The 56,843-nt window shown below is 65.7% G+C and carries 49 protein-coding genes (1 of these 49 running past the window's edge); 25 read left to right on the forward strand and 24 right to left on the reverse strand.

The window, feature by feature from the left end; all coding sequences use genetic code 11:
* From QZ497_RS06315 to tssA, 11 genes are all read right to left on the reverse strand, one after another.
* Positions 1-262 (reverse strand): contractile injection system protein, VgrG/Pvc8 family (locus QZ497_RS06315; RefSeq protein ID WP_295472309.1); only part of this gene is annotated, 262 nt, incomplete at its 3' end.
* A gap of 87 nt (positions 263-349) precedes the next feature.
* Complete coding sequence (tssH, locus tag QZ497_RS06320; RefSeq protein WP_295472310.1) at positions 350-3,028, reverse strand: type VI secretion system ATPase TssH; 2,679 nt, start codon at positions 3,026-3,028, stop codon at positions 350-352.
* 5 nt (positions 3,029-3,033) lie between these two features.
* Positions 3,034-4,074, reverse strand: coding sequence for a type VI secretion system baseplate subunit TssG (gene tssG, locus QZ497_RS06325; RefSeq protein ID WP_295472311.1), 1,041 nt, complete (start codon positions 4,072-4,074; stop codon positions 3,034-3,036).
* Entirely contained in the window at positions 4,038-5,894 is a 1,857-nt protein-coding gene (gene tssF, locus QZ497_RS06330; protein WP_295472312.1) for a type VI secretion system baseplate subunit TssF, read from the reverse strand. The genes tssG and tssF overlap by 37 nt, the downstream gene beginning before the upstream one ends.
* On the reverse strand, positions 5,891-6,394 hold the full coding sequence (tssE, locus tag QZ497_RS06335) for a type VI secretion system baseplate subunit TssE (protein WP_295472313.1): 504 nt from the start codon (positions 6,392-6,394) through the stop codon (positions 5,891-5,893). Before tssE ends, tssF begins: the two co-directional genes overlap by 4 nt.
* Positions 6,395-6,399: 5 nt before the next feature.
* Positions 6,400-6,846, reverse strand: a complete 447-nt coding sequence (locus QZ497_RS06340; protein WP_295472314.1) for a hypothetical protein — start codon at positions 6,844-6,846, stop codon at positions 6,400-6,402.
* Positions 6,843-7,298: a type VI secretion system amidase effector protein Tae4 gene (locus tag QZ497_RS06345; protein ID WP_295472315.1), complete on the reverse strand. Its 456-nt coding sequence runs from the start codon at positions 7,296-7,298 to the stop codon at positions 6,843-6,845. The genes QZ497_RS06340 and QZ497_RS06345 overlap by 4 nt, the downstream gene beginning before the upstream one ends.
* A gap of 69 nt (positions 7,299-7,367) precedes the next feature.
* Positions 7,368-7,856: a type VI secretion system tube protein Hcp gene (locus QZ497_RS06350; RefSeq protein WP_295472316.1), complete on the reverse strand. Its 489-nt coding sequence runs from the start codon at positions 7,854-7,856 to the stop codon at positions 7,368-7,370.
* A gap of 81 nt (positions 7,857-7,937) precedes the next feature.
* Positions 7,938-9,431: a type VI secretion system contractile sheath large subunit gene (gene tssC, locus QZ497_RS06355; protein WP_295472317.1), complete on the reverse strand. Its 1,494-nt coding sequence runs from the start codon at positions 9,429-9,431 to the stop codon at positions 7,938-7,940.
* A 15-nt stretch (positions 9,432-9,446) separates the two neighbouring features.
* Positions 9,447-9,965, reverse strand: coding sequence for a type VI secretion system contractile sheath small subunit (tssB, locus tag QZ497_RS06360; protein WP_295472318.1), 519 nt, complete (start codon positions 9,963-9,965; stop codon positions 9,447-9,449).
* Between the two features lie 86 nt (positions 9,966-10,051).
* Positions 10,052-11,071: a type VI secretion system protein TssA gene (gene tssA / locus QZ497_RS06365; RefSeq protein WP_295472319.1), complete on the reverse strand. Its 1,020-nt coding sequence runs from the start codon at positions 11,069-11,071 to the stop codon at positions 10,052-10,054.
* Between the two features lie 393 nt (positions 11,072-11,464).
* On the opposite strand from tssA, the gene tagH reads away from it, so the two are divergent.
* The 15 genes from tagH (at position 11,465) to QZ497_RS06440 (ending at position 32,470) form a co-directional block, all read left to right on the forward strand.
* Positions 11,465-12,961 (forward strand): type VI secretion system-associated FHA domain protein TagH, encoded by a 1,497-nt coding sequence (tagH, locus tag QZ497_RS06370; RefSeq protein ID WP_295472320.1) that lies wholly within the window; start codon positions 11,465-11,467, stop codon positions 12,959-12,961.
* 22 nt (positions 12,962-12,983) lie between these two features.
* Positions 12,984-13,478, forward strand: coding sequence for a type VI secretion system lipoprotein TssJ (gene tssJ / locus QZ497_RS06375; RefSeq protein ID WP_295472321.1), 495 nt, complete (start codon positions 12,984-12,986; stop codon positions 13,476-13,478).
* Positions 13,479-13,494: 16 nt separating this feature from the next.
* The gene (tssK, locus tag QZ497_RS06380; RefSeq protein WP_295472322.1) at positions 13,495-14,829 is read left to right on the forward strand and encodes a type VI secretion system baseplate subunit TssK; all 1,335 of its coding nucleotides are present in this window, start codon (positions 13,495-13,497) and stop codon (positions 14,827-14,829) included.
* Between the two features lie 7 nt (positions 14,830-14,836).
* Positions 14,837-16,153, forward strand: coding sequence for a DotU family type VI secretion system protein (locus QZ497_RS06385; protein ID WP_295472323.1), 1,317 nt, complete (start codon positions 14,837-14,839; stop codon positions 16,151-16,153).
* Complete coding sequence (gene tssM, locus QZ497_RS06390) at positions 16,150-19,656, forward strand: type VI secretion system membrane subunit TssM (RefSeq protein ID WP_295472324.1); 3,507 nt, start codon at positions 16,150-16,152, stop codon at positions 19,654-19,656. Before QZ497_RS06385 ends, tssM begins: the two co-directional genes overlap by 4 nt.
* A complete protein-coding gene (tagF, locus tag QZ497_RS06395; RefSeq protein WP_295472325.1) occupies positions 19,653-20,303 on the forward strand; it encodes a type VI secretion system-associated protein TagF in 651 nt (216 codons plus the stop codon). Before tssM ends, tagF begins: the two co-directional genes overlap by 4 nt.
* Positions 20,303-21,019, forward strand: coding sequence for a protein phosphatase 2C domain-containing protein (locus tag QZ497_RS06400; RefSeq protein WP_295472327.1), 717 nt, complete (start codon positions 20,303-20,305; stop codon positions 21,017-21,019). Before tagF ends, QZ497_RS06400 begins: the two co-directional genes overlap by 1 nt.
* A 10-nt stretch (positions 21,020-21,029) precedes the next feature.
* Entirely contained in the window at positions 21,030-24,101 is a 3,072-nt protein-coding gene (locus tag QZ497_RS06405) for a serine/threonine-protein kinase (RefSeq protein ID WP_295472329.1), read from the forward strand.
* The gene (locus QZ497_RS06410) at positions 24,101-24,820 is read left to right on the forward strand and encodes an ABC transporter ATP-binding protein (RefSeq protein WP_295472331.1); all 720 of its coding nucleotides are present in this window, start codon (positions 24,101-24,103) and stop codon (positions 24,818-24,820) included. The genes QZ497_RS06405 and QZ497_RS06410 overlap by 1 nt, the downstream gene beginning before the upstream one ends.
* Positions 24,817-26,019, forward strand: coding sequence for an ABC transporter permease (locus tag QZ497_RS06415; protein ID WP_295472333.1), 1,203 nt, complete (start codon positions 24,817-24,819; stop codon positions 26,017-26,019). The genes QZ497_RS06410 and QZ497_RS06415 overlap by 4 nt, the downstream gene beginning before the upstream one ends.
* Positions 26,012-27,739 carry an SUMF1/EgtB/PvdO family nonheme iron enzyme gene (locus QZ497_RS06420; protein ID WP_295472335.1) on the forward strand — a complete coding sequence of 576 codons (1,728 nt, stop codon included), beginning with the start codon at positions 26,012-26,014 and terminating at the stop codon, positions 27,737-27,739. The genes QZ497_RS06415 and QZ497_RS06420 overlap by 8 nt, the downstream gene beginning before the upstream one ends.
* An 83-nt stretch (positions 27,740-27,822) precedes the next feature.
* A complete protein-coding gene (gene tagQ, locus QZ497_RS06425; RefSeq protein ID WP_295472337.1) occupies positions 27,823-28,764 on the forward strand; it encodes a type VI secretion system-associated lipoprotein TagQ in 942 nt (313 codons plus the stop codon).
* Positions 28,765-28,868: 104 nt separating this feature from the next.
* Complete coding sequence (locus QZ497_RS06430; RefSeq protein WP_295472338.1) at positions 28,869-29,774, forward strand: NAD synthetase; 906 nt, start codon at positions 28,869-28,871, stop codon at positions 29,772-29,774.
* Positions 29,771-30,214: a hypothetical protein gene (locus QZ497_RS06435; RefSeq protein WP_295472339.1), complete on the forward strand. Its 444-nt coding sequence runs from the start codon at positions 29,771-29,773 to the stop codon at positions 30,212-30,214. The genes QZ497_RS06430 and QZ497_RS06435 overlap by 4 nt, the downstream gene beginning before the upstream one ends.
* A gap of 51 nt (positions 30,215-30,265) precedes the next feature.
* A complete protein-coding gene (locus QZ497_RS06440; RefSeq protein WP_295472341.1) occupies positions 30,266-32,470 on the forward strand; it encodes a M48 family metallopeptidase in 2,205 nt (734 codons plus the stop codon).
* Between the two features lie 461 nt (positions 32,471-32,931).
* On the opposite strand, the gene QZ497_RS06445 is transcribed toward QZ497_RS06440, so the two are convergent.
* Positions 32,932-33,225, reverse strand: a complete 294-nt coding sequence (locus tag QZ497_RS06445; RefSeq protein ID WP_295472343.1) for a hypothetical protein — start codon at positions 33,223-33,225, stop codon at positions 32,932-32,934.
* A 134-nt stretch (positions 33,226-33,359) separates the two neighbouring features.
* Here QZ497_RS06445 and QZ497_RS06450 point away from each other — a divergent pair, with 134 nt between their 5' ends.
* Positions 33,360-33,794: a thioesterase family protein gene (locus tag QZ497_RS06450; protein ID WP_295472344.1), complete on the forward strand. Its 435-nt coding sequence runs from the start codon at positions 33,360-33,362 to the stop codon at positions 33,792-33,794.
* Positions 33,795-33,852: 58 nt separating this feature from the next.
* Here the strand turns inward: QZ497_RS06450 and QZ497_RS06455 are convergent, their stop codons facing one another.
* The 4 genes from QZ497_RS06455 to QZ497_RS06470 form a co-directional block, all read right to left on the reverse strand.
* The gene (locus QZ497_RS06455; protein WP_295472346.1) at positions 33,853-34,323 is read right to left on the reverse strand and encodes a YMGG-like glycine zipper-containing protein; all 471 of its coding nucleotides are present in this window, start codon (positions 34,321-34,323) and stop codon (positions 33,853-33,855) included.
* Between the two features lie 346 nt (positions 34,324-34,669).
* A complete protein-coding gene (locus tag QZ497_RS06460; protein ID WP_295472443.1) occupies positions 34,670-37,006 on the reverse strand; it encodes an FdhF/YdeP family oxidoreductase in 2,337 nt (778 codons plus the stop codon).
* Entirely contained in the window at positions 37,000-37,839 is an 840-nt protein-coding gene (gene fdhD, locus QZ497_RS06465) for a formate dehydrogenase accessory sulfurtransferase FdhD (RefSeq protein ID WP_295472348.1), read from the reverse strand. Before fdhD ends, QZ497_RS06460 begins: the two co-directional genes overlap by 7 nt.
* Before the next feature lie 135 nt (positions 37,840-37,974).
* Positions 37,975-38,853, reverse strand: coding sequence for a LysR family transcriptional regulator (locus QZ497_RS06470; protein ID WP_295472349.1), 879 nt, complete (start codon positions 38,851-38,853; stop codon positions 37,975-37,977).
* Positions 38,854-39,005: 152 nt separating this feature from the next.
* Here QZ497_RS06470 and QZ497_RS06475 point away from each other — a divergent pair, with 152 nt between their 5' ends.
* Both QZ497_RS06475 and QZ497_RS06480 read left to right on the forward strand, forming a co-directional pair.
* Positions 39,006-39,503: a LysM and BON domain-containing protein gene (locus QZ497_RS06475; protein WP_295472351.1), complete on the forward strand. Its 498-nt coding sequence runs from the start codon at positions 39,006-39,008 to the stop codon at positions 39,501-39,503.
* Between the two features lie 190 nt (positions 39,504-39,693).
* Positions 39,694-40,752, forward strand: a complete 1,059-nt coding sequence (locus QZ497_RS06480) for an IS110 family transposase (protein ID WP_295472445.1) — start codon at positions 39,694-39,696, stop codon at positions 40,750-40,752.
* Between the two features lie 293 nt (positions 40,753-41,045).
* On the opposite strand, the gene QZ497_RS06485 is transcribed toward QZ497_RS06480, so the two are convergent.
* From QZ497_RS06485 to QZ497_RS06500, 4 genes are read right to left on the reverse strand one after another with little or no spacing between them, the layout of a single operon-like run.
* A complete protein-coding gene (locus tag QZ497_RS06485; RefSeq protein WP_295472353.1) occupies positions 41,046-41,759 on the reverse strand; it encodes a PA5502 family lipoprotein in 714 nt (237 codons plus the stop codon).
* Positions 41,760-41,796: 37 nt separating this feature from the next.
* Positions 41,797-42,585: a zinc ABC transporter permease subunit ZnuB gene (gene znuB / locus QZ497_RS06490; RefSeq protein ID WP_295472355.1), complete on the reverse strand. Its 789-nt coding sequence runs from the start codon at positions 42,583-42,585 to the stop codon at positions 41,797-41,799.
* The gene (znuC, locus tag QZ497_RS06495) at positions 42,578-43,375 is read right to left on the reverse strand and encodes a zinc ABC transporter ATP-binding protein ZnuC (RefSeq protein ID WP_295472357.1); all 798 of its coding nucleotides are present in this window, start codon (positions 43,373-43,375) and stop codon (positions 42,578-42,580) included. The genes znuB and znuC overlap by 8 nt, the downstream gene beginning before the upstream one ends.
* A complete protein-coding gene (locus tag QZ497_RS06500; RefSeq protein WP_295472359.1) occupies positions 43,375-43,857 on the reverse strand; it encodes a Fur family transcriptional regulator in 483 nt (160 codons plus the stop codon). Before QZ497_RS06500 ends, znuC begins: the two co-directional genes overlap by 1 nt.
* 97 nt (positions 43,858-43,954) lie before the next feature.
* Here QZ497_RS06500 and znuA point away from each other — a divergent pair, with 97 nt between their 5' ends.
* Complete coding sequence (gene znuA / locus QZ497_RS06505) at positions 43,955-44,887, forward strand: zinc ABC transporter substrate-binding protein ZnuA (RefSeq protein WP_295472447.1); 933 nt, start codon at positions 43,955-43,957, stop codon at positions 44,885-44,887.
* A 161-nt stretch (positions 44,888-45,048) separates the two neighbouring features.
* On the opposite strand, the gene QZ497_RS06510 is transcribed toward znuA, so the two are convergent.
* Together QZ497_RS06510 and QZ497_RS06515 are read right to left on the reverse strand one after the other, a co-directional pair.
* Complete coding sequence (locus QZ497_RS06510; protein ID WP_295472361.1) at positions 45,049-45,999, reverse strand: homoserine kinase; 951 nt, start codon at positions 45,997-45,999, stop codon at positions 45,049-45,051.
* A gap of 30 nt (positions 46,000-46,029) precedes the next feature.
* A complete protein-coding gene (locus QZ497_RS06515) occupies positions 46,030-46,317 on the reverse strand; it encodes a DUF2782 domain-containing protein (RefSeq protein ID WP_295472363.1) in 288 nt (95 codons plus the stop codon).
* A 74-nt stretch (positions 46,318-46,391) separates the two neighbouring features.
* Between QZ497_RS06515 and polA the strand changes: the two genes are divergently transcribed.
* Positions 46,392-49,154, forward strand: coding sequence for a DNA polymerase I (gene polA, locus QZ497_RS06520; protein ID WP_295472365.1), 2,763 nt, complete (start codon positions 46,392-46,394; stop codon positions 49,152-49,154).
* A 314-nt stretch (positions 49,155-49,468) separates the two neighbouring features.
* Here polA and yihA read toward each other — a convergent pair whose 3' ends face one another.
* Positions 49,469-50,101: a ribosome biogenesis GTP-binding protein YihA/YsxC gene (yihA, locus tag QZ497_RS06525; protein WP_295472367.1), complete on the reverse strand. Its 633-nt coding sequence runs from the start codon at positions 50,099-50,101 to the stop codon at positions 49,469-49,471.
* Between the two features lie 393 nt (positions 50,102-50,494).
* On the opposite strand from yihA, the gene QZ497_RS06530 reads away from it, so the two are divergent.
* The 5 genes from QZ497_RS06530 (at position 50,495) to QZ497_RS06550 (ending at position 55,826) form a co-directional block, all read left to right on the forward strand.
* Entirely contained in the window at positions 50,495-51,109 is a 615-nt protein-coding gene (locus QZ497_RS06530) for a c-type cytochrome (RefSeq protein WP_295472369.1), read from the forward strand.
* A gap of 152 nt (positions 51,110-51,261) precedes the next feature.
* Positions 51,262-51,906, forward strand: a complete 645-nt coding sequence (locus QZ497_RS06535; protein WP_295472372.1) for a thiol:disulfide interchange protein DsbA/DsbL — start codon at positions 51,262-51,264, stop codon at positions 51,904-51,906.
* Between the two features lie 11 nt (positions 51,907-51,917).
* Positions 51,918-52,799: an endonuclease/exonuclease/phosphatase family protein gene (locus QZ497_RS06540; RefSeq protein WP_295472374.1), complete on the forward strand. Its 882-nt coding sequence runs from the start codon at positions 51,918-51,920 to the stop codon at positions 52,797-52,799.
* A complete protein-coding gene (locus tag QZ497_RS06545; protein WP_295472376.1) occupies positions 52,799-54,937 on the forward strand; it encodes a GGDEF domain-containing protein in 2,139 nt (712 codons plus the stop codon). The genes QZ497_RS06540 and QZ497_RS06545 overlap by 1 nt, the downstream gene beginning before the upstream one ends.
* Before the next feature lie 73 nt (positions 54,938-55,010).
* Positions 55,011-55,826 (forward strand): N-acetylmuramoyl-L-alanine amidase, encoded by an 816-nt coding sequence (locus QZ497_RS06550; RefSeq protein WP_295472378.1) that lies wholly within the window; start codon positions 55,011-55,013, stop codon positions 55,824-55,826.
* Here the strand turns inward: QZ497_RS06550 and QZ497_RS06555 are convergent.
* On the reverse strand, positions 55,805-56,843 hold the 3' portion of the coding sequence (locus tag QZ497_RS06555) for a KinB sensor domain-containing domain (RefSeq protein ID WP_295472380.1). Its footprint extends 749 nt past the window's final position; the window shows 1,039 of its 1,788 coding nt (coding positions 750-1,788); the start codon falls outside the window, past its right edge; its stop codon occupies positions 55,805-55,807. The two genes, QZ497_RS06550 and QZ497_RS06555, sit on opposite strands and share 22 nt — an antisense overlap.

Genomic DNA, 56,843 nt, shown 5'->3' on the forward strand with positions numbered 1-56,843 from the left:
GGCCCTGATCGGCGTTCTGGCTGCAGCGCGCGACGATGCCGTGGAAATGCCGCTGGCCACCGCCGGGCAGTTGCAGCGACAGGCTCATGGGCTTGCCGAGCAGCTGGTTGAGGTCCAGCGAGCCGTCACGGGCGGTGAGCTGCAGCTCGTAATGGAACAGCCGCCCCAGCTCGTCGCCGCCGGTCATGTCCTTGAGCAACAGCACATCCGGCCCGAGCGGGCTGGTGATCTGGGCCATGCGGGTGAGTTGCTGGAAATTCATCGGTTTTCTCTCATCGAACGATGCTGCGGTACGGTCGGTGATGGCCCGGCAGGCGCGGCGAACCGCACCCACCGGTCGTATCACCGGTCATTGCACATCAGCGAATTCGTAATGCAGTTGCCCGTCGCGCTGGGTGATGCGCACGCCGGCCAGTGGCTGGCCTTCGAGCATGCGGGTCAGGAACTCGCGGCTCATGTCCGGCAGCAGGGTGTTGGTCAGGATCGCGTCGATCATCCGCCCACCGCTTTCGGTTTCGGTGCAGCGCGAAACGATCAGGTCGATCACCGAGTCGTCGTAGTCGAACGGCACCTTGTGGGTGCTCTCCACGCGCTTCTTGATGCGCCCCAGCTGCAGGTCGGTGATGGCCTTGAGCATGCTGTCGCTGAGCGGGTAGTAAGGGATGGTCACCAGGCGGCCGAGCAGGGCCGGCGGGAAGATTTCCAGCAGCGGCTGGCGCAGCGCCTTGGCGATGTCCTCCGGGTCGGGCACGTTCTGCGCGTCCTGGCACAGGTGGGCGATCAGCTCGGTGCCGGCGTTGGTGGTGAGCAGGATCAGCGTGTTCTTGAAGTCGATCAGGCGACCTTCGCCGTCTTCCATCACCCCCTTGTCGAACACCTGGAAGAAGATCTCGTGCACGTCCGGGTGGGCTTTCTCCACCTCGTCGAGCAGCACCACGCTGTACGGCTTGCGGCGCACCGCCTCGGTGAGTACGCCGCCTTCGCCATAACCCACGTAGCCCGGTGGCGCGCCCTTGAGGGTGGACACGGTGTGGGCTTCCTGGAACTCGCTCATGTTGATGGTGATGACGTTCTGTTCGCCGCCATACAGGGCTTCGGCCAGGGCCAGGGCAGTCTCGGTCTTGCCCACCCCGGAGGTGCCGGCGAGCATGAACACGCCGATCGGCTTGCTGGGGTTGTCGAGGCCGGCGCGGGACGTCTGGATGCGCTTGGCGATCATCTGCAGCGCATGGTCCTGGCCGATGATGCGTTTCTTCAGGTGCTGGTCGAGGTTGAGCACGGTTTCCAGCTCGTTGCGCGCCATGCGCCCCACCGGAATGCCGGTCCAGTCGGCCACCACCGAGGCCACCGCCTGGTAGTCCACGGTGGGCAGAATCAGCGGGTTCTCGCCCTGCAGCGCACTCAGGCGCCGTTGCAGCTCGACCAGTTGCTCGCGCAGCGCCTGACCTTGTTCGGCCGGGGTGTCGCTGTCCACCACGCCAACGCTGTCGCGCAGCTGCGCACGCAGGGCCAGCAGTTCGTCGACCAGGCCCTTTTCTTCGGCCCAGCGCGCTTCCAGCCCGGCCAGCCGCTCGCGCTCGGCGTCCAGCAGCGCCTGGCTGTTGGCCTGGCGGCTGCCCGTGTCGACGCCGATGGCGTGCTCGCGGGCGATGATCTGCAGCTCGGTTTCCAGGGCCTCGATGCGCCGACGGCTGTCGTCGACCTCGGCCGGCACCGCATGCAGGCTCACCGCCACGCGGGCGCAGGCGGTGTCGAGCAGGCTGACGGATTTGTCCGGCAGCTGGCGCGCCGGGATGTAGCGGTGCGACAGCTTCACCGAAGCTTCCAGGGCCTCATCGAGGATCTGCACCTGGTGATGCTGTTCCATGGTCGAGGCCACACCGCGCATCATCAGCAGCGCCTTGTCTTCCGACGGCTCGTCGACCTGCACCACCTGGAAGCGCCGGGTCAGGGCCGGGTCTTTCTCGATGTGCTTCTTGTACTCGGCCCAGGTGGTCGCCGCGACGGTGCGCAGGCTGCCGCGGGCCAGGGCCGGCTTGAGCAGGTTGGCGGCATCGCCGGTGCCCGCCGCGCCACCGGCGCCGACCAGGGTGTGGGCTTCGTCGATGAACAGGATGATCGGCTTGGGCGAGGCCTGCACGTCTTCGATGACCTGGCGCAGGCGCTGTTCGAACTCGCCCTTCATGCTCGCCCCGGCCTGCAGCAGGCCGACGTCGAGGCTGCGCAGTTCGACGTCCTTGAGCGCCGGCGGTACGTCGCCGGCGACGATGCGCAGGGCGAAGCCTTCGACCACGGCGGTCTTGCCCACCCCGGCCTCGCCGGTGAGGATCGGGTTGTTCTGCCGACGGCGCATGAGGATGTCCACCAGTTGGCGGATTTCCTCGTCGCGGCCGACGATGGGGTCCAGTTCGCCGTTGCGCGCCTGCTCGGTGAGGTCGATGGTGAATTTCTTCAGGGCTTCCTGCTTGCCCATCGCGCTCGGCGCCATGGCGCCGCTGGCTTCGCCCGGCGCCGCGCCGGCATTGAAACCGTCGGTAGCGGCGAGGGCATTCTCCGGCGAGTCGCCGACGTACTCGTCGAAGCGCTCGGTGAGGCTTTCGATCTTCAGCTTGGCGAACTCGCCAGACAACCCCAGCAGCGCGTTGCGCAGGCTCGGGGTCTTGAGGATGCCGATGAGCAGGTAGCCGGTACGCACCTGGCTTTCGCCGAACATCAGGCTGCCGTACACCCAGCCGCGCTCCACGGCTTCCTCGACGTGCGAGGACAGGTCGGTGATCGAGGTCGAGCCGCGTGGCAGGCGGTCCAGCGCGTCGGTCAGGTCACGGGCCAGGCGTGCCGGCTCGACGTTGAACTGGCGCACGATGCGGTGCAGGTCGCTGTCTTGCAGTTGCAGCAACTGGTGCAGCCAGTGCGCCAGCTCCACGTAGGGGTTGCCGCGCAGCTTGCAGAACACCGTGGCGGCCTCGATGGCCTTGTAGGCGACGCTGTTGAGTTTGCCGAACAGCGCGGCACGACTGATTTCACTCATCTTGTTCAGGTCCTTGAGGTGGGTGTCGCGCCGCTTTGGTCGGCGTAGTGGCGGGCCAGGATCAGGTCGTCAGCGTCCTTTTCCGGAGTGCCCAGCCAGGTGTTGAAGCCCAGCCGCTGGCGGCCGTTGAGTTGCAGGCGCGGAACCTCGGGTTGCTCCAGCACCAGGTTGAGGTCCCAGTCCAGTTCATGGCCCAGGTACTCGGTGACCCAGGCCACCAGTTCACGGAACGGCTGGCCGTCGGGCAGCATGCCCATGTAGTCGTCGAGCTTCAGCGGCCCCAGGCGAATGCGGAACTTGTGCTGGCGGTCCCAGACATGGCTGCCCAGGCACAGGTCCATGCCCAGCCGGTTGGACGTCACTCCGACCCGGCTGCGTTCAGGCAGTTCCAGCCACTGGCCGACGTATTCCTCGATGCTCACCGGCAGCCCGAAGTACTGGCCGAGAATCGCCCGCAGGCCGTCCGGGTAGCGGGTCTGTGCTGCCAGGTGGCCGCTGTAGTGCAGCATCGCGGTGCCCGGCAGTTCGCCCTGTTCCAGTTGCCCCGGCAGGCCCCGGCCACACAGCGCGGCCAGGCGCCCCGACCAGTAGTCGTCGTCCGGGCGGTCGTGGCTGACGGTAGGCCGGGCCTCGGCCCAGGCGCGGTAGAACAGGCTCAGCAAGCGGTGGTGGAAAACGTCGAGAAAGCGCTTGCTGGCGGTGTCGGCATGGTTGCGCTGGCGCTCGCGCACGTACTCGGTCAGGTGCAGCGGCAGCGGGCCGTTGGGGCCGCCAAGGCCGAAAAAGAACTGCTCCAGGCGCGCGGCGGCGTCATCGCTGGCGGGCTGCGCACTGGCCAGGGTCGAGGGCGCAAAGGTACTTTCCTGGCGCTGGCCGAGGCGCACCGGGTCGTCTTCCAGGCGCAGCGAATGGCCCAGGCGTGGCAGGTCGGGGTTTTCGCACTCGATGCGCCGCAGGGCCTGGAAGAAGTCGTACTCCCAGGGCTTGTCCTGCATGGCCTCCAGCGTGTTCATAGGGTCGGACGCCGACCGGGCTTGGCTTTCCATCGCATGATCTCGCCGCGTTCGGTGCTGCGCAGCACCGTTTCGGTAAAGCTGTTGATCGACACGTAGCGTGCCAGGAAGCGTTCGAACACGGCCCCGAGCAGGAACACGCCACTGCCGCGAAAGGCGTTCTCGTCGAATTCCAGGGTGATTTCCAGGCCGCGGCCGAAGACGATCGGCCCCGGCATCGGCAGGCGGCGGGTCACCGGCTTGCTGCTGACCTCGCGCAGGCCCTCGATCTGCAATTGCAACGCGGCGTCCTGGTCATCGCCGTACAGGCGCAGCATTTCGCGCAGCGCCGCGGCGCCCTGGCCCTGTTCGGCCAGTGACAGGTGATTCAGTGACAGCTGGCTGATCAGCCGCCAGGCCTTGTTGTCGTGGGCATGGCTGGCACGCGGGCGGCTGGGGCCGGCCAGGCAGCGAATCGCCGACACCGGTGCGCTGTCGGCCAGGGTGAAATCGCTGGCGCCACCGAGGCGCATGAACAGCGGCAGGTCGCGGTTGGTGCACAGCGCCGTCAGGCCCAGCTGGCGCAGGTCGTGGCGCCATGGCGCTTGCTGGCTGTCGACCAGGCTGACGAAGGTCTCGCTGCCCACGTAGCTGGAGCGCGTGCCGCTGCGCTGCTGTTCGCTGGACAGCACGCGGGGTTCGCGGCGCAGGATGTAGTAGGCCTTTTCGCGGCCATAGCGCGACGGGTCGCGCACCGCGTAGAACGGCAGGAACGGCTGGTCGGGGCCGGTACCATGCCCGGTGACCCCTGTGATCGAGTGGATCTCGAAGTCCATCGGCCGGGTACGGTCGGCGATGGCATGGTATTCGTGCACCCGGTCGCTGAGGTGAATGCGGTCGAGGCGTCGCGGGAACAGGTTGATCGCCGGGGTGCAGAAGGGCACCAGTTGCTCGCGGCCGACGCTGTTCTCCAGGTTCGGGTCCAGGCGGTCGAACAGCACGATCAGTTCCAGCTCCTGGCCGTTGCAGCGTTTGACCGCGCGCTCCAGGCCGCTGAAGTCGACGAACAGAAAGCGTTGCGGCAGGGCGAAGTACTCCTGCAGCAGGCGGTAGCCCTGGAAGGCCTGGGGCACCACCGGCAAGGCGGCCTCGGCGTCGTCGAAACCGCAAGGGCGCAGGGTATCGATCGGCAGGCGCTCGACCCAGTCGCTGCCCGGTTGACGGGCGAACACCGCGCAGGCATTGCCCAGCAGTTGCTCGTAGAGGCGGTGCGGCAGTTCGTCGGCACCGTTGAGGTACAGCGGCAGGTTGGTCAGCGCCAGGCTGTTGAACGGCAGCTCTGCGCCGGTGCGCAAGGTGAAGCGCAGCGCCGCCTTGGCCTTGGGTTCACTGGCGGCCAGGCGCCCCAGCACGGTGGCCGGCTGGGCGAAGTACTCGGCCTGGCTGACCTGCAGCGGCCACAGCTGCACCTGCTGGGTGGTGCGGTATTCGCAGGAGGTCTGCGAGTCGCGGCCCAGGGCGGCGCGCAGCACGCTGCCGCGTGGCAGCGGGAAACCGTCGGCCAGCGAACCTTCGTCCGGGTCGGCGTGCATCTGCACCACGGTCATCGACGGGGTCGGTGCCAGGTAGTGCGGGTAGGCGATTTCCAGCAAGTTGTGGGTGAAGGTCGGGTACTCGGCATCGAGCTTGAGCTGCACCCGCGCGGTCAGGTAGGCGAAGCCTTCCAGCAGCCGCTCCACGTAGGGGTCGGCGCAGTCCAAACCGGCCAGGGTCAGGCGCCCGGCGATCTTCGGATATTCACGGGCGAATTCCTGGGCGCTCTCCCGGATGTGCTGCAGCTCCTGGTTGTAGAGCCCGAGCAGGCGTGGGTTCATGAGCGTCTCCGTTGGTCGGCAGGCAGGACCTGCACGTGGCCGGACTCCAGGTCCAGCTCGGTGCGCAGCAGCAGCGGCAAGGCCACCGGCTGCGCCCAGAGGTCACCCTGGATCTCGAAACTCAGGGCGTTGTGGTTCATCTGTTCGTGGCCTAGATGCGCACGCACTCGCACGGTGTGCGCCAGGATGCGCGGCTCGAAGGTGGTGATGGCGCGGTGGATGAGGCTTTCCAGCACGGCGATGTCGACACTCGACACGCTGGTGCCGGACAGCGCCGGCAGGCCGTAGTTGACCACCGAGGTGCCGGCCGGGGTGTTCAGCGTGTCGTCGGCATCCAGCAGCGAGGTGGTGTTGAGCAGCCAGGTCAGGTCGCGCAGCACCGAGGCCTTGAGCTGATTGAGCGAGAGCACGCGGCGGTCGGCACTTTCCTGCGGGTTGCCGGGCTCGTCGTCGGTCAGACGGTCGAGCAGGGAGGGCTGCAGGCGTTCGCGCGGGGTCATGGGGTTTACCAATCGAAGAGCGCCACGAAGTTCTTCTGATCGATCACGCCCTTCATGCACATGGCGTTGCGCGCGACCATCGAGGCCTCTAGCTGACCTTTCATCAGGCGCACGGCCTGGAACCGGGTGTCACAGGCCTGGCTCGGGGCAGGCTCTGGTACGGCGTGATAAACGATGACGATCTCCGATCCCTGGTTGAATTTCTCAACCCGTGGCTGCCCATGGCGGTCCTGGCTGAATGCGCAGGGCCAGGGGATTTCCAGGGACAGAAGACTGCCGTCGTCCTTGCGCAGGGAACAGTGCCCATTCTGATCCTGCAAGGTCAGCGTCATGCCGGTCAGAGAGACGGACGCCGACTCATTCAGCGGCGCGTCTTCAGGTTGTCCGGCGCACGCCGGCAGGCTCAGCGACAAAGCGCTCAGCAACAGGGCTCCAAGAAGGTTGCGGTTCATGACAGCTCCCAGAACCAGACCTGTCTGGAACGATAAGTCGGGTCGTCGAAGGTTTGGGTCTTGCCTCGGTTCCAGACATCGATGTGGTCGCCACTTCTGTTCTCGAAGGACTCTCCCGCGCGGGAAAAGCAATCCTTGAAAAAAATGATGCCGGTTTTCTGAGCGAGCTTTTTCCGCTCTTCGATGCTGCCACCCAGGACTGTCGGGCGGCCCAGGTGGTGTTTCCACAGCCAGTTGGCGAGCGATTCTGCGCCGCGTGCGTGTCCATGAGCGCACTTGGGATCGCTGTAGGTCGACTTGTTCACTCTGATCGTGAGTTCGCCTGATAACGCAATGCTCATTCGAATGGCGCATTGATTATCCCAACCGCCATCACAAGGATTACCGGCGGGGTACTCCTTCATGATTTTCTGATAGGCGGCCAACAGATTGATGAACGAAGGCTTGGCCATGACGTGTTGTCCTTTCTGCATGGAACCCTGATGCCAATCGCCCCCGGCACACGGCCGGGGGCGAGGGGCTTACATCTTGACGTTGGAGCGGATGTTCCAGCCGTACTTGATCGGGCCGCCTTCCTTCGAACCATCGGCCTTCTGCGGCTGATAGTCGACGCTGACCTTGGCGAAGTTCAGGGTGACGTTCTCGATCAGGCGATCATCGCTGCCCGAGCCGCCGGTGCTCAGCGAGGAAATCAGTACTTCTTCGAGGTTGATGATCAGGTACTCGACCTGGTTGTCGCCGCCGGCCTTGCGCACGGTCAGGGTGACCTTGTCGACGTGCTTGCCGCTGGAGCAATGCATCATCAGGTTGGGGGTCGCCTTGTCGACGTACTTGGTCAGCGACAGGTCCTGGATGCTGACCTTGCCTGCGCCGCCGCCGGTACCGGTGTGCATGTTGCCGGACTGGGACATGCCCCAGCTCCAGTTCAGCACTTCGATTTCGTCCTTGTGAGTCTTGTCCTGGGACTCGCCCTTGATGTCACCGATCTTGATGAAAATATCGACAGCCATGGTTTCTCCTGATGCGGCATGGGCCGCTGGGTGAAGGTGTGAACAAGCCTGGCGGGTGCGATCCGCCAGGCCGGCAGATCATTAGGCGCCCTTGGCCGATGGCAGCTTGGACACCAGGCGCAGCGACACGGTGAGGCCTTCGAGCTGGTAGTGCGGGCGCAGGAAGAACTTCGAGGTGTAGTAGCCGGGGTTGCCCTCGACCTCCTCGACCACCACCTCGGCGGCGGCCAGCGGGTGCTGGGCCTTGGTGGTTTCGGTGGAGTGCGCAGGGTCGCCGTCCACGTAGTTGAGGATCCAGTCCTGCAACCGGCTCTGCATCTCGTCCTTCTCCTTGAACGAGCCGATCTTGTCGCGAACGATGCACTTGAGGTAATGCGCGAAGCGGCAGGTGGCGAACAGGTAAGGCAGGCGCGCGGCCAGGTTGGCGTTGGCGGTGGCGTCCGGGTCGTCGTACTCGGCCGGCTTCTGCAGCGACTGGGCACCGATGAACGCCGCGAAATCGGTGTTCTTCTTGTGCAGCAGCGGCATGAAGCCGTTCTTCGCCAGCTCGGCCTCGCGGCGGTCGGAAATGGCGATCTCGGTCGGGCACTTCATGTCCACGCCACCGTCGTCGGTGGGGAAGGTGTGCGCCGGCAGGTTCTCGACCTCGCCGCCGGACTCCACGCCACGGATGCGCGAGCACCAGCCGTAGTGCTTGAACGAGCGGTTGATGTTCACGCCCATGGCGTAGGCGGCGTTGGCCCAGGTGTACTTGGCGCTGTCGGCGCCGTTGGTGTCTTCTTCGAAGTCGAAGGCTTCTACCGGGTCGGTCTTGGCACCGTACGGCAGGCGCGCCAGGAAACGCGGCATGGTCAGGCCGATGTAGCGCGAATCTTCGGACTCACGCAGCGAGCGCCAGCCGGCGTACTCGGGGGTGGTGAAGATCTTGGTCAGGTCGCGCGGGTTGGACAGTTCCTGCCAGGAGCCCATGCCCATCACGGTCGGCGAGGCGGCAGAGATGAACGGCGCGTGCATCGCCGCGCAGATCTTCGACAGCTCGCCAAGCAGCTCGACGTCCGGTGGCGACTGGTCGAAGTAATAGTCGCCGATCAGGCAGCCGTAGGGCTCGCCACCGAACTGGCCGTACTCTTCCTCGTACATCTTCTTGAAGAGCGGGCTCTGGTCCCAGGCCGTGCCCTTGAACTTCTTCAGGGTCTTGTGCAGCTCCGGCTTGGAGATGTTCAGCACGCGAATCTTCAGCTGCTCATCGGTCTCGGTGTTGTTCACCAGGTAGTGCAGCCCGCGCCAGGCACTTTCGACCTCCTGGAACTGCGGGTTGTGGATGATCTGGTTGACCTGGGCGGTGAGCTTGGCGTCGATGGCGGCGATGATCGATTCGATCGACTTGATGGCGTCGTTGGACACCAGGTCGGTTTGCGCCAGAGCCTGTTCAGCCAGGGTGCGCACGGCGGTTTCCACCGCTTCGCGGGCCCGCTCGGTCTTGGGTTTGAATTCCTGCAGCAGCAGCGAAGCGAATTCGCTGGTCTGTTCCTGGGTGGCCGCCTGGGCCTGGTTGTCGCGCAGCTGTTCGGTCATGGTCGTGGGTCCTGATCAGGCGTTGGGCTCGGCGTCGTCCTTGGGCTTGGGCGCACTCGCCAAGGCCTGGAGCAGCGCTGGGTCCTTGATGGCCTTGAGGATGATCTCTTCGGCACCGGTCTTGCCGTCCATGTAGGTCAGCAGGTTGGCCAACTGGGTGCGGGCTTCGAGCAGCTGGTTCAGCGAGTCGACCTTGCGCGCCACGGCGGCAGGGCTGAAGTCGTCCATGCTCTCGAAGGTGATGTCGACGCTCAGGTTGCCTTCGCCGGTCAGCTCGTTGGGGGTGTGGAAGGCCACGCGCGGTTGCAGCGCCTTGAGCCGCGAGTCGAAGTTGTCGACGTCGATCTCCAGGAACTTGCGCTCGGCCACGGGCGCCAGGGGTTCGGCGGGCTTGCCGGTCAGGTCGGCCATGACGCCCATGACGAAGGGCAACTGGACCTTCTTCTCGGCACCGTACAGTTCCACGTCGTATTCGATCTGCACGCGGGGCGCACGGTTGCGCGCAATGAATTTCTGCGAACTGGTTTTCGCCACGTTGCTCCTCCTGGTCGCTGCTGCGACGGTGTTGGCGTCGATGCCTATAACGGGCTGCGCGGCCCGGCGCTGATCCGCTGGGCGGGTCAGTCAGCCTCGGGGCCGCGCAGGTTCTCAAACTGGGACATGCCGTCGGGAATCAGGTTGCGCACGATGGCCGCGAAATCGGCGTTGACCAGGCCCTTGGCGCGGTTCAACAGCACCGGCAGCGGGCTGGAGGGCTCGTGGCGGGCGTAGTAGGCCAGCAGGCGGTCGAGGCTGCGCAGCACGTCATCGCGGTTGTTGATCTCGCCGCTGATCGCCGGGCGAGCTGGCGCCTGGGCTACCACCGGGGCGTCGCCTGCCGGTTCGGCGCTTGCGGCCTGCACGGCCTGCGGCTCGTCGGCTGGAGCGGCGTCGCCCAGTGCCTGCAGGGCCTGGCGCAGCGGCTGCTTGAGCGGCGACAGGTCCACGCCCTGGGCCGAACCCACTTGCTCGTTGACGATGGCCTCGATGCTGGCAATGCGTGCCAGGGCCTGAGTCAGGGCGTTACGGGTTTCCAGCAGGCTTTGCGGGTCGCTGTCACGCAGGGCGGCGTTGAAGGTGTCCAGGCCCAGGTTTTCATCTGCGGACACTTGCAACCCGCAGGCGTGCAGCGCAGCGCGCAGGCTCAGGGTGCCGAAGGCGCGGGAACGTACCAGGGGACTTTCGCGCAGCAGGCGCAGGTTGGTGTCGCAGGCCAGGCCGGAAAGGGCATTGATGCGCAGGGTCGGGTCGTTGTCGTCATCGGCATCGAGCAGTGGGTACAGCTCGGCCCAGTACTGCCCCAGCAGTTGCTCGACCAGTTCGAGGGTGTTGGCCAGGCCGGCTAGCCCGTCCAGGGCCAGGGCGCTCTGCACCAGATAGTGGGTGATGCGCAGGTCCTTGCTGCGCTGCAGCAGGGCCACGCTGGCCTGCTCCATCTGGCGCCACGGCGGAGGTTCGGCCGGCTGCACGGCATCGCCCATGACGCGCTCGGGCTTGCCCAGTGCATCACGTTCGAGTTGCAGGAAATCCGCGTCGTATTCCAGGTCTTCACCGCAAGGGGAGTTGGCTGAAACAGCGGAAAGCAACAATGAGACATCCACCAAACCTGATCTCCTTATCTACTCAGATGATGTCTTGCAGCCGGTTAAGAAATTTTTTTGAACCATTTTTTAGTGTGGATGTCGCGCATGGTTAGTTAATGGCAACCTGATATCACACAAATAACGGAGTTGTGCATTTTTGAAGTAGCGCACAGGGCTTGTCAAGCCGTGTATATGGGCGATGGGCCAATGATTGTGATGAGCGTAACAGTGTGCATGTTATTTTGACATCGCGGGTGTCGGCATGATTATCATGGCGCGCCAATTGCCCTTAGTCCTGATCGGGCAAAGTGGGAAATTTATTGAACTTTCGGTTCGAGGGCTTGTCTGGCCTCGATCACGAAGCATTCATGGGCGGCGAAAGTTGATGTGCGATATAGGCAGGGAGGCACCATGTCGCTGTGCTTGACCATAACTAGTTACCACAAGATTACACCGGGTCAATGCGCTGAAAAGAGCATGGACAGCGGCGTGATGGCAATTGGCCGTAGTCAAGAGAATGACTGGGTACTTCCCGATCCAGAGCGGTTGGTGTCTTCGCGGCATTGCGTCATTCAATATAAGGACGGCCGCTATTATCTCACCGACACCAGCACTAATGGCGTTGAGCTAGTACAGGCGGGCGTGCGCCTGCGTCGCGGTAACAGCGAAGTATTGCAGGATGGTGAACTCATCCGTATTGGCGAATACGAGATTCGCGTACGCATCGATTTCGCCATGCACCTGGCCGAGCCCGGTGCCTCGTCTGTTGAAGCGCCGAACAGCTTCGAGGCGTTGATGAGCCGCCAGGACAGCCAATGGCAGCCTTCGTCGGGTGCGCCGGCGGTGACCTCCGGCATGGCGCATCTGCAGGGTGGTTCGGCTCAGGACACATTCCCCGACCTGTTCGATTTCCTCGGTCCTTCCAGCGTGGCGCCGGCGACCCAGCCGGACCATGTACCGGCCCGCCAGCATGACTTCCGACCGCCCACGCCGGTGCACCTCGACAAGCCTGCAACCCCTGCGCCCCCGCCGGCTGCCGCCGCGCCTGGCGGTGCCGGGCTGATTCCAGATGACTGGGACCCGTTCGCCGACATCATTGCCCCGCAGCCGCAGCCGCAGCCGCAGCCGCAGCCGCAGCCACCGCAAGTGCCGCCAGCGGCAGCGGAACCGGCGCCGGTTTTCGAGCCTGTGGCTCCAGTGGTTGCCGAGCCATTGCCCGAGGTGGCGCCATTGCCGGTCGCCGAGCCGTTGGCCGTCGAACCCGTTGCGGCAGCCGCTGCACCGCAGCCCGTCAGCCCGCCACCCGGCGCCGGGGCTTCCGATGTGCTGTTGCAGGCCTTCCTGCGCGGTGCCGGCCTGGACCAGCTGCGTGTCGATACCCAGCAGGCCGAGGCGCAGATGGAGGCCATCGGGCGCAGTTACCGGCTGATGGTCGAAGGCCTGATCGACGTGCTGCGCGCGCGCAGCAGCCTCAAGGGCGAGTTCCGCATGCAGCAGACCATGATCCGCCCGGTCGAGAACAACCCGCTGAAGTTCGCCCCCAACGCCGATGAAGCCCTGCTGTTGCTGCTGCGCCATGGCAACAACGCCTTCATGGGCCCGGAACAGGCGATCCAGGACAGCTTCGACGACCTGCGCGCCCACCAGTTGGCGGTGATGGCCGGTGTCGAGGCGGCCATCAAGCACCTGCTCAAGCGCTTCGCGCCTGCCGAGCTGGAGGCGCGCATGGGCAAGCCTGGCGGCTTGTCGGGCCTGTTGGGTGGCTCGCGACAGGCGCAGTACTGGCAGCAGTTCACCGCCTTGTATGAGCGTATTTCCCAGGAAGCCGAAGACGACTTCCAGGACCTCTTCGGTCGCGAGTTCAGCCGTGCCTACGAAGCGCACAGCGAACGCTTGCGGCGCTCCTGAGAATCCCGCCGTGAGAACCCAGATGCTCGCCTCCGTTGCCCGAATCTTCCTGCTGGCCAGCCTGCTCAGCGCCTGTTCCACGCCCGCGCCCGAGACGCCAGGCGAAGCCGAACGCGCCGTGACCCTCGACCTGCATGCCAGTGCCGCACTCAACCCCGGTGCCACCGGCCAGCCGGCCCCGGTGCGGGTGCGCATCTTCGAACTGAAGAACGCCGCCGCCTTCAGCCGTGCCGATTACTTCGCCCTGGCCGAGCGCGCCGCGCAGACCCTGGGGCCGGACCTGGTGGACCAGGACGAAGTGCTGTTGCGCCCCGGCGAAACCCGCAGCGTGGTGCGCCCGTTGAATCCGGCGACCCGCCATGTGGGCCTGGTGGTGGGCTACCGCGAGATCGACCGCGCGCGCTGGCGCACGGTGCTCGACGTCTCGCCGCGCCAGGGCCAGCAATACCGGATCGACCTCGATGCGCAGGCGGTGCGCAGCGATGCCGTGAACCCCGCAACCCGCACCGCTCAATAAGGCAATCGGAGAAGTCATGTCCTGGAACAATCGTGTGGTCTGGTCGGAAGGCATGTTCATCGGAACCCAGCACTTCCAGCAGCATGACCGTTACCTGGAGAACCTGATCGACGCCCGCAGCCGTCCGCTGTCGGCCGCCGGCTGGGGCTTTTCCGAGCTGCTCATCGACCAGGGCCTGCTGGCCCAGGGCAAGCTGGCGATCGTCGCCGCGCGCGGCCTGCTGCCCGACGGCACGCCGTTCAACATTCCCCACGACGACCCGGCGCCGAGCCCGATCGCGCTGGACGACAACGTGCGCGACGGTCTGGTGTACCTGGGCCTGCCACTGCGCCGTGCCGGCGTGCGCGACACCGTGGAAGAGGGCGAGACGCCCGGTGCGGCGCGCTACCTGAGCCAGGTGCGCGAAGTGCGTGACGACAACGCCGCGTTCGAGAGCCGCGTGCCGGTGGCGGTGGGCGCGCGAGCGCTGCGTCTGCTCACCGAGAAGGACGGCCTGAGCGACTACGCGGTCCTCGGTGTGGTGCGCGTTACCGAGAAGCGTGCCGACAACGTGCTGCTGCTCGACGAACAGTACATTCCAGCGCTGCTGGATGTGGCCGCCAGCCGCCCGCTGAGCGCCTTTCGCAGCGAGCTGCAGGGCCTGCTGCGTCAGCGCGGCGAAGCCCTGGCCGGTCGCGTGGTGGCCTCCGGCGCGGGCGGTGCTTCGGAAATCGCCGACTTCATGCTGCTGCAGCTGGTCAACCGCGCCGAGCCGCTGGTCCAGCACCTCGGCCAGCTGGCGCCGCTGCATCCGGAGCGCTTCTACAGCGAGCTGGTCAGCCTGGCCGGCGAGTTCGCCACCTTTTCCACCCGTGAGCATCGCCCGCAGGAGTTCCCGCGCTACCAGCACGACGATCTGCAGGTCAGCTTCGCACCGGTGATGCAGGCCCTGCGCGAAGCACTGTCGATGCTGATCGACAGCAAGGCGGTGCCGATCCCCATCGTCGAGAAGGCCTACGGCGTGCACGTGGCGATGCTGGCCGACAAGACCCTGCTGGACAACGCCAGCTTCATCCTCGTGGTGCGCGCCGACATCCCCGGCGAAACCCTGCGCGCGCGCTTCGGCCAGCAGAGCAAGGTCGGCTCGGTGGAGCACATTCGCGACCTGGTCAACCTGCAACTGCCCGGCATCGGCCTGCTGCCGCTGCCGGTGGCGCCACGCCAGCTGCCGTTCCACGTCGGCTCGACCTACTACGAGCTGGACCGCGGCAGCGACCACTGGCAGCAGCTGAGCCGTTCCGGCGGCTTCGCCTTCCACATTGCCGGTGAATTCCCCGGCCTGAACCTGGCTTTCTGGGCGATTCGAGGATAAGACCGCGATGCACCCCACTGACGATCCATCCGGCGGCAACCCCGCCAACGACCGTACGCAGTTCATGCCACGCCCGGGCGGGCGCCCGGCGGCCCCCGCTGCCGCCCAGCCGCAGCCGGCTGCCGAAGTGCGTGGGCCGGTGCTGACGCCGGGGCAGGGCGAAGGCCTCAACCCCCTGGAAGCCGCCGCCGGGCCCTTGCTGGCGCTGCTGACCCGCCTGCGCAACACCATCGCTCACCCGGCGCCGGCCAGTCTGCGCGCCCAATTGCTCGCCCAGTTGCGGCAGTTCGAAGAGCGCGCCGATGCTGCCGGCGTGGCGCGCAACGACGTCCTGCTGGCGCGCTATGTGCTGTGTACCGCACTGGACGAGGCGGTGATGAGCACCCCGTGGGGCAGTGCCAGCGAGTGGGGCAAGCAGAGCCTGCTGATTACCGTGCACAACGAAGCCTGGGGCGGCGAAAAGGCCTTCCAGTTGCTCGAACACTGCCTGCAGACACCGCGCGAGCGGCTGTACCTGCTGGAGCTGCTGTACCTGTGCATGAGCCTGGGCTTCGAAGGCCGCTACCGGGTCATGAACAATGGTCGCAGCCAGCTGGAGGCGTTGCGCGAGCGTACCGCCGCCGCCATTCGCAGTGCCCGTGGCGAGCGCGAGCAGGCGCTTTCGCCGCGCTGGCGCGGCCTGGTACTGGCCCGTGACCGGCTCTCGCAGTTCATGCCGCCGTGGGTGGGCGTGGCGATTGGCGCGGCGTTGCTGTTGCTGCTGCTGTTCGTGTTGCGCGCCATGCTGGCCAGCGACGCCGAGCCGGTGTTCAAGCGCATTCATGCCCTGGGCGACATTCCGGTGCAGGCCATCGATCGCCCGGTGGTGCAGCCCAAGGTGGTCGAGCGGCCGCGCCTGGCCGGTTTCCTGGCTGACGAAATCCGCGCCGGCAAGGTCGCGGTGGAAGACGCCGTGGACCGCTCGGTGGTGACCATCCGCGGCGACGAGCTGTTCGCCTCGGGTAGCGCCAGCATCGTCGACGCCTACCAGCCACTGATGCTGCGCATCGCCGAGGCGGTGAGCAAGGTCAAGGGCCAGGTACGCATCACCGGGCACAGCGACAACCGCCCCATTGCCACCCTGCGCTTCCCGTCCAACTGGGCATTGTCCCAGGCCCGTGCCGAGCAGGTGCTGCAGATTCTGGCTGCGCGTACCGGCCAGCCGCAGCGTTTCACTGCCGAAGGCCGCAGCGACACCGAGCCGGTGGCGTCCAACGCCACCGCCGAAGGACGGGCGAAGAATCGCCGGGTTGAAATCACTGTATTGGCGGAGGGCGTCGAGTGAAGGCGTTTCTGGGGTTTGTCATTCGCTGGGTGGTGCCGGTACTGGGCCTGCTGGCCCTGAGCCTGATCGTCTGGTTCGTCGGCCCGCTGCTCGATGCGCTGGTGCCCGAAGGTCGCCGCTGGGCGCTGATCGTCCTGCTCTGGGCGGCCTGGATCGGCTGGCGGGTGTACCGCATCATCCAGACCCGTCGCGCGGCTGCGCGGGTCATCGAAGGCCTGGCCGCCGAAACCGCACCCGACCCGGCCAGCGTGGCCACTGCCGAAGAGCTGGCCACCCTGCGCCAGCGCATGGACGAGGCCCTGGCGCTGCTGAAGAAGGCGCGCCTGGGCGGTGACCAGCGGCGCAACCTGTACGAACTGCCGTGGTACGTGATCATCGGCCCGCCCGGTTCGGGCAAGACCACCGCGCTGATCAACTCCGGGCTGGACTTCCCGCTCGCGGCGCAGATGGGCAGCGGCGCCATTCGGGGCGTGGGCGGTACGCGCAACTGCGACTGGTGGTTCACCGACCGCGCCGTGTTGCTCGACACCGCCGGGCGCTACACCACCCAGGACAGCCATGCACAGGTCGACAAGGCCGCCTGGCTGGGCTTTCTCGACCTGCTCAAGACCCAGCGGCCGCGTCGGCCCATCGATGGCGCCTTCATCGCCATCAGTCTGGCCGACCTGCTGCAATGCAGCGAAGCCGAGCGCGCCGCCCACGCGGTGGCGATCCGCAGCCGTATCCAGGAACTGCACGACCAGCTGGGCGTGCGCTTCCCGATCTACCTGATGCTCACCAAACTCGACCTGCTGCCGGGCTTCATGGAGTTCTTCGATGCCCTGAGCAAGGAAGAACGCGCCCAGGTGTGGGGCACTACCTTCGCCCTGGACGACGGAAAGAGCGCCGCCGGCCCGTTGCAGGACTTCACCGCCGAGTTCGCGGCACTGGAACAGCGTCTCAACGAGCGCCTGGTCGAGCGCCTGCAACAGGAGCGCGACCCGGCCCGGCGCGACCTGATCTACGGCTTCCCGCAGCAGTTCGGCGCGCTGCGCCAGGCCCTTCAGGAATTGCTGGAAGGCGTGTTCAAGCCCAACCCCTATGAAACCCGCCCGCTGTTGCGCGGCGTGTACTTCACCAGCGGCACCCAGGAAGGCAGCCCGGTGGATCGCCTGATCGGCGTGATGGCGCAGAGCATGGGCCTGGACCGTCAGCACCTGGCGCGGCAGAACGGCACCGGGCGCAGCTACTTCATCGAGAAGCTGTTCACTGCCGTGGCCTTTGCCGAGCAGGGCCTGATGAGCGCCGACCCCAAGGTCGAGCGGCGCCGCAAGTGGATCGCCCGTGGCGTGCTGGCGGCCACCGTGCTGGTGGTGGTCAGCGTGGCCTCGCTGTGGTGGGTCAGCTACCGCGCCAACCAGCAGTACATTGCCCAGGTCGACGGCAAGGTCGCCCCACTGGGCCAGCAGGTGCAGAGCCTCAGCCCGGCGCAGCGCGACGTGCTCGCCGTGCTGCCGCTGCTCGACGCGGTGCGTAACCTGGCTGGCGACCCGCCGGGCTGGTCCGAAGGTCTGGGCCTGTACCAGGGCGACATGCTCGAAGCCGAGTCGGCCAGTGTGTACCGCAAGCTGCTGATCGCGGTGTTCGCGCCGCGCCTGGTCAGCCGTATCGAAGAGCAGCTGCGTTCCGGTGGTTCCTCCGACTACCTCTACGAAGGTCTGAAGGCCTACCTGATGCTTGCCGACCCGGAGCATTACGACGCCGACTTCATCAAGGCCTGGATCAGCCTGGATTGGGAACGCAGCCTGCCGCGCGACCTGCCAGCGCAGCAGCGCCAGGCCCTGGCCGGGCATCTGCAGGCGCTGTTCGAACGCCAGCCACCCAAGGCGCGTCTGGACCAGGGTCTGATCGACGATCTGCGCCGCCAGCTGCAGCGTCTGCCGGTGGCGCAGCGCGTCTACGACCGGGTCAAGCGCCAGAAGCTGCCCGCCGGGGTCAGTGACTTTCGCCTCAACGAGGCGGCTGGCCGCGACGCCGCGCTGGTGTTCAGCCGCAAGAGCGGCAAACCGCTGAACGAGCCACTCAGCGGCCTGTTCACCGTCAAGGGTTACCGCGAAGGTTTCCTGCGCGCCAGCCTCAGCCAGGCCGGCACCCTGGCCGAAGAGCAGTGGGTGCTGGGCAATGCCGATAACGGCGTACTCGACGTCGCCAACCTGGCCGGCGAAGTGCGCCGTCTGTACTTCCAGGACTTCCTGCGCGAGTGGGATGCGTTGCTGGCCGACATCGACTTCGTGCCCATCACCAGCGTGGCCCAGGCCGCCGATGTGCTGCGGGTGATCTCCGGTCCCGATTCGCCGCTGAAGAAGCTGCTCGAAGCGGTGGCCAAGGAAACCGACCTGCAGAGCGAAGAGCGCCTGCTGGCCGCCCAGGGCAAGCAGGTCGAAGGCGGCGTAGACCAGCTCAAGCAGCGCCTGGGCAGCCTGCTGGGCCAGGAGCAGCAGGCCAGCAATGCCCCCGCGCAGGCGGCCAGCGAAGACCCGGTGAGTGCGCATTTCGCCGAAATCCGCCGCCTGGTCGGGCATGGCGACAATCAGCCGGCGGCCATCGACGGCCTGCTGGCCGACATGAACGCCCTGTACGTGCAGGTCAGCGCCATGGTCGGCGCCAGCGGCGATGCGCTGCTGGGCGAGGCCAAGAACCAGACCAGCGCGGCCGCCAACCGCGTCAACCTCAACGCCGAGCGCCAGCCGGCGGTGGTGCGCGGGCTGGTCAAGTCGGTGGTCAACTCCACCACCAACACCATGATGGGTGGCGTGCGCAACCAGCTCAACGCGGCCTGGACCAGCGAAGTGGTCAATGTCTGGCGCCAGTCGCTCAGTGGCCGCTACCCGTTGGCCTCAGGCAGTGCGCGGGATGCGACCCTGGATGACTTCGGCATGTTCTTCGGTGTCGGCGGGGTGATGGACAACTACTTCCGCCGCTACCTGCAGCCCTACGTGGACACCTCCACCAACCCCTGGCGCTGGCAGCCGGGCGCGGCGCAGAAGCTGGGCATCAACGCCGGTGTGCTGCAGACCTTCCAGCGCGCCAGCGCCATTCGCGATGCGTTCTTCCGCGCCGGTGGCACCCAGCCGGTGGTGCGCTTCGAACTCAAGCCGGTGGCCATGGATGCCTCGATCAGCCAGTTCCTGCTCGACCTCGACGGCCAGCAGATCAGCTACGACCACGGCCCCAGCCGCCCGGTGGCCATGCAATGGCCCAACCCCGGCAGCATCGGCGTGGTGCGCCTGTCGATCAGCCCGCCCTCGGCCAGTGGCCGCTCCGGCGTGACCCTCGACGGCCCCTGGGCCTGGTTCCGCCTGCTGGAGCAATCGGACCTGACCCCCGGCAACGCGCCGGACCGTTTCAACCTGCGCCTGCGCGTGGATGGCGCGAGCATCGCCTACGAGCTGCGCGCCAACAGCGCCTTCAACCCTTTCAAGAGCCGTGTGCTGAGCGGTTTCAACCTGCCGGAGCGGTTATGACAGAGGTCGGCTTCTACGGAAAACTGGCCAGCCGTGGCGATTTCGTCAGCCGTGGCTTGCCACAATCCTTCATCCAGCCCTGGGACCAGTGGCTGGCCGCCGGAATGACCACCAGCCGCCAGCAACTCGGCGAGGCCTGGCTGCAGGCCTACCTGGTCAGCCCGTTGTGGCGCTTCGTACTGGCGCCCGGTATCTGCGGGCCGCACGCCGTGGCCGGGGTGCTGATGCCGAGCATCGACCGGGTAGGGCGCTATTTCCCGCTGACCGTCGCCGTGGCCCTGCCCAGCGGCAGCTCGCTGAGCCCCTGGCTGCACGACGACCTGTGGTTCGAGCAGGCCGAAGCGCTGATGCTCGACAGCCTGGAAGCCGATAGCCGCTTCGAGGCCTTCGAAGCCGGCCTGCAAACCCTTGCCGTGCCGGCCACCGAGCCTTGTGTGGCCACCGAGGTAGACGCCAGCCTGCAGCGTTTCGATGCCAGCAGTGCCCCGGCGCGCCTGGCCGCGCTGGTAGAGAACGGCTATGCCGGGTCGAGCCTGTGGTGGGGACGCGGCAACGAACAGGTACGTCCTGGCCTGTGGCGCTGCCCCGGCCTGCCGGCGGCCAGCGACTTCGCCCGTGCCCTGCTGGGGCTGGAGGGCATGGCCTGATGTCTGTGACCTTCCAATCGGCCAGCTACAGCCATACCGGCATGGTCCGCTCGCTCAACGAAGACGCCTGCCTGGCCCTGGCCGAGCGCGGGCTGTGGGTGGTGGCCGACGGCATGGGTGGCCACGCGGCCGGCGACTATGTCAGCAGCCTGATCGTCGATGCCCTGCGCGGCGTGCCGCCGCTCTCGGCCCTGGGCGTATACATCGATGCCCTGCGCCAGCGTCTGGAAGACATCAACCACGAAGTGCGCGAAGAAACCCTGCGCCGTGGCGTGAAGATGATGGGCAGCACCGTGGTGCTGCTGGCGGTACGTGACGCCGAGGGCGCCTGCCTGTGGGCCGGTGACAGCCGCCTGTACCGCCTGCGCGACGGCGTGCTGGAAAGCCTGTCGCACGACCACAGCTACGTGCAGGACCTGGTCGACAGCGGCCTGCTCAGCGAGGCCCAGGCCCGCGTCCACCCGCGCGGCAACATCGTCACCCGCGCCATCGGTGTCGAAGAGCGCCTGGAGCTGTCGCGGGTGCCGCTGCGCATTCAGGCCGGCGACACCTACCTGCTGTGCAGCGACGGCCTGAACAAGACTGCCGAGGATCACGAGATCCGTGACGTGCTCGGCCACCCCGATCCCTACGAAGTGGTCCGCAGCCTGGTGCACCTGGGGCTGACCCGCGGCGCGCCGGACAACATCACCGCCATCGTCGTCAAGGCCAGTTGAGACCCGCCACATGGACCTACAGATTCCAGGATTCGACATCGAAGGGGAGATCGGCGAAGGCGCGATGGCCACCGTGTACCTGGCGATCCAGCGCTCGCTGGAGCGCAAGGTGGCGCTCAAGGTCATGGCCGCCAGCCTGGCCGACGACCCCAGCTTCTGCGAGCGCTTCCTGCGCGAAGGGCGCACCCTGGCGCGCCTGGCCCACCCACATATCGCGACCATCCACGACATCGGCAATGTCGGGTCGCTGTACTACATGGCCATGGAGTTCCTGCCCAACGGCACGCTGAAAGAGCGCATCGCGACCGGGCTCTCCGACGAGCAGGGCCTGGTGTACATCCGCCAGATCGCCACGGCGCTGGGCTATGCCCATGCCCAGGGGCTGGTGCACCGTGACGTCAAGCCGGCCAACATCCTGTTCCGCGCCGACGGCACGGCGGTGCTGTCGGACTTCGGCATCGCCAAGTCGCTGGACGACCGCACCCAGTTCACCCAGGCCGGCTTCGCGGTGGGTACGCCCAGCTACATGAGCCCTGAACAGGCGCGCGGCCAGGACATCGACGGCCGCGCCGACCTGTATGCGCTGGGTGTGGTGCTCTATGAAATTCTCGCCGGGCGCCTGCCGTACAGCGGCCCGGATGCGCTGTCCACGGCCCTGGCCCACCTTACCGAGCCGCTGCCTGAACTGCCGGTACAGCATGGTCGCTACCAGGACATCCTGGCGCGCCTGCTGGCCAAGGACCCTGCCGAACGCTTCAGCAATGCCCAGGCCCTGGTCGCGGCGCTCGACGAACTGGCCCAGGGCGATAGCGACCGTACGCTGTTCCGCCCGCTGCCCATGCCGGTCGGCGAAGCCGCGGCGGCAGAACCGGCACCGCCGCCCGCCGATGACCTGGCGGGCCTGACGCCGGTGTCCATCGATATTCCCAAGGGGCCGCCACCGGCCGCTGGGCCCACGCCGCCGCCCCGGCCTGCGCCAAGCCTCGACAAGCCGACGCCAGCGCCGCCAGCGGCGCCGCGCAAACCGGCCATGGGTCTGCTGGCGCTGGCGATTGCCGCTGCCCTGGGGATTGGCGCAGGCGCCTACCTGCTGCTCGGCCACGACAAGCCCGCGACGCCGGAAATGGCCGCCAGCACCCCGGCCACGCCGCCCCCCGCTGATCCGCAGCCGCCCGCCCGCAACGCAACTCCCAGCACGCCCGCCGTGCAGCAGGCCGCCAGCGACAGCGGCAAGCCGTTGCTGATGGCCGACAAGAAGACCCTTTATCAGCGCGTGCTGAGCAAGCCGGGGGCGCGCTATGCCAGTGAACCCGGCGCCGCGCCGGGCGCTGTTCTGCCGGCCTTCTCGGTGTTGTACGTGTATGAGCGCCAGGAAGTGGCGGGCCAGTCGTGGCTGCGCGTCGGCCCCGGCAGCGATGGGCGCAGCGAAGGCTGGCTGCCCGGTGATCAGGTCGCCGACTGGAAGCAAAGCCTGGTGCTGAAGTTCACCGAACGCTCCGGCCGTTCGCCGGTGATGTTCCTGCGCGACCCCGGCAAGCTCGAACAGCTGGCGGCCGACCCGGTAGCGGCGCGCAAACTGCTGATGCAGGCGCAGAACGACGGCCAGGACAACAGCCAGGTGCTGGCCCTGGAACCGGCGGCCAGCGCCGTGCCGCAAGACCAGTTCTACCTGCTGCCGATCTTCGATTCGAAAGAGAGCTTCGACGAAGACGGGCAGCCGGTGCAGCTGCTCAACATCGCCTCCATCGACCCGGGCAACCTGCCGCAGAAGACCGGCGGCGATCAGCCGCGCGCGGTGGCCAGCGCCAATGCCTTCCGCACCGCCGTGGTGCTGGTGGTGGACACCTCGGTGTCGATGCAGCCGTACATCGATCAGGTGCGCGAGGTGGTGCACCAGCTGCAGGAGAAGATCGCCCAGCGCGGCGAACTGGACAGCGTCAGCTTCGGCCTGGTGGGCTTTCGCAACAACACCAGCAAGACCCCCGGCCTGCAGTACCTGACCAAGACCCTGGTGACCCTCGACCAGGGTCGCGACCCGCAGCGTTTCCTGGAGCTGGCGCGGCAGGTCAAGGCCACCTCGGTGTCCAGCCACTCGTTCAACGAAGACGCCTTCTCCGGCATCATGCAGGCAGTGGACGGCATGGACTGGTCCGACTACGGCGGGCGCCTGATCCTGCTGGTCAGCGATGCCGGCGCGCTGCGCAAGAGTGACCCGCTCAGCGGCACCCACATGAACGAGGCGGAAGTGCGCCAGGCGGCGCTGGCCAAGCAGATCAAGATCTACGCCCTGCACCTGCGCACCGACGCCGGCAAGAACAACCACGCTTCCGCCGAACAGCAGTACCGCGTGCTGACCGCCGACGCCAACCCGCGCATCGGCGACCTCTACGTGCCGGTGCCCGGTGGCGATGTGCGCCAGTTCGGCGAGCGCATCGGCGAAATCGGCACGGTGTTCGCCGACCTGGTCCACCAGGTGCGCAGCAACCAGCCGCAGCCGGTGCCGCTGCTGGCCAAGGCGCCGAGCCTGAGCGAGAAGTCGGCAGCGGTGGGTTACGCCATGCACATGGATTTCCTGGGCCGCAAGAGCGCCAGCCAGGCACCGCAGCTGGTCAGCGCCTGGGCCGCCGACCGCGACCTCACCAACCCGACGCTGCCGGCTTTCCAGGTCTGCGTGATGCTCACCAAGCTGCAGCTCAACGACCTGCAGCAGTCGTTGAAGCTGATCGTCGATGCGGCGCGCAAGACGCGCACCTCGCCCAAGGATTTCTTCCAGGAAATCGCCAGCGCCAGTGCCTACATGAGCCGCGACCCGCAGGCCCTGCGCAACGGCGGCAACCTGGCCGCCGGCGGCGTGCTCGGCGAATACCTGGAGGGGCTGCCGTACCGCAGCAAGTCGCTGAACATGACCCAGGACCTGTGGCTGTCGCTGAGCGTCGCCGAGCAGGAGGACTTCATCGACGAGCTGGAGTCGAAGATCCGCTTGTACGAGACCTTCCACAACGACCTGGCCAACTGGGTCCGGTTCGGCGATGCCGAGCCGGGTGATGCGTTGTACCGCGTGCCGCTGTCGACCCTGCCGTGATGCTCAGCCTGCGAGATGTGCGCAAGACGCGCGGCAGCGGCAGCCAGCGCTACAGCCTGGTGATTCCGCGCCTGGAGCTGCAGCGCGACCAGCACTGTGCACTGGTAGGCCCCAGTGGCTGTGGCAAGAGCACCCTGCTGGATCTGCTGGCCCTGGTGTTGGCGCCGGACCACGCGCAGCGCTTCGACTTCGCCACGGGCCAGGGTGAGTTCGACATCGGCCGGCTGTGGCGTGACGACCGCCAGGACCAGCTCGCCGCCTTGCGCAGCCGGCACCTGGGCTATGTGCTGCAGACCGGAGGTTTGCTCGGTTACCTGGATGTGCGCGGCAACATCGAACTGTCGCGCCGTCTGTTGGGTCTGAGCCGTGATGGCACTGTGGAACGTCTCGCTGAACAGCTGGAAATCGCCGACCAGTTGGGCAAGAAGCCCGCCGCGTTGTCGGTCGGCCAGCGCCAGCGGGTCAGCTGCGCACGGGCCCTGGCCCACGGCCCGCAACTGTTGCTGGCCGACGAGCCGACCGCAGCGCTGGACCCGCTGAACGCCGGGCGGGTCATGCAGTTGCTGCTGCGTCAGGCGCGGCAGCAGCGCGCCTGCTGTGTCATCGCGACCCATGACGAACAACTGGCTCGCCAGTCGGGCCTGAAGGTGCTGCGCATCGAATGCCGGCGGGATGAAGACGGCGGGGTGACCGCGATGGTCGGGGAGTGGGCGGCATGAGCCTGGCACTGGTGGCCGGCATGGCCTGGCAGGATTACCGCGCCGACAGTCGTCTGTCGGCGTGCAGCGTGCTGGCGCTGGTGGCAGTGATCGCGCCGCTGCTGGTGCTGTTCGGCCTCAAGTTCGGCCTGATCGGCAGCCTCACCGAGCGCCTGGAGCAGGACCCGGCGGTGCGCGAGATCATTCCCCTGGGCGGCGGACGCTTCAGTGCGGCGGCCATCGATGCGCTGGGCAGCCGCGCCGACGTCGCCTTCGCCGTGCCGCGCACCCGGCAGATCGCCGCCACCGCCGACCTCAGCCGACCCGGTCAGGCGCAGCCCCTGAATGTCGAGATGATCCCCACGGCGTCCGGCGACCCGCTGCTGGGCGCGCTGTCGGCACCGGATGGCCTGGAGCGCCTGCTGCTCAGTCAGACCGCTGCCGAGAAACTGCAGGCGCGCCCTGGCGATTGGCTGGAAGTGGCCTTCACCCGCCAGGTCGCCGGGCGCGTCGAGGCCCGGCGCCTGCGGGCGCAGGTGGCCGGGGTGCTGCCGTTGCAGGCTTTCCAGCGCGATGCGCTGTTCTCCAGCCTGGCCCTGCTGGAGGCCGCCGAAGATTACCGTGATGGCCGCGAAGTGCCGGCACTGGGCTGGCCGGGCGAAGCGCGCGGCGACCAGGCGCTGCGGGTCTACCCGGCGTTTCGCCTGTACGCCCGTGGCCTGGACGATGTCGAGCCGCTGCGCCGGCATTTCGCCGACAGCGGCGTGCTGGTGGCGACCCAGGCCCAGGCCATCGCTCAGGTGCAGTCGCTGAGCCGCAACCTGACCATCGTGTTCTGGGTCATCGCCGCCTTGGCCATGGCCGGCGCCTGCGCAGCGATCTTCGCCGGCACCCTGGCGGCCATCGAGCGCAAGCGCCGCGAGCTGTCGGTGCTGCGCCTGCTGGGCTTCGGCACCGGCGCGCTGCTGCTGTTCGTGATGCTCCAGGCGCTGTACAGCGGCGTGCTCGCCGCCGGCCTTGGCGCGCTGCTGTATGCGCTGGCCGAGCTGGGCCTGAATCGTCTGTTCGTGCAGGTGGCCGGCGAGTACGCCAGCCACCTGCTGCCTCGTCATTACCTCGTGGCCCTGCTGGCCGTGCTGGGTGCCAGTGCCTTCGCGGCGGCCCTGGGCGGCTGGCGGGTGTCGCGAATCCAAGCTTCGGAAGGAATCAGAGATGTTTGAGTTGCGCAGGGCCCCCCGGGCGCTGGCCATCGCAGCGTTGTGCCTGGCTGCCCTCGGCGTGCAGGCCGAGGAAGTCGAGAACAAGCTGGACAACCCCAAGCCGCTGCCCGATGACGTCAGCCTGCCGCTGCCGTGCGGCGGCGAAATGGTCATGCGCTATGTGTACATCCTGGCCTCCGGCAGCCTCGACGACCGCGAGATCAGCCTGGGCTACCCGTTCAGTGAGGGTGAGCCGGGCTACAAGCAGTCGTTCATCTCCGGCTACCGACGCGACTTCATCAACGGCCAGTTCACCGTCGACGACCTGGCGCCGGCCTGGCGCAAGACCATCGCCCCGCTGTTGCCCAAGACCGACAAGAGCACACCGCTCAAGCCGATGATGTATTTCATCGGCAAGTACGAAGTCACCCAGCGCCAGTACGACCAGGTGATGTCCCAGGCGCAGTCGCTGGCCAGCGGCGAGCCGGCACCGGCCTGCGAAGCCCAGGAGGGCATGGCCGGGCGCCTGCCCAAGGTCAAGCTGTCGCGCTTCGAGGCCGAACGCTTCGCGGCGGTGTACAGCGCCTGGCTGATGAAGTACCACCGCGACCTGCTGCCGATCAGCGGGCGCAGCAAGGACAGTGAAGACGGCGGCGTCGGTTTCGTGCGCCTGCCCACCGAAGTGGAGTGGGAGTTCGCCGCCCGTGGCGGCCAGGCGGTCAGCCGCCAGGAGCTGGAGGGGCGGTTGTTCCCGCGCCGCGTGGAAGGTGCCGAGAGCGATGGCCCATTGGCCGACTGGGCGGTGTTCAACCAGGTCGCCGGTGGCACCGGCCAGGCCGCACGGTTGATGCCCATCGGCACCAAGCTGCCCAACCCCATCGGTATGTTCGACGTGATCGGCAACGCCGCCGAGATGGTCCAGGAGTCGTTCCAGCTGGTCCATGCCGGGCGGCGCCAGGGCACCTATGGCGGCTTCGTGGCCAAGGGCGGCAACTACCTGGAAGGCGAGGGCACGCTGTTCACCGGCATGCGCCGCGAATACCCGCTGTTCGCCGCCGACGGCACCGAGCAGCGCAACGAGACCACCGGCTTCCGGGTGGCGCTGGGTGCGCTGTCGGCGCCGCGCTCGCGCTACAAGGAACTGTTCGAACAATGGGAAAAGGACGGTCGCCTGGCCGCGCTGACCGATGACATCGACGCGGTCAGCGACCCCACCAAGCGCCTCGACAGCCTCATCGGCACCACTGCCGACCCGCGCCTGCAGGCCGAGCTGGGACTGGTCAACGAGGAACTCAAGCGCAACGTGGCGCTGATCGCCATGCAGCGCGAAGAGGCGGCCGGCAACCTGATCCAGTCTGCCGCTTTGGTGGCCGAGACCATCAATAACTACAACATCCGCCTGACCAACCTGGAGAAAAGCCAGAAGCAGGCCGAGGCCGCCAAGGACCAGGCCAGCGCCGGCATGTTTGGCGCGGCCATCGCCAACGGGCGCAGCGCCCTGGACGGCGCGGTGGCGATCTACATCGACAACCTGGCCACCGGCACGCGCTACACCGATGCGGTGATCCAGGCGCAGTTCCAGCGGGTCAGGGAAGAACTCAATCGCAAGCCGGTGATCGGCAAGAGCCTGGTCAACCGCGCCACCTTGTTCGTGCGCCATATCGGCGAATACCGCAAGAACCAGCGCGCCGACCCGCAGGAGATTCTCAAGCAATTGCTCGCCGCAGCCAGTACCCAGTGACGGGCCGCGACCGGCATGTATAGCAACACCCCGGCGGCAGGGGCCGTATCGGGCTACTCAACCCTCAAGAAGAGAACGCAGCCATGTTTTTGTCTCGTAAACCCCTCGAAGCGTTAGCCAAGAGCCGCACCCTGTTGCTGGCCACCGCCGGTTTCGGCGCTGTCCTGCTGACCGGTTGCGCCAATTCGCCGGTTTCCAAGGTCGGCGCCACCACCAAGGTCGAGTACTACCCGAGCTGCTATGAGCCGGTACAACACCTGCGCCAGACCGACTCGGACATGACCCACTCGGTGGTCACCGGTGCGGCGATCGGGGCGGTCGGTGGTGCCCTGGCCGGCGCCTTCACCGGCGACTCCTCCAAGCGTGGCCGCAACGCCGCCATCGGCGCCGCCGGTGGCGCGCTGGTCGGTGGTGCAGCGGGCTACTACACCGAGCGCCAGAAGCAGATCGCCGATGACAAGCAGCGCATCGCCTCCTACGCCAGCGACATCGACAAGAGCTCGGCCGACATCGACCGCAGCACCGCCTACGCCAAGGCCTCGCAGTCGTGCTACCAGCGCGAGTTCGCCAGCCTGGTCAGCGCGCGCAAGGCCAACACCATCAACGACACTGAAGGCCGCAAGCGTCTGGCAGAAATCGTCGCCGGCCTGAAGGAATCCAACGACCTGATCGTCGCCGTCAATGGCCGCGCCAGCGAAGACCTGAACAACTACACCCAGGCCTACGAGAAAGACCTGCAGCAGGTCGGCGTGAAGCGCAACGACGTGGCAGTGGTCGCGCAGGCCGACTCGCCGGTGGTGACCACTTCGACCGGTACCAAGAAACCGCCGGTGAAGAAGACCGCCAAGGCCAAGCTGCCTGACGTGCCGAAGGAAGCCGTGGGCACCGAGAAGTCGCTGCAGACCGCGAAGACCAAGCAGGACGAAAGCAAGCAGGTCGCTGCGGCCGGCCAGACCCAGGTCAACAGCATGTGCAAGAACCCCGACGTGGGTGACTGGGCCCCGGTGCCTTGCCCGAACGTCTGATGACCAAGGGCTGACCCGCTGAGCACGCGGCGCGTCGGTGCCTTGCCCCGGTTCTTCTGGAGCGAGGCACCGACGCCGACCGTGACACCCTTTACGGAGGACCCATGGCCGATTACCTGATCGGATTACGCAACACCCCTGCGCAGAACCTCGCCCGGCTGAACATCGAGAGCCGGGTCGACACGCGCAAGCTTTTCGCGGCCATCGATGCCGACCCGGCCGTCTCCGGCGCGGGCGTGGTGTACATCGATGCCGACTTCAACGTGGTGACGCTGCGCGAGTTCCGGCCGATCTGCAGCATCAAGCCCAAGCGCATCATCATTCGTGAGGCGCAGCGCAACATCTCGCCGCAGCAGTTCGCCCAACAGGTCAAGACCAACCCGCGCGAGTCACGGTTGCTGGCCGAAAGCGTCAACACTTCGCTGTCTTGCGCCGGTGCGGTGCTGGGCTGGATCGCGGTGATCGGTGGCACGGCCATCGTGCCCTTCACCGGTGGTGCCAGCCTGTTCATCGCCGGCGTCGGCCTGGCCGCTACGGCGGCGGGCACCGCGCAGTGCGGTATCGGCATGGCGCGGGTGGTCAACGAGATCAACCACCCGGAGCGCAATGACGAGCTGGACAGCGAAGAGTGGTACCAGAACGTCTCCAAGGCCCTGGATATCGTCTCGCTGGCCGGCGTGGGGGCCACAGGGGCGACCATCGCCAAGGTGATGACCATGCGCAAGGCAATGACCGGGCGCAGTTGGTTCCAGAGCCTCAAGGGACTCAACCGCCAGGAGCGCCGTCGGCTGACCAACGAGATTCTGGAAAACCGCAACCCGGCCCTGACCCCGGCCATGCGCAAGGCCCTGCAGCGTACCGGTGAACTGCCCAAGCGCATGCCGGCCCGCGAGATTTCCTCGGCCCTGGCGGTCAACATCAAGGACGCCTTCAGCGTTGGCTTCGGCCTGGTGGGCAGCAACATGGTGCAGACCTACGCCATCGGCTTGTACGAGGAACTCGAAGAGTGAACCAGGGCCTGGATTTCCTGACGATACTGCGCCGGCACTTCCCGGTGTTCATCAGCGCCTTCCTGCTGGCGCTGTTCGCCCTGACGCTGACCTTGATCCTGCTTTTCGAGCTGTACCCGCCGGCCTTGCAGGACTACCCGGCGTACCTGATGGCGGCCAACCTGGGAATGGCGCTGTACCTGTGCATCGCCAACTTCCTGGTGATTCGCGGCCGCCCCTGGGCGGTGTGGCTGATCGTCACCGCGTTGCTGGTGTGCATGCTGGTGGTGCTGGGCCATTGGGGCCGGCGCATGCCCCAGGCGATTTACGTGTTGGGCCTGCTGCTGCCGCTGTGCAGCCTGCTGGTGATCAACAGCCAGCGCTACCGGGCGATGCTCGTGGCGATGGTGCAGGTGCGTGGCCAGCGCAATGAGCTGCGCAAGAACAAGCGCGGCCGCTAGCCGCTTACCGCAGCGTCACCCCTGATTCGCCAATTTCCGGAAGCCTGTCCCATGAAGTCGCTCAAGCTGGTTGCCCTGTTGATTCTGCTGCCCTTGGGCATGGCCCTGTTCGGTGCCTGGGAGTTGCAGCGCAGTGTCGCCACCCAGCAGGAAAACGCCGACTTGCAGGTGTTCATCACCGAGATCCTACCGACCCTGCGGCAGGCGGAAAAACAGCCCGGTATGCAGATGGTCGAGGTGGGTGAAGAACGCATTCCGGTTTCGCTGGCGCTGCAGCGTGCCGAGAAGGTGGCCGACGAGATGGGCGCCCTGCATACCGTAGACCGCGTTCGCCATGGGCTGGCCGTCACGGTGGTCAGCCTCAGCCTGCTGGCCATGCTGATCGGACTGGCCGGGCTGCTGGACCTGCGCCAGGCAGCGGCCCGGGCGCAGCGCTCGCGCGACCGTTTGCTGGAGAGTTTCAGCCAGGTGCGCAAGCGCCTGCCCTTCGTGCTGGTGGGCCACGTGCTGGCCATGGGCACGGTGATGGCGGCGATCTTCGCCTTCGAGGGGCTGGGCATGTGGCATGCCGGGCGCATGTCCTCCGGCGAGTCCAAGCTGCTGTTCATCGCTGGCCTGGCGGCGCTCGGTTGCTTGTATTCGCTGTGGCGCGTGGCCCGGCAACTGCACCTGATGCTGCACCTGTTCGAGCCCGTGCCGCTGACGGTGCTGGGGCGCAGTGTCAGCCGCGAGCAGGCACCGGGACTGTGGCGCTTCGTCGAGACCCTGGCCGAACGCCTTGGCGCCTTGCCGCCGCAGCATATCGTGCTGGGCATCGCCGAAGGCTTCTACGTCACTTCCAGCGACGTGCAGCTGCAGCCCGAAGACGCCCTGCTGTCCGGGCGCACCCTGCACGTGCCGGTGACTTACCTGGGGCTGCTCGACAGCGATGAGATCAGCGCGGTGATCGGCCATGAACTGGGGCATTTCGTCGGCGAAGACACCGAGTACAGCCTGCGCTTCCTGCCCATCTACGACGGCATCGGGCGCAGCCTGGAGGTGCTGGCCGGGCACATGCTGCAGGGCGACCCGCTGCAACGCGCGATCCTGCGCCCCGCGTTGATGCTGGGCGTGTATTTCATGGAGCGCTTCGACCATTCGGTGCATCACTGGAACCGCGTGCGCGAGCTGGCGGCCGATAGCGCCGGTGCGCGGTTGGGCGGCAATCTGGCGGCGGCCTCGGCGCTGGTGCGCATTTCGGTGCTTGAGCCGTTGCTGGTGGAACGTATCAACGAGCACATTCGCCAGGCCATCGAAGAACCCGATGAGGGCGGACACCGCGACCCGCTGCCGGTGTGCCTGATCCGTGAGCTGGCACAGAGCCCCCTGGTGCTGCCAGCTGAAGAGATGGCCGTGCAGCTGCCGCACCCTTCCGACACCCACCCGTCCAACGGCGAACGCCTGGCGGCCTTGCAGGTCGACGCCGCCGAGGCGGTGAACCGAGGCACCCGGCCCATCGACGCGGCGCAGGCCTGTGAGGCGCTGGAAGCCTTCTTCAGCGACCCGCAGGCACTCTGTATGCGCCTGGGCCAGGACTGCCTGGGGCATTTCGTGGAGCAGGACGCGGAGATCATCCGCCAGTTGCAGGAGGATGTCGGTCAGGTCAGCGGCGATGTGCCTCTGCATGAAGGCGGGCGCGTGCGGGGCGTGGCCACTGGCTTCACCTTCATCATGGTGGCAGCGGCGGGCATGCTGTTGCTGGTGCTGCCGTGGATGTCGCCGGAGCGCACCGCCGACGTGCGGGGCACCCTGTGGGCGGTGGGCGGCGTACTGGCCAGCCTGGGCTTGATGATGTTGCCGTTGTCGATTCGTTTGGTGCGGCGTGCCCATGAAACGGCCTTGCTGCTAACGCCCGAGCACCTGGTATTCGCCAACCTGGAAAAGCCCGTGCCGATCCGTGATATCGCCGATTTCAACCTGGTGATGAAGCCGGCGCCCAGTTTGCAGTTCCTGATCGAAGATCACGCGCCACTGCCGCAGACCCGTTTTCGCTCGTTCTTCAGGCCCTGTGTACGGGTGCTGGAAAAAAAACGCATGCTGGACCTGACGCTGGTGCAGTTCTGCCGTGACAACAAGGCCCTCAAGCCTGAGGAGCTGATGCTGCTGGTGGTGACCTACCTCAACGCGGCCAATGCCCGGCATTTCCTGCAGCAGCGGGAGGCCGGGCAGGGCGAGATGGCGGCAGAGGAGCCGGCACCACCGGAGCGCGGGCAATAAAAAACCCGCCGAAGCGGGTTTGTGCCAAGACCATTCCAACTCCCTGTCAGCAGCATCCTGGCATGGTCGATCGTCCCTGATCCTGGCGAACGTCCTGTTCACCAGTGGTTGGATCCAATCATAGGCATGCTTTAGCAGTCGGAAAATGGCCATTGCCCCCGACTGTGTGTAAGCCTTTGGCTATTCGCGTGCACCGCTCGTCGCCCGGGCATACGGGCATTTTTCTGCAGGCATGAAAAAACCCGCCGAAGCGGGTTTGGGTATCCAAAACCATCCAACTCCCTGTCGGTAGCATCCAGGCAAATGGTTGATCGTCCCTGATCCTGACGCGCTCCCTGCGTGTCAGTGGATTGGATCCAATAGTAGAGATTCGTCAGGGTATTTCAAATAGCCAAATCGCCATTCGGCGTGTAAGACATTGGCTATATATGAAATTGATTCTCATTTTTGACTTTGCCGAGTCATTGCGCCGGTGACGGCTCGCTGGGCTTTGCGGCGGACGATTCGGGCGCCTGTGTCTTGGGTGGCGGGGCGATGTCGGCGGCGTGGCGGCGCAGTTGCGACAGCAGCAGACATAGACTGAGCAAGGCCAGCAGGCCGCACAGCAGGATCATGGCGTAGGGGCGCTGCGGGCGTACCGGGCGTGGCAATGCCTTGCCGGGGTGGCTGCCCAGCACGATATCCACGTGGCCCGGTGTCAGGCGATTGATGCGGATGACGCCGTCGTCCGTCTTGGATGGGCGCTGGGATTCCATTCCGACTCCAGGGGTGCAGGGCCATGGGCTTTCGCGAGGCTGGCCTGCAGCGTGATGAGTGATGGCCAGCGTATCGGCGTACCGGGCTGTTTCTGTAACGTAGGCCACTTTCCCGACGCTGCGAGCCTGCCGCCATGCCTGCCGATCTACCCCAATACAGCGACTACCCCTACGTCCAACCGGTCACCCTGCGCTGGCAGGACAACGACCTGCGGGGGCATGTCCACAGCGCCGCCTACTACAGTTTCTTCGACAGCACCGTGAATGCCTGGCTGGTCGAGCGTGGTGGGGTCGATCTCCACGAAGGGCCGTGCGTGGCGTGGGTGGTCAGCTCGGCCTGTGATTACTTCAGTTCGCTGAGCTATCCCGCAGTCGTCGAAGTCGGCCTGAGGGTTACCCGGCTCAGTGGCAGCACGGTGGAGTTCGAGCTGGCGGTATTTCGCGTCGATGAGCCGGAGCCCTGTGCGGTAGGACGTATCGTGCAGGTGCTGGTCGACCGCCAGACCGGCCAGCCGGTCGTCATTCCCGACCCATTGCGCGTCGCCCTGAAGGGTTTACAGCCGTCCTGAATGCAAACGGGCCGCTCGATGAGCGGCCCGTGTCCTGCAGCGTATGCAGCGGTAGGGATCAGCGATGACGCCAGTGGCGGTCATGCTTGTAATGACCGTGTTTGCGCGGGCCATGGCCATGACGGTATTCGCGATGGTCACGGCCGCCACGGTAGCGACGGTCGTCGTCACGACTCTCGTTACCCATGTAGTTGCCCAGTGCGCCACCGGCGCCGCCGCCGGCCGCCGCACCGATCAGGCTGCCGGTGTTGCCGCCCACGCTGCGGCCGATCACGTTGCCGCCGGCGGCACCCAGGCCGCCGCCAATCGCCGCTTCGGTACGGTTACGACGGTCGGCACCGACTGCGCCACCGGCGGCACCACCCAGGCCGGCACCAATGGCCGCACCGGTATTACCGCCAACCTGTTGGCCGACGACTGAGCCAAGCACTCCGCCCAATGCTCCGCCAACGCCCGCTTCCAGGTTGCCCGCCAAGGCGGAACCGGTCACGAGAGAAAGAGACAACAAAAGAACCGAGGAGAACTTCATGTGGGGAATCTCATAGGGATGACGGCGCGATCGTGCAATTAACTTTTTATTCAGGCAACGCCAATCCGACGAATAACACGATTGTTTCAACAATCGCCAAGTTATTGTTTTGGCTGGGGAACTTAGTGTTGATTGCTGAGTCTCATGCTACTTGATTCGCAGCGTTCAGGCCCGTAGGGCCGGCCATTGCAGCCGTTTTCAAGCAGAAGTATCAATCATCTTCGGGGTGGTTGGAAATATTTTTAAATATATATTTCCCGTTCGGCAAGTGAACTTTCAATTTTAAATAGCATAACGGCGCCCTTGGGCGCCGTTATTGTTTTGCCTGAATGATCTGTTGCGCGCGTCAGGCGATGCGTGCGGTTTCGCTGGCGCGTTCAAGGCGCACGGCGATGAACTTCGAGGTCGGGGTATGGCTGCCGGCGCCGACGCTTTCCAGCGGTACCAGCGGGTTGACCTCGGGGTAGTAGGCCGCCGCCTGACCGGCCGGAATGTCGAAGGCCAGCAGGGTGAAGCCCTTGACCCGACGCTCCAGCCCGTCGCCCCACAGCGAGACCAGGTCGACCTTCTGACCCGGCTGGAAGCCCAGGCGCATGATGTCCGCCTCGTTGGCAAACACCACCTCGCGCTGACCCTTCACGCCCCGGTAGCGGTCGTCCAGGCCGTAGATGGTGGTGTTGTACTGGTCGTGGGAACGCATCGACTGCAGGATCAGGTCAGGCTTCTGCCCCGAGGCCAGCATGCGCTCGTCGATCAGGCTGCCAGGCAGCAGGTTGGCCTTGAAGTTGGCGCGTTCCGAAGCGGTGTTCCAGCGCCGCGAACCGGCCGAGTTGCCCAGGTAGAAGCCGCCTGGCTGCTCCAGGCGCTGGTTGAAGTCCTTGAAGCCGGGAATGGTGTCGGCGATCAGGCTGCGGATACGGCTGTAGTCTTCCACCAGCCACAGCCAGTCCACCGGCTTGTTGCCCAGGGTGGCGTGGGCGATACCGGCGACGATGGCCGGCTCGGAACGCATCTGCCTGGACAGCGGCTGCAACTGGCCGAACGAGGCGTGCACCATGCTGAACGAGTCTTCCACGGTGACTGCCTGTGCGCCGCCGGCCTGCTGGTCGACGTCGGTACGCCCGTAGCACGGCAGGATCAGCGCTTCTTTGCCGTGCATCAGGTGGCTGCGGTTGAGCTTGGTGCTGACCTGCACGGTGAGGTCGCAGTTTTTCAGTGCCGCAGCGGTGCGCGGGCTGTCCGGTGTGGCCTGGGCGAAGTTGCCGCCCAGGGCGATGAACACCTTGGAGCGACCTTCGGCCATGGCGTGGATCGCCTCGACCACGTTGTGGCCATTGTCACGTGGCACCTTGAACTTGAAGCGCTGCTCCAGGGTGTCGAGGAGGAACTTCGGCGGCCGCTCGTTGATGCCCATGGTGCGGTCGCCCTGCACGTTGCTGTGGCCACGCACCGGGCACAGGCCTGCGCCCGGTTTGCCGATGTTGCCGCGCAGCAGCATGAGGTTGGCGATTTCCTGGATGGTCGCCACCGAGTGACGGTGCTGGGTGATGCCCATGGCCCAGCACATGATGACGTTCTTGCCCTTGGCGTACATGCGCGCGGCGCGCTCGATCTCGCCGATCGGCAGGCCGGACTGCTCGATGATGGTCTCCCACGAGGTGTCGTCCACCGCCGCCAGGTAGTCCAGCAGGCCATCGGTGTGCTCGTTGAGGAAGGCGTGGTCGAACACCGGCTCGCTGTTGCTGGCCTGGGCGTCACGCTCCCACTGGCGCAGGAACTTGGCCATGCCGCGCAGCACTGCCATGTCGCCGCCCAGCGCCGGGCGGAAGTACGCGGTGTTGGTCGGCTTGTCGCTGTTGGTGAGCATCTCCACCGGGTGCTGCGGGTGCTGGAAGCGTTCCAGGCCGCGCTCCTTGAGCGGGTTGATGACCACCACCTGGGCGCCACGTTTCACCGCGTCACGCAGCGGGTCGAGCATGCGCGGGTGGTTGGTGCCGGGGTTCTGGCCCCAGACGAAGATGGCGTCGGCGTGTTCGAAGTCGTCGAAGGTCACCGTGCCCTTGCCCACCCCCACGCTTTGCGACAGCGCCACGCCACTGGCTTCGTGGCACATGTTCGAGCAGTCGGGGAAGTTGTTGGTGCCGTAGGCACGCACGAACAGCTGGTAGAGGAACGCCGCTTCGTTGCTGGCCCGGCCCGAGGTGTAGAACTCGGCCATGTTCGGGTCGGGCAGGGCGTTGAGGTGCTTGGCGATCAGCGCGAAGGCGTCGTCCCAGGCAATGGGCTTGTAGCGGTCCGATTCGCGGTCGTAGACCATCGGCTCGGTCAGGCGGCCCTGGTACTCGAGCCAGTAGTCGCTCTGTTCGAGCAGCCAGCTGACGCTGTAGCGCGCGAAGAACGCCGGGTCGACGCGACGCTTGGTGGCTTCCCAGTTGACCGCCTTGGCGCCGTTCTCGCAGAACTTGACCATGCCGCTTTCCGGCGAGTCGCCCCAGGCGCAACCGGGGCAGTCGAAACCGCCGTTCTGGTTGGTCTTGAGCATCGCACGCAGGTTCTTCAGGGCGTTGTCGCTGCCCAGCCAGGCCTGGGTCACGCTGATCAGTGCGCCCCATCCGCCGGCCGGGCCCTTGTACGGTTTGTAACGGGGAGTCGGTGTCTTGTCGGCTTGATGATGAGTCACGATCGGTTCTCCATCGCAGGGCTGTAGACCCGCGGCGCACTGTGCTGCGGCAGGTGAATCAGGTTGAGGTTGTGGCGGCGCGCCCATTGCAGGGCCAGGCCGGTGGGTGCGGACAGGCTGACCAGGGTCTGCAGGCCGGCGCGCAGGGCTTTCTGGATCAGCTCCAGGCTGCAGCGGCTGGTGACCACGGCCACGCCACCGGCCAGGGGAATGCCCTGGCGCACCAGCGCACCAATGAGTTTGTCCAGGGCGTTGTGCCGGCCGATGTCTTCACGGCTGAGCAGCAGTTCGCCCTGGTCGTTCATGAACAAGGCGGCATGCACGGCGCCGCTGTGCCGGCCCAGGGGCTGGAAGTCGCTGATGCGCTGGCGCAGGCCGTCGAGCCAATGGGCCGGCGGCAGGGCGGTGGCGGGCAATACCTGAAGTTCCGGCAGGGCCTGTTCCACCGCTTCGACCCCGCACAGGCCGCAGCCGGTGGTGCCGGTCAGTTGCCGGCGATGTTCCTTGAGTGCCCAGAAGGCGCGGCTGGCGATTTCGACCTCGGCTTGCATCGACGAGCCGCAGCCGCTCAAGCGGAAGTCGTAGATTTCGTCAGGCGAAGCGATGATGCCGCTGCCCAGGCTGAAACCGACGATGAAGTCTTCCAGGTCGCTGGGGCTGACCAGCATCACCGCCTGGCTGATGCCGTTGTAGGCGATGGCCAGGGCGACTTCTTCGGCCAGCGCGGTTTCGGCCGCTGCGCTGCCCTCGAGGTTCGAGTACTGATAGGACTGGCTGGCGCCGAGCGCGGAAGCATCGGGAACTGACGCCGCGCCGACCGTGCGCTTGGCGTGCATGGGTTGGTATACCGGCAGATTGATAGCTCTAAGCCTAGGCCGGTTGTCGGAATCCGTCTAATCGCTAGTTCCGATGCTGCGATAGATGACGTCGATCAATGCACGGCAGGTCGATTTCTGCCTTGTCGACGCGCTTCAGGCATCCGTCGCCAGCAGCTCGAAGCACACCTCTGCAAGGGTCGAGCGCGGTGCGCCACGGCGCATGATCAGCCCCAGACTGGCCAGGGTTCGGGCATCTTCGATGGGGTGCAGGTGCAGGGAATCGCCCAGCTGTTCCAGGCCGCCTTCCAGCGGCATGATCGCGCAGCACAGGCCGCCGCGTACCGCCTGCAGCAACTGATGCACCGCGTCGGTCTGCAACAGCGGCTGCGGCTGCAGGCCACGGCTCTGGAAGTTGTGGTCGATGGACTGACGAAAATGCATGCCGCCGGTCAGCAGGCCCAGCGGCAGGTCGATCAGGTCGGCCCAGCCCAGTGCTTGCTCGCCGAACTGAAAGTGCCGCACGTCGTAGAGCAGGCCCATGCGCGTCTCGCCCAGCGGCAAGGTCTCGAAGCGTTGCTCGTCGAGGCGCTCAAGGTAGGACACGCCCAGGTCCAGGCGGTTGCTCGACAGCTGGTCGAGGATCTGTTCGGAACTGAGCGACGACAGCTCGAATTGCAGGTGCGGATGCAACTGGTGCAGGCGCTGCAGCAGCGGCAGCGGGTCGAAGCTCGACAGCGGCACCACGCCCAGGCGCAGCGTACCCACCAGATGCCCCCGGCACACGGCGGCCTCGGCCTGCAGGCCGTCGTAGGCCGACAGCACCGTGCGTGCCCAGGCCAGGATACGCTCGCCCGGTGCGGTGAAACCCTCGAAGCGCTGGCCGCGCTTGACCAGTTCCAGCCCCAGCTCCTGCTCCAGATTGCGCAGGCGCATCGACAGGGTCGGCTGGGTGATGTTGCAGCGCGCTGCCGCCTGGCCGAAGTGCCGGGTCTCGTCGAGGGCAATCAGGAACTTCAACTGCTTGATATCCATCGTCACTCCGGATGGGGGCATTCAGGGGCTCGATTCTACGCACTCGTCCCGACATTCATAGGCCCTGACGCTGGTCGGAAGGCCTGCCGCGCGCAGGGGCGGCAACTATCGTTGTTGTGCGGGCACGAATCGGACCGCAAGGAGGTGCAACCATGGGACTCTTCGATTTCGTTAAAGATGCAGGCGAGAGCGTTCTCGATTTTCTGACACCGGGCCGGGCTCACGCCGATGACTTGAAAAAGCACATCGAGAACGTCGGCCTGGGCAATCCCAACGTCCAGATCAGCGTGGAGGGCGACCGCAAGGTCGTGGTCAGCGGCCAGGTGGCCAGCCAGGAGGAGAAGGAAAAGATCCTGCTGGCGCTGGGCAACATCAAGGGCATCGAGCAGGTCGATGACCAGATCACCGTCGGCGGCGGTGGGAGTGGGAGTGGGAGTGGGAGTGGGAGTGGGAGTGGCGGCAGTAGTGGCGGTACGCCAGAGCCGCAGCCGCGCTTCGTCACGGTGAAGTCGGGCGACACCCTCGGGGGCATTGCCAGGGCCGTCTATGGCGACGCCGGCCAGTTTCAGAAGATCTTCAAAGCCAACCAGCCCATGCTCAAGAGCCCGGACCGCATCTATCCCGGCCAGGTGCTGCGCATTCCCGATTGACCTCGAAGCCAGGGGCGGCTTGAGCCGCAATACTGTTCGGTTAAGCGCTTTGCGGCTTGGAGTAATTGGATGGACTCGCCCCCGCCGAGGCGTCTATGCGCCACGGTGGCATCCTATAGATGTCAGCGACAGCGAGGGCGAGACCATGAGCAAGAATACTTCCAAAAAGACCGCTTTGCCTGCAACCGATATCACGGCCTGCACCACCCTGGCTGTGGACCTGGCAAAGAACGTGTTTCAGGTCGCAGGTGAGGATCAGCTGGGCAGAGTGATCTACGAGAAGCGCATCCGGTCGCGTGAGGCGTTCATCACCTTCCTGCAGCAATTGCCAGCAGGCATGGCGGTGCTGATGGAAACCGGCCCAGGCGCTCAAGCCTGGGGGCGGATGCTGCTCAAGCAAGGGCAGCGACCTAGCATCCTGCCCGCTCGACATGTAGCGGGGCACCGCAGTGGGCCAAAAAACGACCGCAATGACGCGTTGGCCATTCTTCGGGCCGGTCGAGACCTGCGTATTCATGCCGTACCCGTCAAAACCGAGGCGGCGCAACAGATGCAAGCGCTGCATCGGGTACGGCAGCGCTATGTGAAAGAGCATACGGCCATGGGCAATCAAATGCGGGGGCTGCTATTGGAATATGGCATTGCCATTCCCCTGGGCAAAGCCGCTATTGATCGAGAAGTCGGTCGGCTCCTTGAGCATTCAAGCCCATTGGTTCCAGAGCCGCTGCATGAGCTGATGGCAGAACTGTTGCAAGAGTGGAAGAGCCTGGAAGCGCGAATAGAGGTGATAACCGGCCGTGTCAAACGCGCCGCTGCAGAAAACGAGACAACCAAAAGATTAATGACCGTGCGCGGTATCGGCCCGATTCTCTCCTCGGCCGTGGTGGCCAAGCAGACTGAACCTGAGCGCTTTGCGAACGCTCGAGATTTCGCGGCCTACTTCGGTACGGTGCCCGAGCAGCACAGCAGTGGAAACGCGGTGCGTCTGGGCAAGATGACCAAGCGCGGAGATGCCTATATCCGCAGCCTGGCCATCCAGGGGGCCCACGCTGTGCTAAGGCAGCTCACCCCCAGCTCGGAGCATCCAGATGATCGGCGTTTACAGCGGTGGCTGAGCCGCCACGGACAAAAAGGCGCCGCAGTACGACTGGCCAATCGCAACCTGCGGATCATTTGGGTGCTTCTGCAAAACAATGAAACCTATCGCCGCCAGCCAGGGGATACTCAGGAGGCCGCGATGAGCCTGTAATTTAAAGAGTTCTGCCACCGAGACGCTGTGACGTTTCAACCCCTTGCTAGAAAACATTGACCCCAGGTTAGACCGTCGCGAATGAATGCCTGCGCTCCTACCGGCCCTTGAGGCCTGACTGTAATCGGCATTTCGCGAGCTGATCCAATGTTGGCCAGAAGCCAGGCGCTTCCTCGAATAGGCCTGATACATAGATGCAACCGGGCAGCAGTGTTTAAAGCAAAGCGTGTTGACAGTGTGGGGCGAGTCCATACATAGGAGTGGCTTCAGCCGCGAAGCTTTCGCGGCTGAATTCAGGACTTGGGCGTGAGAATGATCTGCGCCGGCTGCTGGCGGCTGATCTGCTTGCTCATGTCCAGTTCGAAGCTGGAATTGAGCTTGTTGACCCGCTTGCTCAGCAGGTTGGCCAGCCATGGGAAGTCATCGGTGCGCGGCACGCGGACTAGCACGGCACAGTTGAAATTCACCACATCCGAGGCGATGGCATCGAGCTGTCGACGCATCTCGGCGATGTCGGTGGTTTTCAGCTCGATCAGCGTGTTCGGTGCGCTCGGGTCGATGAGCTTGGCGATGCGCCGGGCTTCAGCGGCGGCCAGCTCGGCTTCGGCCTGGTCCAGTTCGGCCTTGCGTGCCTGGGCGATGGCGCCGTTGACGCCGCTGGTCAGGGCCGGGGCCTTGGGCATCAGCGCACGGGCGCGGCTCAGGGCGGTGGCTGCGCCGTTGACGTCACCCTTCTGCAGGCTGATCTGGCTGCGGCTCAGGTAGGCCTCGGCCAGCTGGCGCTGCAAGGGGTCCAGGCGCGGGTCCGCGTCATTGGCAGCCTGCAGCGCCGCCAACTGGTCTTCGGCAGTGGCCAGCTCATTGCCGGTGATGCTCTGTTCGAGCTGGGCGAAAGCGTCTGGCGCGGCTTCGGGCACGCTGTTGGCGGCCGGTGGCGTGCTCTGACAGGCTCCCAGGAACAGGGAAAAGGCGGCGAGCAGCAGATAGCGGGAGGCGGGCAGTTTCATTCCTGCGGTTCTCTATTTGCGCAAAAAACGAGCAAGTCTACACCGCCCGCCGGGGTAGAACAAAGCTGAGCAGAAACAGCGCACAGGCGCAGACCACGATCGAAGGCCCGGCCGGGGTGTCCTTGAACCACGACAGCGACAAACCGCCGCACACCGCAACCAATCCCAGCACGCTGGCCCCCAGGGCCATCTGCTCCGGCGAACGGGCGTGCCGCTGGGCCGCCGCTGCCGGGATGATCAGCAGCGAAGTGATCAGCAGCACGCCGACGATCTTCATCGCCACGGCGATCACCACGGCGATCAGCAGCATCATGGTCATGCGCAGGGTGGTCACCGGCAGGCCTTCGACCCTGGCCAGCTCTTCGTGCACCGTCACCGCCAGCAAGGGGCGCCACAGGCTGAGGATCAGTACCAGCACCAGCGCGCTGCCGCCGAGGATCCAGGCCAGGTCCGTGGGGCTGATCGCCAGCAGGTCGCCGAACAGGTAGGCCATCAGGTCGATGCGCACCTCATGCATGAAACTCAGGACCACCAGGCCCAGCGACAGGGTACTGGGGGCGAGGATGCCCAGCAGGGTGTCGGAGGCCAGCGGCTGGCGCTGTTGCAGAGTCACCAGCAGGATCGCCAGCAGCAGGCAGCCCACCGTCACCGCCAGGGTCGGGCTGATGTCCAGCAGAAAACCCAGGGCCACGCCGAGCAGCGCCGCATGGGACAGGGTGTCGCCGAAATAGGCCATGCGCCGCCACACCACGAAAGAGCCCAGGGGGCCTGCGACCAGGGCCAGGGCGATGCCGGCGAGCAGGGCATACAACAGAAAATCAGCCATGCTTGCAGCCGTCTCCGTGAACGTGAGGTTTGAAGCGCGGGGTCGCGCTCGGGGTTTCGCTGACCACCTCGCCATGCAGGTCATGGGCGTGGTCGTGGTGGTGGTGATAGATCGCCAGGCTAGGGGCGTTCTGGCCGAACAACTCGACGAACGCCGGGTCGTTACTGACCTGCTCCGGGTGCCCGGAACAGCACACGTGGCGGTTCAGGCACACCACCTGGTCGGTGGTGCTCATCACCAGGTGCAGGTCGTGGGAGACCATCAGCACGCCGCAGCCGTGGCGGTCGCGCAGGCGGGTGATGAGGCTGTACAGCTCGGCCTGCCCCGCTACGTCGACGCCCTGTACCGGTTCATCGAGCACCAGCAGCTCGGGCTCGCGCAGCAAGGCGCGGGCCAGCAGCACGCGCTGCATCTCGCCGCCGGAAATACCCTGCAGCGGGCTGTCGATGACCTTACCGGCGCCGACTTCCTCCAGCGCGGCTTCGGCCTTGGCGCGGTCCACGCCCGGCACCAGGCGCAGGAAGCGCAGCACCGACAGCGGCAGGGTCTGGTCGACGTGCAGCTTCTGCGGCATGTAGCCCACGCGCAGTTTCGGCTTGCGCCAGACCTCGCCCGAGGTGGGTTGCAGCAGGCCGAGCACGGCGCGCACCAGGGTGGTCTTGCCGGCACCGTTGGGGCCGATCAGGGTGACGATCTCCCCGGCGCCGACGCTCAGGGCAATGTTTTCCAGAACCGTCTGGCCAGCGAAATTCACCGCCACCTGGTCCAGGCGGATCAGCACTTTGCTCATCAGGCCGCCTTGCAGCCGGCGCACACGCCGACGATCTCGATGGTCTGGCCTTCGGCGCTGAAGCCCACGTCGCCAGCGGCCTTGACCACCGCCTGGCTGATGGCCGGGTTCTGCAGTTCGATGGCCGCGTGGCAGTTACGGCAGATCAGGAACTGGCCCTGGTGCGCATGGGCCGGGTGGTTGCAACCGGTGAAGGCGTTGAGCGAGGCGATGCGATGCACCAGGCCGTTTTCCAGCAGGAAGTCCAGCGCCCGATACACGGTGGGTGGCGCGGCGCGGCGGCCGTCTTCTTCGCTGAGCACGCCGAGGATGTCGTAGGCGCCCAGCGGCTTGTGGCTTTGCCACACCAGCTCCAGCACCCGACGACGCAGGGCGGTCAGGCGCAAGCCTTTGCTGGCGCACAGGGCGTCGGCTTCGCTGAGAGCGTGGTGTACGCAATGGGAATGATCGTGGGGGCGGCTGGCCAGGGGAGTGATAGGCATGGGCGGCGACGATATTGGCTGGAGACGTTATTATGTTACCGGTTCCTGCCCGATATGAGTGTCCCTCGTGCGTCGACTTCTTAATCTTTTTGTCGTAATGGCATCCAGCTATGCGCTGGCTGCGCCTTCTCTGGCCCAGGCCGAAGTCCAGGTCCTGACCAGCATCAAGCCCCTGCAATTGATCGCCGCCGCCGTCCAGGACGGGGTCGGCAAGCCTGACGTGCTGCTGCCGCCCGGTGCCTCGCCGCATCACTATGCCCTGCGTCCTTCCGACGTGCGGCGCGTTGCGGATGTCGAGCTGTTCTACTGGGTAGGCCCGGACATGGAAGGCTTCCTGCCTCGGGTATTGCAGAACCGCAGCCGCCCGGCGGTCGCAGTGCAGAGCCTGCCCGGCATGCAGTTGCGGCACTTCGGCGAAGACCAGGCCTCCCACGCCGACCATGATCACGACCACGACGAAGCGCACGCCGATGCGGGCGATGACGATCATGACCACGATCATCGTCCCGGCAGCCTGGATTCGCACCTGTGGCTGTCGACGGTCAATGCCCGGGTGATCGCCGCGAAGATGGCTGCCGACCTGAGCGCCGCCGACCCGGCCCATGCGGCGCGCTATGCCAGCAACGCGCAGGCCTTCGGCAAGCGCCTGGATGCTCTGGACGCGCGTATCAAGGCACGGGTCAGCGGGGTGGCTGGCAAGCCGTGGTTCGTGTTCCACGAAGCCTTCGACTACTTCGAACAGGCCTACGGCCTGCAGCACACCGGCGTATTCAGTGTCGCCAGTGAAGTGCAGCCCGGCGCCCGCCATGTGGCAGCGATGCGCGAACGGCTCAAGGAAGCGGGCAAGACGTGCGTGTTCAGCGAACCGCCGATGCGTCCGAAACTGGCCGAGACCCTCACCGCCGGCCTGCCAGTGAAGCTCGCCGAACTGGACGCCCTGGGTGGCTACACCCCGGCCAGCGCCAACGGTTATGAGCAACTGCTGGAAAAGCTCGGCAACGACCTGGCCGGTTGCCTGGAAAGCCTCTGATCCTCGTTTGGCAGTCAGGCCTGTAAGGCGCCCCCGAAATTTTCAGGAGGGCGCCTGGTCGCGAAAAGACCGGCAACATCATCGAGTTTGCTGCGAACATGACGTAGCCATCGCCAGCAAGCTCGCTCCAGCGGTCTGACTTTTTTGGCCTTGCGCGGCGGTTACAGCGCGAACGGCAGCGGCAGGCGTACGTCCTGGCGCTGGCGCAGGCGGTGCTCGAACTCGGCCGGGTCGTGGATCAGCACGTCCTGGCCGGCGAAGGCTTCGGCGGCGATCAGGCGCGACAGCCAGAAGCGCACGCAGGCCACCCGCAGCATGACCGGCCACAGCTCGGCCTCGGCAGGGGTGAACGACCGCTGCGCGGCGTAGGCACCGAGCAAGGCCTTGGCACGCACCGGGTCCAATTGGCCGTCGGCCTCGGAGCACCAGTCGTTCAGGGCAATCGCCAGGTCATAGAGCATCGGCCCGGAACAGGCGTTGTAGAAGTCGATCACGCCGGTCAGGTGCGTGCCCTCGAACATCGCGTTGTCGCGGAACAGGTCGGCATGCAGGTTGGCGCGCGGCAGGGCGAGAATTGCCTGGCGATGCCGTTCGATCTCCTGCAGGGCCCGGTCCAGCAGCTCGGCCTGACTGGCATGAAGGTGCGAAAGGAAGTTGCGGCCCTCTTCGAGCATCCAGTCCAGGCCACGGTCGGTCTTGCGCTCCAGCACTTGGTCACGGGTCGCCAGGTGCAGGCGCGCCTGCAGGTCGCCAATCGCCGCACAATGCTGGGTATTGGGCTCCTTGATGTGTTTGCCGGCCAGGCGCGGTTGCAGCAGCGCTGGCTTGCCTTTCAGCTCGCGCAGGGCCTGGCCGCTGGTATCCCGCAGGGCATAGGGCACTGGCAGGTCGGCGGCGTGCAGCACGTCGAGCAGTTCGATGAAGAACGGCATCTCCTGCACCGGGCCGCGCTCGACCAGGGTCAGGACGAACTCGCCCTGTTCCAGGCTGATGAAGTAATTGGTGTTTTCACTACCGGCGGCGATGCCCTGATAGTCGAGCAGGCGGCCGAGCCCGTAGGTGGACAGGAAGGTTTCCAGCTCGGGCCGGGCCAGGGGGGTAAAGACGGACATATGCCAGCTCAAAAAAGGTTGATGTGAAGGTTACCAGCTAAAGATTTCCCACTGGGGGATCAGCATGTCCGGTTGGTCCGAACGGATGAAATTGGGGCTCGTGCCATCAGCGCGCACGAGAAAATACGGCTTGCCGTGCTTGGGCGTGATCTTGATCGCATAGAGGAAGCCATTCTGGCGGTACTCCTGGATGGTCTTGTCGCCCTCGGTACGGATCGTCACTTCAGGGTCGGCCGAAGGTGTGTCGTCTGCGGCCACCGCCAGCAACGGCGCGGTCAGCAACAGGCTGGTCAACCACAAGCGATTTATCGTGCGCATGATAACCTTGCCCCTTTGTTGTCCATGGTCCGCGCATTTTAGCGCCGACCCCGCCGAAAAGGTTGAATCTGCTCATGAGCCAAGCTCCCCTCGTCCTGGTGGACGGTTCGTCGTACCTGTACCGTGCCTTCCACGCCCTGCCGCCGCTCACCACCTCCAAGGGCCTGCCCACCGGCGCCGTGAAGGGTGTGCTGAACATGCTCAAGAGCCTGCGCAAGCAGTATCCGGACAGCCCGTTCGCCGTGGTCTTCGATGCCAAGGGCGGCACCTTCCGCGACGAGCTGTTCGCCGAGTACAAGGCCAACCGCCCCAGCATGCCCGACGACCTGCGGGTACAGATCGACCTGCTGCACGCCTGCGTCAAGGCGCTGAGCTACCCGATGCTGTGCGTGGAGGGGGTCGAGGCCGACGACGTGATCGGCACCCTGGCGCGCAGCAGCGCCGCCGCGCAGCGACCGGTGGTCATCTCCACCGGCGACAAGGACATGGCGCAGCTGGTGGACGGGCACATTACGCTGGTCAACACCATGACCGGTAGTGTGCTGGACGTGGCCGGCGTGAAGGAGAAATTCGGTGTCGGCCCCGAGCACATCATCGACTACCTGGCGCTGATGGGCGACAAGGTCGACAACATCCCTGGCGTACCTGGCGTGGGCGAGAAGACCGCCACCGGCCTGCTGGTGGGTATCGGCGGCGGCCTGGCGGACCTGTACGCCAACCTCGACGCCGTAGCCGCCCTGCCGATTCGTGGCGCCAAGACCCTGGGCGCCAAGCTGGCCGAACACCGCGACATGGCCTTCCTGTCGTACGAGCTGGCGACCATCAAGTGCGACGTGCCGCTGGACGTGCAGATCGACGAGCTGGTGATCGGCGAGCCAGACCGCGAGAAGCTGGTCGAGCTGTACACCGAGCTGGAGTTCAAGAGCTGGCTCAACGATATCGAGCGTGACGCCCGTCGTGCCGGCCAGGAAATCGCCCAGCCGCAAGCCGCGCCCAGTGACCATTCCGGCTACGAGACCATCCTCGACCAGGCGCGCTTCGAGGCCTGGCTGGACAAGCTGAACAAGGCCGAGCTGATCGCCTTCGACACCGAGACCACCGGTCTCGACGCCCAGAAGGCGCAACTGGTAGGCCTGTCGTTCGCGGTCAAGACCGGCGAAGCGGCGTACATCCCGCTGACGCACTCCTACATGGGCGTGCCCGAGCAGCTGGACCGCGACAAGGTGTTGCTGGCCCTCAAGCCGCTGCTCGAAGACCCGGCCAAGGCCAAGGTCGGGCAGAACGCCAAGTACGACATCAACATCCTCGCCAACTGCGCCATCGGCGGCGACCCGGCCAACGGCATCACCGTGCGCGGCGTGGCCTTCGACACCATGCTCGAATCCTACGTGCTCAACTCGGTGGCCACCGCCCATGACATGGACAGCCTGGCGGCCAAGTACCTGGGCCAGCAGACCATCCGTTTCGAAGACATCGCCGGCAAGGGCAAGAAGCAGCTGACCTTCGACCAGATCGCCCTGGAACAGGCCGGCCCTTACGCCGCCGAGGATGCCGACGTGACCCTGCGCCTGCACCAGGCGCTGTCTGACAAGCTCAACGCCGAGCCGGGCTTGCTGTCCGTGCTGCAGGACATCGAGATGCCGCTGGTGCCGGTGCTGGCGCAGATCGAGCGCCAGGGGGCGCGGGTCGATGCCGCGCTGCTGGGCGTGCAGAGCGTCGAGCTGGGCAACAAGATGGTCGAGCTGGAACGCCAGGCTTTCGAACTGGCCGGCGAGCCGTTCAACCTGGGTTCGCCCACGCAGCTGGGCAAGATCCTCTACGAGAAGCTGCAGCTGCCGGTGCTGGGCAAGACCCCGACCGGCAAGCCGTCGACTTCCGAAGACGTGCTGGTCAAGCTCGCCGAACAGGGCCACGAGTTGCCGACCCTGCTGCTGCAGTACCGCTCGATCAGCAAGCTCAAGAGCACCTACACCGACACCCTGCCCGGCCAGATCAACCCGCGCACCGGCCGTGTGCACACCTCGTACAACCAGGCTGGCGCCGCCACCGGGCGTTTCTCGTCCAGTGAGCCGAACCTGCAGAACATTCCGGTGCGTACCGCCGAGGGGCGGCGCATCCGCCAGGCCTTCGTCGCCTCGCCCGGCTACAAGCTGCTGGCCGCGGACTATTCGCAGATCGAACTGCGCATCATGGCCCACCTGGCCAAGGACGAAGGCCTGCTGCACGCCTTCCGCAACGACCTGGACGTGCACCGCGCCACCGCCGCCGAGGTCTTCGGCGTGGAGCTGGAGCAGGTCAGCAACGACCAGCGGCGTAGCGCCAAGGCGATCAACTTCGGCCTGATCTACGGCATGGGCGCCCAGGGCCTGGCGCGGCAGATCGGTGTCGACGGCAAGCAGGCCAAGGCCTACATCGACCGCTACTTCGCCCGCTACCCTGGCGTGCGCGACTACATGGAACGCACCCGCGAACAGGCCGCCGAAAAAGGCTATGTAGAAACCCTGTTCGGTCGTCGCCTGTACCTGCCGGAGATCAACTCCAACAAACCGCAGCAGCGCGCCGGCGCCGAACGCACGGCGATCAACGCGCCGATGCAGGGCACCGCGGCAGACATCATCAAGAAGGCCATGGTGGCGGTGAACACCTGGCTGAACGAGTCCGGCCTGGATGCGCGGGTCATTCTCCAGGTACACGACGAACTGGTCCTGGAAGTGCGCGAAGACCTGGTGGAGCGCATCAGCGAAGAAATTCGCCCGCACATGAGCAGCGCCGCGCAGCTGGATGTGCCGCTGGTGGTGGAAGTCGGGGTGGGCAACAACTGGGACGAGGCGCACTAGGCCGCAGGCTGTGTCCTGGCAACATGAACATTTGTTCATGCCAGGACAGGAACTAAACCGTCCGGGGCCGGGTCAGAGTTCACGATTGGCTCGCAAGGCCGATCATGCTCCTATGTTGTGTTAAGTGTTGGCAGATATCCGGATCCCGCCCTGAGGGTCCGGACCTTGGACCCCGAACTTCCCCCTCCCCATATGAAGTCCGGGGTTTTTTTTGTCCTGAAAATGTCGCCAACCAGGCTGTAACCGTTCCCGCAGCCTTGCCTCATGTTGGCTCGCGACCTCTCGCAAAGGCGTTTCCATTCAGCCGGTGCTGCTCACTGCTGGGCTTTGTCTTCCAGTTCCAACCAGTTCGCCAGCGTGCGGTAGGCTTCTTCCAGGCCCTGGCGCTTGGGCGCGGAAAACAGCTGGATGGTCACCCCTTCGCCCCAGCTCTTGCGAATCTGCGACTGCACCTTGAGCAGGGTGTTCTTCGCCGCGCCGTGGGTCAGCTTGTCGGCCTTGGTCAGCAGGATGTGCATCGGCATGCCGCTGGCCACGGTCCAGTCCAGCATCATGGTGTCGAATTCGGTCATCGGGTGACGCACGTCCATCAGCAGCACCACGCCCTTGAGGCTTTCACGGCTGCCCAGGTAGGCCTCCAGGTGGCGTTGCCAGTGCTGCTTGAGCGGGATCGGGACCTTGGCGTAGCCATAGCCGGGCAGGTCGACCAGGCGGCGATCGTCGTCCAGGAGGAAGAAGTTCAGCAGCTGAGTGCGCCCCGGGGTTTTCGAGGTGCGTGCCAGGTTGGCGTGGGTCAGGGTGTTCAGCGCGCTGGACTTGCCCGCGTTGGAGCGGCCGGCGAATGCCACTTCGAAGCCCGCATCATCAGGGCACTGATCGACCTTGGCGGCGCTGAGCATGAACTTGGCCTGCTGGCAGAGGCCGAGGATGGGGTTCTTGAGTTGCATGTGATTTCCGCTAAAAAGCCTGCTGCAAGGGGTGCGGCAAGGTGTCGTTTCCGTTCAGGCAGTACGGGTATATAATGCCGCAGATTTTGTGTGGATTTCGCCTGTGCCCAGGTGAATGAGCACGCCAAGCGAGAACAGGATCCGTGCAGGTGCCGCAACCGGCATCGGTTTTTCACCGGATCCGATGCGCATTAGAACGCAGTCCGCTTTCAACCTGAAAGGTTTTTGCTGAAACAGGCGCGGTTCTTCGTCGTTTCGGCTGCCATTCAAATCGTTGCCGTCGCGTGGAAATGTGCAAGGACTGCAGCTTCCAGGGTCGTGAGCCGCCCTCTTTTGCGGGGGTGTTCCTGGCGCTGCCTGACGTTTCACCTCATAGCCGATTTGGATGATCTGATGAACACACTCCTCGCGAGCCTGCTGTTGACACTGGGTGTCTGCGCGCCGGCGCTGGCTGCCGAACCGGTTGGCAATGCCGCTGCCGGTCAGGCCAAGGCCATGGTCTGTGGCGCCTGCCACGGCCCGGATGGCAACAGTGCGGCAGGCAACTTCCCGAAACTCGCCGGCCAGGGCGAACGCTACCTGCTCAAGCAACTGCGCGAGATCAAAGACAACAAGCGCATCGTGCTGGAAATGACCGGCCTGCTGGCCCCGCTCAACGATCAGGACCTGGCCGACCTCGCCGCCTGGTACGCCAGCCAGAAGGCCAGCACCGGCATGGCCGACCCGACCCTGGTGTCGCGTGGCGAGGCGCTGTTTCGCGGTGGCAAGCTCGAAGACGGCATGCCGGCCTGCATCGGCTGTCATTCCCCGGATGGCACCGGCAACGCCCCGGCCGGCTTTCCGCGCCTGGGCGGGCAGCACGCCGACTACATCAAGAAGCAGCTCACCGCGTTCCGCGAAGCCGAGCGCGTCAACGATGGTGACACCATGGTCATGCGCAGCATCGCGGCAAAACTCAGTAACAAAGATATCGAGGCACTGGCCCAGTACATTCAGGGGCTGCATTGAGGCGTTTGCGGTCTGCACGCTGAACGAGTCAAAAAGGGTAGCCTGGGCTACCCTTTTTCGTGGTCACGGGCGTTACACTAGCGAACTGCTGCCGCGACGAACGGTCGTAATCGAATCGCTGCAAGCGAATTCCACGAACCCAGGAGTAAAGAATGCGTAACCTGATTCTCAGCGCCGCTCTGGTGGCCGTCAGTGTGTTCGGCATGACCGCACAGGCTGCCCAGCCGATCGAGGCAGGCAAACAGTACGTTCAACTGAGCAGCCCGGTGGCTGTATCGGAGCCTGGCAAGATCGAAGTCGTTGAGCTGTTCTGGTACGGCTGCCCACATTGTTACGCCTTCGAGCCGACCATCAACCCCTGGGTCGAAAAACTGCCTGAAGATGTGCACTTCCTGCGCATTCCTGCCCTGTTCGGCGGCCCTTGGGACGCCCATGGCCAACTGTTTATCACCCTCGAGGAAATGGGCGTGGAGCACCAGGTGCACGCCGCCGTGTTCGATGCCATCCAGAAGCAGCACAAGCGCCTGACCGATCCAGAGGACATGGCCGAGTTCCTGGCCACCCAGGGCATCGACAAGGACAAGTTCCTCAGCACCTTCAAGTCGTTCGCCGTGAAAGGCAAGATGGCCAAGTACAAGGAGCTGGCCAAGCAGTACCAGGTCACTGGCGTTCCAACCATGATCGTCAACGGCAAGTACCGCTTCGACCTGGGCACTTCCGGCGGTCCGGAAGCCACTCTCGACGTGGCCGACCAGCTGATCGCCAAAGAGCGTGAAGCTGCCAAGTCTGCCAAGTAGGCAGTCTCGTCATGCGCCGCTGGGGCAAGGGTAACGAGCGTGTCGCCGGTCTGCGTGACCCGCGGGTCAACGAGGACCACCTGAGCGCCAGCGGCCTGCCTGACAACGGTCGGCTGCGGCTGTTGAGCTTCAACATCCAGGTCGGCATCAATACCCAGCGTTACCATCATTACCTGACCCGCAGTTGGCAGCATGTGCTGCCGCACGGCGGGCGGGCGACCAACCTGCAGAAGATCGGCGAGCTGATCGGCGACTTCGACCTGGTCGCCCTGCAGGAAGTCGACGGAGGCAGCCTGCGTTCCGGCTACGTCAATCAGGTCGAGCACCTGGCCCAGCTGGGCGCCTTTCCCTACTGGTACCAGCAGCTCAACCGCAACCTGGGCCGCCTGGCCCAGCACAGCAATGGCGTGCTCAGTCGTCTCAAGCCCTGGGCGATCGAGGACCATCCGCTGCCAGGTCCGGCCGGGCGCGGTGCGATCCTGATGCGTTTCGGCGAGGGCGATGACGCGCTGGTGGTGGTGATGATGCACCTGGCCCTGGGGGCCCGCACCCGCACCCGGCAACTGGCCTACATCCGCGAGCTGATCGGCAACTACCGCAACCAGGTGCTGATGGGCGACATGAACACCCACGCCACCGACCTGCTGGAGCATTCGCCGTTGCGCGACCTTGGCCTGCTTGCCCCGCAGATCGAGGCGACCTTTCCCAGCTGGCGACCACAGCGCTGCCTGGACCATATCCTGCTCAGCCCGAGCCTGACGCTGGAACGCGTACAGGTGCTGGCGCAGCCCATTTCCGATCATCTGCCCGTGGCGGTAGAAATCCGTCTGCCAGCGTCGCTGTGCGGGGACTCCTTGCCCGTGCCCCGCGTACCTGACGATGGATCCCGTTGATGAGTGACGACGCCGAGCGTTGGAAAGAGAAATACCTGAAGGGCATCGAACAGCAGGACCGCCTGGAGAAGCGCTGGCAGGCCCGTCTCGACCTGCTGCGGCGCGGCCTGGTGCGCAGCAGTCTGGCGGCGGAGGGTTCGGACCGCGCGGTCGACGAATGCATGAAGGAAATGCGTGAGATCGTCCGCAAGGATGACATGGACGCCGGCCTGGCCGGCCTCATCCCGCGCCTGGAAAAGGCCGTACTGGATTCCGAACAACGCCGTGAGGTGCGGGCCGGGCAGGTCAGCACTGCGCTCACCGCGCTGGTGGCACAGTTGCAGAGCCTGCCGCTGCCCCGCGAAGTGCGTAAACCGCTCAAGCGCTTCGCCAAGGAACTCGAGGACCGTGCTTCTCAGGCCCGCGAGCTGCCGCTGCTGCTCAGTGAACTCAGCGGCCTGCAAGGCCGCGCCCTGAATGCCCTGGAAAAGACCGACCAGCCGGCACGGCCAGGCCTGCTCGAACGCCTGTTCGGGGGCCGCGACGAGGCCGGCGCGCCGGAGACCAGCCAGCCTGACACGCCCGGGCAACCTGCCGCCCTGCCCGCCACGTCGCCGGCCCCGGATGCCGACGCCGACGATGACGTGGATGAAGCTCCTGTAGCACCCGCGCCGCCGGCGCCTGCCAAGGCGGAGCCACAGGCCGCTGCCGTTGCGCCGCAGACACCCGCCGCAGAACCCGCGGGGAGTGCCAGGGCGGCCCCCGAACCCGGCGCTCGGCCCGCGGAGGCTGCCGCTGTGGTCGCTCCGACCCCTTCCTCTGCCGATCCTGCTGCGCCAGCGCCGGCCGAGGCGGCGCTGGCTGACGACGCTGTGGCGGTGGCCGCCCTGGTCAAGGCCGAGCCAGAAGTCACGCCGCTCACGCCCGTGCAGCCCGTCAGTGCGCCGATAGAAGGGTTGCTGGCGCCTGTACCCATCGTGCCGTTCGAACAGGTCGTGCCGTTCGCGCCGCTCGCTTCGGCTGAAGTGCCCGACGAGCCCCAGGCCGAAGCGGGTGAAGAAGGCCAGGCGGGTGAAGAAGGCGAATACGCCCTGCCGCATTCATCCGAGCCGAGCTACAGCTCGGTGGCCGCACACATCGAAGACACCCTGCTGGGCCTGCTGGATGACCTGAACCTGCCGGACATCCACCGCCCGCATGTCGAATCCATGCGCGAGCGTCTGGAGCATGGGCTTAACTGGTACGAACTGCTGCCGATCCTCGATGACCTGGCCGTGTTGATGCTGGCCATCAGCGACAGCGGCCAGGTCGAGTTCGAGACTTATCTCAAGCAGCTCAACCAACGTCTGGAGTCCTTCCAGAGCAGCCTGCAGGCGGTCAACGACGGCCACAGCCATGGCCACTCCTCCGCACGTGCCTTCGACAGCGAGCTGCGCGAGCACGTCGATGACCTGCAGAGCAGCGTGCAGGAAGCCTCGGACCTGGTGAGTCTCAAGGGCATCCTTGAGAAGCGCCTCGAAGGCATGTTGGGCGCCATGGACGACTACCAGCGCAAGCGTGACGAACGCGAGCGTGAAGTCGCCGAGAGCCTGCAGCACCTGGCCAGCCGCGTGGCGAGCATGGAGCAGGAAGCCCTAGGCGTGCGCGCCAGCCTCGAAGAGCAACGGCGCAAGGCGTTGCTCGACCCGCTCACCGGCCTGCCCAACCGTGCGGCCTGGGGCGAGCGTCTGGAGCGGGAGATGGCGCATCGTCAAGAACAGGCCAGCAGCCTGCTGATCGGTATTCTCGACCTGGACCACTTCAAGCGTATCAACGATGGCTATGGCCACCTGGCGGGCGACAAGGTGCTGAAGATCGTCGCCAACCAGCTGCAAAAACGTCTGCGCACCACGGATTTCATGGCGCGCTTCGGCGGTGAGGAGTTCGTCATGCTGATGCCGGCCACCACCGTGGCGACCGGCCTGCAGCGTCTTGAGGAGATGCGCGCGGCGGTCGAGCAATGCCCGTTTCATTTCAAGGGAGAGCCGGTGACCATTACCGTGTCCATCGGCATGACTGCCCTGCGCCCTGCCGAGCGCAGCGATACGGCGCTCAAGCGTGCCGATCAGGCGCTGTACCGCGCCAAGGAAGCGGGCCGCAACCGTGTCGAGCAGGGTTGAATCGCGAGGCGCCGCCGACCCGTGGTCTTCGCTTGGTTATCATGTGGCGTTTATGCCTGAGAAGTAGGATGTCATGAAGCGGTTATTAGCAGTGCTGTCGTTAGCTACCCTGAGCGCCTGTTCCAGCGGCCCGCGCTTGGACACCAGCCACCCGTCGGTCAACTTCGACAATCGCATCCAGTATGTCGTCCTGCACTACACCTCTGCTTCCCAAGAGCGTTCGCTGCAACTGCTGACCCACGGCGAAGTGAGCAGCCACTACCTGGTCGGCGACGACGCCCGCGCCACGATCTTCAAGCTGGTGGACGAAAGCGCCCGCGCCTGGCATGCCGGTGAAAGCGAATGGGACGGCCGCACCTGGCTCAACTCCAGCTCGATTGGCATCGAGATCGTCAACCCTGGCTATACCGATGGCTCCAACGGTCGCCTGTGGTACCCCTACAGCGAGGCGCAGGTGCAGTCGCTGATCGTGTTGCTCAAGGACATCATCACGCGCAATGGCATCGAGCCGCGCCACATCATCGGCCACAGCGACATCGCCCCGATGCGCAAGCTCGATCCGGGGCCGCTGTTTCCCTGGAAGCGTCTGGCCCAGGAAGGCATCGGCATCTGGCCCGACGAGCGCCTGGTGGCGGCCCAGCAGGCGCTATACGCTGCGCGCCTGCCGGACATCCTGTGGTTCCAGCAGCAGCTTGCACGTCTGGGTTACCGCACGCCGCAGACCGGGGTTCTGGATGAAGAAACCCGCAACGTAATCGCCGCGTTCCAGATGCATTTCCGTCCGCAGCGCTTCGACGGCGAGCCGGATGCGCAGAGCGCAGCGATTCTGCAGGTGCTCAACAGCATGCGTTTTCGCACGCCGGCCACTCAGAACGGCAGCGCCATGTAGAACTGCGTGCCCTGCCCTGGCCGCGAATAGACACCCATGCGCCCCCCGTGCAGTTGCACGATCTCCTTGCACAGCGCCAGGCCCAGGCCGGCGCCGCCTTTCTTGCGACCCACCTGCACGAAGGGCTCGAAGATGCGCGCCTGATTGCCGTAGGCGATGCCCTCACCGTTGTCTTCCACGCTGATGATCGCGCGCTCGCCATGGCGCCGGGCTTGCAGACGGATCAGGCCGTTTTCCGGGGTATGGCGCAGCGCGTTGTCCAGCAGGTTGTCCAGCACCCGGTCCAGCTGCGACTGGTCGGCATGCAGGCGCGGCATGCTCTCCTGGATGTCGAGCTGCAGGATGATGTCCTGCTCCTGGGCGCGCTCGGCGAAGCGCTGGCGGGCCTGCTGGAGCATGTCTTCGATGTCGCAGGGGGCCAGGGTGAGCTTCTGCAGGCCACTCTGGTAGCGCGAAAAATTCAGCAGATCGTTGATCAGCTGCATCAGCCGCTGCATCTCTTCCCTGACCGTGTTGAACAGGTCGGCCTCGCGGCTTTCCTCGGCGAAGCGCACGCGCTCCTGCAGCAGGCCGAAAGCCATGTGCATGCCGGTGACCGGGGTGCGCAGCTCGTGCGAGGCGCGCAGCACGAACTCGCTGCGTACCCGTTCGAAGGCCCTTTGCTCGGTGACGTCGTGCATGACCATCACCGCGCCGAGGATCTCGCCGGTGGAATGGCTCACTGGGGTGAGGCTGTAGGTCAGCAGGCGTGATTCGCCATCGATCTCGATACACAGGTCTTCGGGCGCACGCTCCAGACTGCCGCCACGCAGGTTGAGAAGGATCTCTTCGTCCAGTTCCGGGCGCGCCAGGGCTTCGCCGGGGCGCTGGCCGAGGCGGCTCTCGTCCCAGCCAAGCTGACGCTGGGCGACCGGGTTCATGTGCTCCAGGTGACCCTGCTGGTCGATCATCAGCAGTCCGTCGTCGATGCTGTCGAGCACGGCCTGCAGGCGCTGCTGGCCGGCCACCAGCTCGTCG

The sequence above is a fragment of the uncultured Pseudomonas sp. genome, assembly GCF_913777995.1.
Taxonomy (GTDB): Bacteria; Pseudomonadota; Gammaproteobacteria; order Pseudomonadales; family Pseudomonadaceae; genus Aquipseudomonas.

What these genes read in the sequence shown, in the direction of transcription:
- QZ497_RS06450 (WP_295472344.1), top strand. Translation starts at nt 33,360, where the DNA reads ATGCCTGCCGATCTACCCCAATACAGCGACTACCCCTACGTCCAACCG.
- QZ497_RS06430 (WP_295472338.1), top strand. Translation starts at nt 28,869, where the DNA reads ATGGCCGATTACCTGATCGGATTACGCAACACCCCTGCGCAGAACCTC.
- tssF (WP_295472312.1), bottom strand. Translation starts at nt 5,894, where the DNA reads ATGAACCCACGCCTGCTCGGGCTCTACAACCAGGAGCTGCAGCACATC.
- tssJ (WP_295472321.1), top strand. Translation starts at nt 12,984, where the DNA reads ATGCTCGCCTCCGTTGCCCGAATCTTCCTGCTGGCCAGCCTGCTCAGC.
- QZ497_RS06485 (WP_295472353.1), bottom strand. Translation starts at nt 41,759, where the DNA reads ATGAAACTGCCCGCCTCCCGCTATCTGCTGCTCGCCGCCTTTTCCCTG.
- QZ497_RS06350 (WP_295472316.1), bottom strand. Translation starts at nt 7,856, where the DNA reads ATGGCTGTCGATATTTTCATCAAGATCGGTGACATCAAGGGCGAGTCC.
- QZ497_RS06405 (WP_295472329.1), top strand. Translation starts at nt 21,030, where the DNA reads ATGGACCTACAGATTCCAGGATTCGACATCGAAGGGGAGATCGGCGAA.
- tssG (WP_295472311.1), bottom strand. Translation starts at nt 4,074, where the DNA reads ATGGAAAGCCAAGCCCGGTCGGCGTCCGACCCTATGAACACGCTGGAG.
- QZ497_RS06385 (WP_295472323.1), top strand. Translation starts at nt 14,837, where the DNA reads ATGCACCCCACTGACGATCCATCCGGCGGCAACCCCGCCAACGACCGT.
- QZ497_RS06410 (WP_295472331.1), top strand. Translation starts at nt 24,101, where the DNA reads ATGCTCAGCCTGCGAGATGTGCGCAAGACGCGCGGCAGCGGCAGCCAG.
- znuC (WP_295472357.1), bottom strand. Translation starts at nt 43,375, where the DNA reads ATGAGCAAAGTGCTGATCCGCCTGGACCAGGTGGCGGTGAATTTCGCT.
- QZ497_RS06400 (WP_295472327.1), top strand. Translation starts at nt 20,303, where the DNA reads ATGTCTGTGACCTTCCAATCGGCCAGCTACAGCCATACCGGCATGGTC.
- znuB (WP_295472355.1), bottom strand. Translation starts at nt 42,585, where the DNA reads ATGGCTGATTTTCTGTTGTATGCCCTGCTCGCCGGCATCGCCCTGGCC.
- tagH (WP_295472320.1), top strand. Translation starts at nt 11,465, where the DNA reads ATGTCGCTGTGCTTGACCATAACTAGTTACCACAAGATTACACCGGGT.
- QZ497_RS06420 (WP_295472335.1), top strand. Translation starts at nt 26,012, where the DNA reads ATGTTTGAGTTGCGCAGGGCCCCCCGGGCGCTGGCCATCGCAGCGTTG.
- QZ497_RS06475 (WP_295472351.1), top strand. Translation starts at nt 39,006, where the DNA reads ATGGGACTCTTCGATTTCGTTAAAGATGCAGGCGAGAGCGTTCTCGAT.
- tssE (WP_295472313.1), bottom strand. Translation starts at nt 6,394, where the DNA reads ATGACCCCGCGCGAACGCCTGCAGCCCTCCCTGCTCGACCGTCTGACC.
- QZ497_RS06510 (WP_295472361.1), bottom strand. Translation starts at nt 45,999, where the DNA reads ATGTCCGTCTTTACCCCCCTGGCCCGGCCCGAGCTGGAAACCTTCCTG.
- tssK (WP_295472322.1), top strand. Translation starts at nt 13,495, where the DNA reads ATGTCCTGGAACAATCGTGTGGTCTGGTCGGAAGGCATGTTCATCGGA.
- QZ497_RS06540 (WP_295472374.1), top strand. Translation starts at nt 51,918, where the DNA reads ATGCGCCGCTGGGGCAAGGGTAACGAGCGTGTCGCCGGTCTGCGTGAC.
- QZ497_RS06515 (WP_295472363.1), bottom strand. Translation starts at nt 46,317, where the DNA reads ATGCGCACGATAAATCGCTTGTGGTTGACCAGCCTGTTGCTGACCGCG.
- yihA (WP_295472367.1), bottom strand. Translation starts at nt 50,101, where the DNA reads ATGCAACTCAAGAACCCCATCCTCGGCCTCTGCCAGCAGGCCAAGTTC.
- QZ497_RS06445 (WP_295472343.1), bottom strand. Translation starts at nt 33,225, where the DNA reads ATGGAATCCCAGCGCCCATCCAAGACGGACGACGGCGTCATCCGCATC.
- tagQ (WP_295472337.1), top strand. Translation starts at nt 27,823, where the DNA reads ATGTTTTTGTCTCGTAAACCCCTCGAAGCGTTAGCCAAGAGCCGCACC.
- QZ497_RS06440 (WP_295472341.1), top strand. Translation starts at nt 30,266, where the DNA reads ATGAAGTCGCTCAAGCTGGTTGCCCTGTTGATTCTGCTGCCCTTGGGC.
- tssC (WP_295472317.1), bottom strand. Translation starts at nt 9,431, where the DNA reads ATGACCGAACAGCTGCGCGACAACCAGGCCCAGGCGGCCACCCAGGAA.
- fdhD (WP_295472348.1), bottom strand. Translation starts at nt 37,839, where the DNA reads ATGCACGCCAAGCGCACGGTCGGCGCGGCGTCAGTTCCCGATGCTTCC.
- polA (WP_295472365.1), top strand. Translation starts at nt 46,392, where the DNA reads ATGAGCCAAGCTCCCCTCGTCCTGGTGGACGGTTCGTCGTACCTGTAC.
- QZ497_RS06530 (WP_295472369.1), top strand. Translation starts at nt 50,495, where the DNA reads ATGAACACACTCCTCGCGAGCCTGCTGTTGACACTGGGTGTCTGCGCG.
- QZ497_RS06470 (WP_295472349.1), bottom strand. Translation starts at nt 38,853, where the DNA reads ATGGATATCAAGCAGTTGAAGTTCCTGATTGCCCTCGACGAGACCCGG.
- QZ497_RS06345 (WP_295472315.1), bottom strand. Translation starts at nt 7,298, where the DNA reads ATGGCCAAGCCTTCGTTCATCAATCTGTTGGCCGCCTATCAGAAAATC.
- tssH (WP_295472310.1), bottom strand. Translation starts at nt 3,028, where the DNA reads ATGAGTGAAATCAGTCGTGCCGCGCTGTTCGGCAAACTCAACAGCGTC.
- QZ497_RS06500 (WP_295472359.1), bottom strand. Translation starts at nt 43,857, where the DNA reads ATGCCTATCACTCCCCTGGCCAGCCGCCCCCACGATCATTCCCATTGC.
- QZ497_RS06535 (WP_295472372.1), top strand. Translation starts at nt 51,262, where the DNA reads ATGCGTAACCTGATTCTCAGCGCCGCTCTGGTGGCCGTCAGTGTGTTC.
- znuA (WP_295472447.1), top strand. Translation starts at nt 43,955, where the DNA reads ATGGCATCCAGCTATGCGCTGGCTGCGCCTTCTCTGGCCCAGGCCGAA.
- QZ497_RS06550 (WP_295472378.1), top strand. Translation starts at nt 55,011, where the DNA reads ATGAAGCGGTTATTAGCAGTGCTGTCGTTAGCTACCCTGAGCGCCTGT.
- tagF (WP_295472325.1), top strand. Translation starts at nt 19,653, where the DNA reads ATGACAGAGGTCGGCTTCTACGGAAAACTGGCCAGCCGTGGCGATTTC.
- QZ497_RS06455 (WP_295472346.1), bottom strand. Translation starts at nt 34,323, where the DNA reads ATGAAGTTCTCCTCGGTTCTTTTGTTGTCTCTTTCTCTCGTGACCGGT.
- QZ497_RS06415 (WP_295472333.1), top strand. Translation starts at nt 24,817, where the DNA reads ATGAGCCTGGCACTGGTGGCCGGCATGGCCTGGCAGGATTACCGCGCC.
- QZ497_RS06340 (WP_295472314.1), bottom strand. Translation starts at nt 6,846, where the DNA reads ATGAACCGCAACCTTCTTGGAGCCCTGTTGCTGAGCGCTTTGTCGCTG.
- QZ497_RS06545 (WP_295472376.1), top strand. Translation starts at nt 52,799, where the DNA reads ATGAGTGACGACGCCGAGCGTTGGAAAGAGAAATACCTGAAGGGCATC.